The 51,471-nt window shown below is 49.5% G+C and carries 43 protein-coding genes and 1 tRNA gene; 24 read left to right on the top strand and 20 right to left on the bottom strand.

From position 1 onward, the window contains the following. Window positions 1-60 precede the first annotated feature (60 nt). Entirely contained in the window at window positions 61-1,497 is a 1,437-nt protein-coding gene (locus tag BZG82_RS09255; protein ID WP_108742978.1) for a coniferyl aldehyde dehydrogenase, read from the bottom strand. 335 nt (window positions 1,498-1,832) lie between these two features. On the opposite strand from BZG82_RS09255, the gene BZG82_RS09250 reads away from it, so the two are divergent. The 4 genes from BZG82_RS09250 to BZG82_RS09235 all read left to right on the top strand — a co-directional run bounded on the left by BZG82_RS09250 (window position 1,833) and on the right by BZG82_RS09235 (window position 6,022). After that, on the top strand, window positions 1,833-2,174 hold the full coding sequence (locus tag BZG82_RS09250) for a (2Fe-2S)-binding protein (protein ID WP_077765691.1): 342 nt from the start codon (window positions 1,833-1,835) through the stop codon (window positions 2,172-2,174). Then, window positions 2,167-3,546: an FAD/NAD(P)-dependent oxidoreductase gene (locus BZG82_RS09245; protein ID WP_077765690.1), complete on the top strand. Its 1,380-nt coding sequence runs from the start codon at window positions 2,167-2,169 to the stop codon at window positions 3,544-3,546. The genes BZG82_RS09250 and BZG82_RS09245 overlap by 8 nt, the downstream gene beginning before the upstream one ends. Beyond that, window positions 3,543-4,799 (top strand): NAD(P)/FAD-dependent oxidoreductase, encoded by a 1,257-nt coding sequence (locus tag BZG82_RS09240; protein ID WP_069587500.1) that lies wholly within the window; start codon window positions 3,543-3,545, stop codon window positions 4,797-4,799. Before BZG82_RS09245 ends, BZG82_RS09240 begins: the two co-directional genes overlap by 4 nt. A gap of 227 nt (window positions 4,800-5,026) precedes the next feature. After that, window positions 5,027-6,022, top strand: coding sequence for a chemotaxis protein CheV (locus BZG82_RS09235; RefSeq protein ID WP_077479587.1), 996 nt, complete (start codon window positions 5,027-5,029; stop codon window positions 6,020-6,022). Window positions 6,023-6,111: 89 nt separating this feature from the next. Here BZG82_RS09235 and BZG82_RS09230 read toward each other — a convergent pair whose 3' ends face one another. After that, a complete protein-coding gene (locus BZG82_RS09230; RefSeq protein WP_198928544.1) occupies window positions 6,112-7,494 on the bottom strand; it encodes an alanine/glycine:cation symporter family protein in 1,383 nt (460 codons plus the stop codon). 411 nt (window positions 7,495-7,905) lie between these two features. Between BZG82_RS09230 and trhO the strand changes: the two genes are divergently transcribed. Next, the gene (trhO, locus tag BZG82_RS09225; RefSeq protein ID WP_077765689.1) at window positions 7,906-8,886 is read left to right on the top strand and encodes an oxygen-dependent tRNA uridine(34) hydroxylase TrhO; all 981 of its coding nucleotides are present in this window, start codon (window positions 7,906-7,908) and stop codon (window positions 8,884-8,886) included. A gap of 152 nt (window positions 8,887-9,038) precedes the next feature. After that, a complete protein-coding gene (locus tag BZG82_RS09220; protein WP_158075994.1) occupies window positions 9,039-10,679 on the top strand; it encodes a diacylglycerol kinase family protein in 1,641 nt (546 codons plus the stop codon). On the opposite strand, the gene BZG82_RS09215 is transcribed toward BZG82_RS09220, so the two are convergent. Further along, window positions 10,622-12,004: a sigma-54 interaction domain-containing protein gene (locus tag BZG82_RS09215; RefSeq protein ID WP_108742977.1), complete on the bottom strand. Its 1,383-nt coding sequence runs from the start codon at window positions 12,002-12,004 to the stop codon at window positions 10,622-10,624. The two genes, BZG82_RS09220 and BZG82_RS09215, sit on opposite strands and share 58 nt — an antisense overlap. A 239-nt stretch (window positions 12,005-12,243) precedes the next feature. Here BZG82_RS09215 and BZG82_RS09210 point away from each other — a divergent pair, with 239 nt between their 5' ends. From BZG82_RS09210 to BZG82_RS09200, 3 genes are all read left to right on the top strand, one after another. Further along, on the top strand, window positions 12,244-12,819 hold the full coding sequence (locus tag BZG82_RS09210; protein ID WP_198928543.1) for a BON domain-containing protein: 576 nt from the start codon (window positions 12,244-12,246) through the stop codon (window positions 12,817-12,819). Window positions 12,820-12,870: 51 nt separating this feature from the next. Then, a complete protein-coding gene (locus BZG82_RS09205) occupies window positions 12,871-13,152 on the top strand; it encodes a hypothetical protein (RefSeq protein WP_069587494.1) in 282 nt (93 codons plus the stop codon). A gap of 95 nt (window positions 13,153-13,247) precedes the next feature. Continuing rightward, window positions 13,248-14,108, top strand: coding sequence for an EamA family transporter (locus BZG82_RS09200; RefSeq protein WP_077765687.1), 861 nt, complete (start codon window positions 13,248-13,250; stop codon window positions 14,106-14,108). A gap of 94 nt (window positions 14,109-14,202) precedes the next feature. On the opposite strand, the gene glpD is transcribed toward BZG82_RS09200, so the two are convergent. From glpD to BZG82_RS09180, 4 genes are all read right to left on the bottom strand, one after another. Beyond that, window positions 14,203-15,744 (bottom strand): glycerol-3-phosphate dehydrogenase, encoded by a 1,542-nt coding sequence (glpD, locus tag BZG82_RS09195; protein WP_077765686.1) that lies wholly within the window; start codon window positions 15,742-15,744, stop codon window positions 14,203-14,205. A 312-nt stretch (window positions 15,745-16,056) separates the two neighbouring features. Continuing rightward, window positions 16,057-17,577: a glycerol kinase GlpK gene (gene glpK / locus BZG82_RS09190; RefSeq protein WP_077663193.1), complete on the bottom strand. Its 1,521-nt coding sequence runs from the start codon at window positions 17,575-17,577 to the stop codon at window positions 16,057-16,059. 65 nt (window positions 17,578-17,642) lie between these two features. Continuing rightward, complete coding sequence (locus tag BZG82_RS09185) at window positions 17,643-18,521, bottom strand: MIP/aquaporin family protein (protein WP_077765685.1); 879 nt, start codon at window positions 18,519-18,521, stop codon at window positions 17,643-17,645. A 293-nt stretch (window positions 18,522-18,814) separates the two neighbouring features. Then, a complete protein-coding gene (locus tag BZG82_RS09180) occupies window positions 18,815-19,537 on the bottom strand; it encodes a riboflavin synthase subunit alpha (protein ID WP_077663194.1) in 723 nt (240 codons plus the stop codon). Window positions 19,538-19,690: 153 nt separating this feature from the next. Between BZG82_RS09180 and BZG82_RS09175 the strand changes: the two genes are divergently transcribed. After that, window positions 19,691-21,865 carry a TonB-dependent receptor domain-containing protein gene (locus tag BZG82_RS09175; protein ID WP_158075993.1) on the top strand — a complete coding sequence of 725 codons (2,175 nt, stop codon included), beginning with the start codon at window positions 19,691-19,693 and terminating at the stop codon, window positions 21,863-21,865. Between the two features lie 167 nt (window positions 21,866-22,032). Next, complete coding sequence (locus BZG82_RS09170) at window positions 22,033-23,046, top strand: 2-hydroxyacid dehydrogenase (protein WP_077481487.1); 1,014 nt, start codon at window positions 22,033-22,035, stop codon at window positions 23,044-23,046. Window positions 23,047-23,128: 82 nt separating this feature from the next. Here BZG82_RS09170 and yiaY read toward each other — a convergent pair whose 3' ends face one another. Beyond that, window positions 23,129-24,277 (bottom strand): L-threonine dehydrogenase, encoded by a 1,149-nt coding sequence (yiaY, locus tag BZG82_RS09165; protein ID WP_077481489.1) that lies wholly within the window; start codon window positions 24,275-24,277, stop codon window positions 23,129-23,131. A 285-nt stretch (window positions 24,278-24,562) separates the two neighbouring features. On the opposite strand from yiaY, the gene BZG82_RS09160 reads away from it, so the two are divergent. After that, the gene (locus BZG82_RS09160) at window positions 24,563-25,195 is read left to right on the top strand and encodes an OmpA family protein (protein ID WP_069586537.1); all 633 of its coding nucleotides are present in this window, start codon (window positions 24,563-24,565) and stop codon (window positions 25,193-25,195) included. 56 nt (window positions 25,196-25,251) lie between these two features. Here BZG82_RS09160 and BZG82_RS09155 read toward each other — a convergent pair whose 3' ends face one another. Further along, window positions 25,252-26,808, bottom strand: coding sequence for a cryptochrome/photolyase family protein (locus BZG82_RS09155; RefSeq protein ID WP_077765683.1), 1,557 nt, complete (start codon window positions 26,806-26,808; stop codon window positions 25,252-25,254). Between the two features lie 143 nt (window positions 26,809-26,951). On the opposite strand from BZG82_RS09155, the gene BZG82_RS09150 reads away from it, so the two are divergent. Together BZG82_RS09150 and BZG82_RS09145 are read left to right on the top strand one after the other, a co-directional pair. Continuing rightward, window positions 26,952-27,530, top strand: coding sequence for a hypothetical protein (locus BZG82_RS09150; protein ID WP_235608121.1), 579 nt, complete (start codon window positions 26,952-26,954; stop codon window positions 27,528-27,530). 85 nt (window positions 27,531-27,615) lie between these two features. Then, window positions 27,616-28,278, top strand: coding sequence for a glutathione S-transferase family protein (locus BZG82_RS09145; protein ID WP_077481494.1), 663 nt, complete (start codon window positions 27,616-27,618; stop codon window positions 28,276-28,278). Window positions 28,279-28,316: 38 nt separating this feature from the next. Here BZG82_RS09145 and BZG82_RS09140 read toward each other — a convergent pair whose 3' ends face one another. Together BZG82_RS09140 and BZG82_RS09135 are read right to left on the bottom strand one after the other, a co-directional pair. Then, window positions 28,317-28,925, bottom strand: coding sequence for a glutathione S-transferase family protein (locus tag BZG82_RS09140; protein ID WP_077481496.1), 609 nt, complete (start codon window positions 28,923-28,925; stop codon window positions 28,317-28,319). A 184-nt stretch (window positions 28,926-29,109) separates the two neighbouring features. After that, the gene (locus BZG82_RS09135; RefSeq protein WP_077481498.1) at window positions 29,110-29,607 is read right to left on the bottom strand and encodes a GNAT family N-acetyltransferase; all 498 of its coding nucleotides are present in this window, start codon (window positions 29,605-29,607) and stop codon (window positions 29,110-29,112) included. 268 nt (window positions 29,608-29,875) lie between these two features. Between BZG82_RS09135 and BZG82_RS09130 the strand changes: the two genes are divergently transcribed. Continuing rightward, window positions 29,876-31,483: a peptide ABC transporter substrate-binding protein gene (locus BZG82_RS09130; protein ID WP_077765682.1), complete on the top strand. Its 1,608-nt coding sequence runs from the start codon at window positions 29,876-29,878 to the stop codon at window positions 31,481-31,483. Window positions 31,484-31,853: 370 nt separating this feature from the next. Here BZG82_RS09130 and BZG82_RS09125 read toward each other — a convergent pair. Then, window positions 31,854-31,929 (bottom strand) — tRNA-Asn (locus tag BZG82_RS09125). Window positions 31,930-32,165: 236 nt separating this feature from the next. On the opposite strand from BZG82_RS09125, the gene BZG82_RS09120 reads away from it, so the two are divergent. The 3 genes from BZG82_RS09120 to BZG82_RS09110 all read left to right on the top strand — a co-directional run bounded on the left by BZG82_RS09120 (window position 32,166) and on the right by BZG82_RS09110 (window position 35,519). Continuing rightward, window positions 32,166-34,079: a hypothetical protein gene (locus BZG82_RS09120; RefSeq protein WP_077765693.1), complete on the top strand. Its 1,914-nt coding sequence runs from the start codon at window positions 32,166-32,168 to the stop codon at window positions 34,077-34,079. 64 nt (window positions 34,080-34,143) lie between these two features. Next, complete coding sequence (locus BZG82_RS09115; RefSeq protein WP_069586641.1) at window positions 34,144-34,383, top strand: YdcH family protein; 240 nt, start codon at window positions 34,144-34,146, stop codon at window positions 34,381-34,383. Window positions 34,384-34,397: 14 nt separating this feature from the next. Then, complete coding sequence (locus BZG82_RS09110) at window positions 34,398-35,519, top strand: PQQ-dependent sugar dehydrogenase (RefSeq protein ID WP_077765681.1); 1,122 nt, start codon at window positions 34,398-34,400, stop codon at window positions 35,517-35,519. Window positions 35,520-35,530: 11 nt separating this feature from the next. Here the strand turns inward: BZG82_RS09110 and BZG82_RS09105 are convergent, their stop codons facing one another. Beyond that, a complete protein-coding gene (locus BZG82_RS09105) occupies window positions 35,531-36,292 on the bottom strand; it encodes a PilZ domain-containing protein (protein ID WP_077765680.1) in 762 nt (253 codons plus the stop codon). Window positions 36,293-36,521: 229 nt separating this feature from the next. On the opposite strand from BZG82_RS09105, the gene BZG82_RS09100 reads away from it, so the two are divergent. Then, window positions 36,522-37,535, top strand: coding sequence for a glycine betaine ABC transporter substrate-binding protein (locus tag BZG82_RS09100; RefSeq protein ID WP_077765679.1), 1,014 nt, complete (start codon window positions 36,522-36,524; stop codon window positions 37,533-37,535). 67 nt (window positions 37,536-37,602) lie between these two features. On the opposite strand, the gene BZG82_RS09095 is transcribed toward BZG82_RS09100, so the two are convergent. Next, window positions 37,603-38,442: an isopenicillin N synthase family dioxygenase gene (locus BZG82_RS09095; RefSeq protein WP_077481389.1), complete on the bottom strand. Its 840-nt coding sequence runs from the start codon at window positions 38,440-38,442 to the stop codon at window positions 37,603-37,605. Between the two features lie 191 nt (window positions 38,443-38,633). Here BZG82_RS09095 and BZG82_RS09090 point away from each other — a divergent pair, with 191 nt between their 5' ends. Then, window positions 38,634-39,011: a glutaredoxin family protein gene (locus BZG82_RS09090; protein WP_077481387.1), complete on the top strand. Its 378-nt coding sequence runs from the start codon at window positions 38,634-38,636 to the stop codon at window positions 39,009-39,011. A gap of 167 nt (window positions 39,012-39,178) precedes the next feature. Here the strand turns inward: BZG82_RS09090 and BZG82_RS09085 are convergent, their stop codons facing one another. Together BZG82_RS09085 and BZG82_RS09080 are read right to left on the bottom strand one after the other, a co-directional pair. Next, window positions 39,179-40,594 carry a Na+/H+ antiporter NhaC family protein gene (locus tag BZG82_RS09085; protein ID WP_077765678.1) on the bottom strand — a complete coding sequence of 472 codons (1,416 nt, stop codon included), beginning with the start codon at window positions 40,592-40,594 and terminating at the stop codon, window positions 39,179-39,181. Then, window positions 40,591-41,751: a trans-sulfuration enzyme family protein gene (locus BZG82_RS09080; protein ID WP_077765677.1), complete on the bottom strand. Its 1,161-nt coding sequence runs from the start codon at window positions 41,749-41,751 to the stop codon at window positions 40,591-40,593. Before BZG82_RS09080 ends, BZG82_RS09085 begins: the two co-directional genes overlap by 4 nt. A 321-nt stretch (window positions 41,752-42,072) precedes the next feature. On the opposite strand from BZG82_RS09080, the gene BZG82_RS09075 reads away from it, so the two are divergent. Both BZG82_RS09075 and BZG82_RS09070 read left to right on the top strand, forming a co-directional pair. After that, the gene (locus BZG82_RS09075; RefSeq protein ID WP_108742975.1) at window positions 42,073-42,504 is read left to right on the top strand and encodes an oxidoreductase; all 432 of its coding nucleotides are present in this window, start codon (window positions 42,073-42,075) and stop codon (window positions 42,502-42,504) included. A gap of 15 nt (window positions 42,505-42,519) precedes the next feature. Beyond that, complete coding sequence (locus BZG82_RS09070) at window positions 42,520-44,445, top strand: putative bifunctional diguanylate cyclase/phosphodiesterase (protein WP_077765675.1); 1,926 nt, start codon at window positions 42,520-42,522, stop codon at window positions 44,443-44,445. On the opposite strand, the gene BZG82_RS09065 is transcribed toward BZG82_RS09070, so the two are convergent. The 3 genes from BZG82_RS09065 to BZG82_RS09055 all read right to left on the bottom strand — a co-directional run bounded on the left by BZG82_RS09065 (window position 44,442) and on the right by BZG82_RS09055 (window position 47,660). After that, a complete protein-coding gene (locus BZG82_RS09065) occupies window positions 44,442-45,800 on the bottom strand; it encodes a hypothetical protein (RefSeq protein ID WP_077662651.1) in 1,359 nt (452 codons plus the stop codon). The genes BZG82_RS09070 and BZG82_RS09065 overlap by 4 nt on opposite strands. Before the next feature lie 301 nt (window positions 45,801-46,101). Continuing rightward, window positions 46,102-46,593: a SixA phosphatase family protein gene (locus tag BZG82_RS09060; protein ID WP_077662652.1), complete on the bottom strand. Its 492-nt coding sequence runs from the start codon at window positions 46,591-46,593 to the stop codon at window positions 46,102-46,104. A 122-nt stretch (window positions 46,594-46,715) separates the two neighbouring features. After that, on the bottom strand, window positions 46,716-47,660 hold the full coding sequence (locus BZG82_RS09055) for a chemotaxis protein CheV (protein WP_077454907.1): 945 nt from the start codon (window positions 47,658-47,660) through the stop codon (window positions 46,716-46,718). 402 nt (window positions 47,661-48,062) lie between these two features. Between BZG82_RS09055 and BZG82_RS09050 the strand changes: the two genes are divergently transcribed. Together BZG82_RS09050 and BZG82_RS09040 are read left to right on the top strand one after the other, a co-directional pair. Then, window positions 48,063-48,992 carry a chemotaxis protein gene (locus BZG82_RS09050; RefSeq protein WP_069586694.1) on the top strand — a complete coding sequence of 310 codons (930 nt, stop codon included), beginning with the start codon at window positions 48,063-48,065 and terminating at the stop codon, window positions 48,990-48,992. Between the two features lie 275 nt (window positions 48,993-49,267). Next, window positions 49,268-49,573 (top strand): DUF496 family protein, encoded by a 306-nt coding sequence (locus BZG82_RS09040; protein WP_077481972.1) that lies wholly within the window; start codon window positions 49,268-49,270, stop codon window positions 49,571-49,573. A 70-nt stretch (window positions 49,574-49,643) separates the two neighbouring features. On the opposite strand, the gene BZG82_RS09035 is transcribed toward BZG82_RS09040, so the two are convergent. Further along, on the bottom strand, window positions 49,644-51,365 hold the full coding sequence (locus BZG82_RS09035; RefSeq protein ID WP_077765674.1) for an IucA/IucC family protein: 1,722 nt from the start codon (window positions 51,363-51,365) through the stop codon (window positions 49,644-49,646). Window positions 51,366-51,471: the final 106 nt, after the last annotated feature.

Below are 51,471 nucleotides of genomic sequence, written 5' to 3'. Positions count from 1 at the left end.
GTAGTTAACAAATAATGTATGCGCAATATCTCCAAGCATAAATTTGAAACCAATAGGCTATTACCGCATCAGCCACCAGCGCATTAAGCGTTTGTACCAGCGGTTGTACGGCGGTTTGACTAAAAAGCTGGTGTCCCATTTATCGCGGGTGAGGACGGTTTTACTGTGGCTAAAGGTGTAAAAGCCTTCAATACCGTGGTAATGCCCCATGCCGGAATCGCCAATGCCGCCAAAAGGCGCATCTTCGGCAGCAACATGAAACAAGGTTTCATTAATCCCCATCCCGCCGGCGTGAAGCTGTGTGGTGACTTGCGTGCGTTTCTTCGCATCATTGCTCATCAAATACAACGCGAGCGGTCGCGGGCGCGCCTGAATATAACGCAACGCCTCAGAGAAATCTTGATAGGTAACCACAGGCAGAAGCGGGCCAAAAATCTCTTCTTGCATCACCCGCATATCATCGGTGACTTGGGTCAACAACTGGGTTGGCCAACGTCTTTTTTCTGCGGTCGGCATGGTTTGTTGGTCGAGTGCACACCAGCGACGCGCCCCCTTATCAAGGGCATCTTGGAGCGTTTCTTGTAGCCGTGTCGCTTGAGTTTGATTAATGATCTGGCTGTAATCCGGATTGGTTTCAAAGTCAGGGTATAGAGCTCGAAATGCCCGTTGATAGGCGTGGATAAAGGCCTCTTGGCGATGCTCAGGGCAAAGCACATAATCGGGAGCAACACATATCTGCCCGGCGTTTAAACACTTACCATAAATGAGCCGCGATACAGCGATATCCATGTCAATCTGATCATCAATAATCACCGGTGACTTGCCTCCCAATTCGAGGGTCACTGGTGTCAAATTATCGGCTGCAGACAGCATGACTTGTCGTCCAACCTGGGTTGAGCCGGTAAAAAAGAGGTGGTCGAACTCTAACTCGGTAAAACGGCGTGATACTTCAACTTCCCCTTCAATCACAGCCACTTCAGTTGGGCTAAACACCTCAGAGATTAACGCGCGTAATTCCCGATTGGTGTTAGGCGTGAACTCCGAAAGCTTAAGCATTACGCGATTGCCGGCCGCCACCGCACAAATCAGCGGACTCACGGCCAGCATGATCGGAAAATTCCAAGGCACGATAATCCCAACTACGCCTTTGGGTTGTTGATGCACCACTAATTGCGTTCCCAGCAGAGTTATCCCGGTACGCCGCTTTTGCGGCTTCATCCATCGTTTTAATCGACGACGGGTGTAATCAATCTGGTGTAGCAGAGGCAGAATGTCGGCTATTTCCGTATCAACGGGGGCTCGATAGCCATAATCATCACTCAAGGCTTGTTGTAACGCAGACGATTTTTGCTTGATGGCCTGACGCAAGCGCAGTAGCGCATCTCGCCGATGAGGGTAATCTAAAAATGGTACTTGAGAGGCCTGCGCTTTCTGCGCGTCGAACGTCTCGCGCATCCTTCTCACATCTTCCAACCATTGAGATCCTGACTCCGTCATTCGTGTCTCCTGATTATCAACATTACTGCCCTCATCACTCATTGATGACACAGCCAATCCTTTCACGCAATAGCACGTGCTCCCCCACAACGAGTGTTTACTTTCACATCACTCAATAAAACAGATCGATATCATGATAATGATCACAATAGATCTTATTTTCCCTTATTTTTTGTGAGGGATAACGAAAACGCAACAAAAAGTAACACGCATTTCACGACTCGGCTATAACATACGCCTCGCCTAACAAATAAGACAATAAGGTCCACTCACTTAAACAGCCTGAGTGGGAGTCATCACTGTCCCGACAACATACCAATGAGCCAATTAAAACGATGAAACGATCCCAAGACATTACCGATGCAGTTGGTCAAACCTTCTCGATCCGTGTCAATGGCGAGACGGTTCCTGCCATCGCTGGAGAAAGCGTGCTAAGCACCTTGCTTGCGAGCAATATCCGTGCGCTATCTAAAAATGATTATGGCCGATTAGCCAGTGCCTATTGCGGCATGGGCGTATGCCATTGCTGTACGCTGGAAATCAACGGCCGCCATAAACAACGTGCGTGCCAAGTCGCAGTCCAGCCGGATATGGATGTCCGCACAGAAGCCAACATTGTAGTTGAGAGCAAGGATCTTGAACGCAGTACCGTCGAGCAAGGAGAAACCCATGTCTAAACCTGTTGTTATTGTTGGTGCTGGACCTGCCGGCTTGTCTGCCGCGGTCACACTGGCCAAGCACAAGGTCGCGAGTATTATTGTTGATGAAGCGCCCAAACCCGGTGGCGTCGTCTACCGTGGTCCATGGCGAGATGCTGACGCGCTGCCTCACTTGGATGACAAATGGAAGGCCACTTCACAGTCCCTGCGCGAACAATATCGCCAGCATCAGGATTTGATTGACCTACGTAGTTTGACACGGGTACTGGGGCCAATGGCGGATCAACACCTCCTCACTGCTCATGAAGACACGCTATCAACGATTGACTATGAGCAGTTGATCCTCGCCACCGGTTGCCAAGAGCGCAGCATTCCCTTTCCCGGCTGGGATATGCCTGGGGTGATGCTTCTCGGGGGTATCCAACTTCAAATAAAAAGCGGCTTGGTGCGTCCCGGTCACCGCTGTGTAATTACCGGCACAGGGCCTTTGCTTGTCTTGGTTGCTTGTCAGCTTCACAAAGCCGGTTGTGATATCGCGGGCATCTATGAAGCGGCGCCATTCAAAGACTTGGCACGTGAAACGCTCGCCCTCCTCAACCGTCCACAGCTCGCGCTAGATGGCCTCTCGATGATGATGTATCTCAAACGCCACCATATCCCGATGCATTACGGTTGGGGCGTAGTCAAAGCCTCAGGTGACCCTCAAGTCGAGCAAGTTACGGTAGCCCCCTACAGTAAAGACTGGCACCCAGATGTTAGCCGTGCCGAAACCATAAATGCTGATTTGCTTGGTGTGGGTTACGGCTTTGCGGCACGCTCTCAGCTTGCGCAACTAATGGGACTAGATATGCAGTACGATCACATGAGCGGGGCGATCCCCGTGGTGGACGAGTGGCAACGAGCCAGTGTCGACAATGTTTACTGCGCCGGTGATACCGTGAAATTTGCCGGCGCAGAAGCCGCCATGTTGGAAGGAAAGATTGCGGCGTACTCCGCACTGAAGGCACGCAATATTTCAATGCCTAATCTTGACAATGAGTTTAAGGCTCTGCGTCATCAGCTCGAAAAGAGCTACCGTTTCCGTAAAGGCTTTGATACGGCAGGCTACCGTCGCCCAGGCCTGCTCAGTTTGCCGGAAAAAGACACAGTGATCTGTCGCTGCGAGCAAGTGAAAAAGGCGGACATTGATAACGCCATCAATCAAGGCGTCAAGGATGTGATTACGTTGAAAATGCGTACCCGCGTTACCATGGGTGACTGCCAAGGAAAAACCTGTGCGCACTACTGCTACGACCGACTCAATGAGAGCACGACGTCGCCTCAGCCTTTGATTCGCCCTCGATTCCCACTCGACCCTATTCCTTTTGCTGCGTTGGAGGATGACGCATGAAACAGTACGACATCGTAATTTGTGGCGGCGGCGTGATCGGCGCATCGGTGGCTTACCATTTAAGCCGCGAGCGCGACTTATCCATCGCGGTTGTCGATTATAAATACCCCGGAAACGCCTCACGTGCGTCAGCCGGTGGCCTATGGGCGATGGGCGAGTCAACCGGCCTTGGTTGCGGCGTTATCCTGTTTAAAACCCTTTCTAAGCAGATGCAAGAAAGCGGCGAAGGTGGATCACCAGAGATCAAACCGCACATTATGCCCAAACCCTTCTTCGATATGGCGATGCTATCTAACCAGCTCTATCCGGCATTGTATGATGACCTGATGACGCATCACGGTGTGGACTTTAAGTTTGAGCGTACCGGTCTGAAGTTTGTCATGTTTGATAAATACGACAAACTCTATGCCGAGCACATTGCGGCAGCCATACCTGATCGCCAAGAGCATGTCCGCTGGGTGTCTCAAGAAGACCTTCACGCACAAGAGCCTAACGTGTCGCGCGCTGCCATTGGTGCGATGGAGTTTGAGGGGGATCACCAAATCAACCCCTATCGCCTCAACGAGGCCTATTTGGAAGCAGCACGGCAAAACGGTGTCGAGCTATATCTCAATACCAAAGTTACGGGTGTGGTGAGACAAGGTAACCGCGTTGTCGCGGTTGAAACAGAAAACGGCAAGCTAGGTTGTGGCACTATGATTAACGCGGGTGGCGCATGGGCGGAAAAACTTAGCTTGTGGGCGACGGGCATGCCAATGCCTGTCTTCCCAGTCAAAGGCCAAGTGATCGTCTCCGAGAAGCTACCGAAGCTTTTAAATGGCTGTTTAACCACCAGTGATTGTTACATCGCTCAAAAAGATAACGGCGAAGTCTTGATTGGCTCAACCACCGAAGAGCGTGGTTTTGATACCACCACAGACATCAAGTACATCAAGCAGCTGGCACAAGGCGCCATGAAGTCTATCCCCGAGCTGAAAAAGATGAATATCAAGCGCTGCTGGGCAGGCTTGCGTCCGGGCTCACCGGATGAACTGCCAATTCTTGGTGCAGTGCCGGGTATTGACGGTTACCTCAATGCATGTGGGCATTTCCGTACCGGTATGTTGACCTCTGCCATCACCGGAAAGGTGATGAACGAAGTGGTACGTGGTCTACCAACGACCATTGATCTTGAACCCTTCTCCTACACGCGCTTCTTGAATGACCAAGGAAAAATGATCGGTAACTATCATCTTGAAGTCGCGTTACCTTAATTCCAATTACATGGACCCAACCACTAAAGCCTGCCTCAGTGCAGGCTTTTTTTGTTACTAAGCTGTAACTTAGCGCTGATTTCCAAGCCGAATTTAGCGTGATAGACCACAGAACGCCGTTCGATTATTTGGCAAATATTGTCGCTTTATTGATCACAGGCTTATACTGGTTTTATCGCTGTGTTTGTCAGCAATCTTCGCTGTTATCGATAGGAAATGTGGTAGGCATGAACGACGAGCCATCAAAAAACGCAATACTGACGGAAAGTGGCACTAACGAGCTCGAGATCATCGAGTTTCACCTTATGAAACAACTTCCGGACGGCAGTACAAAAACCTGTTACTACGGGATTAACGTCGCCAAAGTCCGTGAAGTCATTCAAGTGCCTGAAACAACCGATTATCCCAATGCACAGCCTCATATGATTGGCGTGTTTTCTTCTCGTGAAAAGCTCACTCCCCTGATTGATCTTGCAGGGTGGTTAGGGGTGCCAACCCGCCCAGAGAAAGACAATAAGTTTGTGATTGTCACCGACTTTAACAACATGACGAATGGTTTTTTGATCGACAGTATTAGTCGCATTCACCGTATCTCATGGGAAGCGGTAGAATCACCCAGTCAATTCCTAGAAGCTGGAGAACAAGACTGTGTGGTTGCGGTGGTTCGCAAAAACAACAACCTCATCATGATTCTCGACTTTGAAAAAATCATCGCCGACATCAACCCCGAGTTGAGCATGGAGAAATATGATGTAACCCAAGACCGCAGCGTCAATATTTCTGAAACCAGTGCGAAAAAGCGAGAAGCAAAAACCGTATTGGTGGTTGATGACTCTGCCTTTATCCGCAGCCTGATCGAAAATACGCTACGTTCAGCGGGCTACAATATTTTGTCTGCGAAAGACGGTGGCGAAGCCTTTGAGAAGCTGATGGAGTTTGAGAAAATTGCGAAAGAAGAAGGTGTGGCGATCACTGAATTTGTGGATGCCATTATCTCAGATGTCGAAATGCCACGCATGGATGGTATGCACTTGGTCAAGCGCTTGCGTGAACAAGACACCTACAAAACCATGCCTATCGTGATGTTCTCCTCCATCATGAGTGAAGACAACCGCGCTAAAGCCTTACAGCTTGGTGCCAATGACACCATTACTAAGCCAGAAATTGGTCGCATGGTAGGACTAGCAGATAAGTATATCTTTGGTGCCCCACTCGACGATTGATAACGCGAGCACTCGCCTACCACGCCCGTGGCTCTCACCGCAACAAAAAAAGGCTGCCGTCAAGGCAGCCTTTTGATTATTCAATTAATTCAAAGGTTAGTGGCTTGTGATCCGCTATGCGACTGATAACGTCGGCCATTGAAATAGGCCTTTGCGGCTTGGTTTACCTTCGGCGCCAACAGTAGGCCAGAGACCATGGTCGGCACCGCCATCAATCCGTACGCTCCGATCAAGAACAAGAACACCACATCTAGCGACACCACTGCCCCCAGCACGACCAGTGAGAGATACAGATACTTGTAGTACTGGCCGGCTTTTTCACCGAACAAATACACAAAGCACTTATAGCCGTAATACCAGAAGGTAAAGACGGTGGTAAAAGAGAGGATCAGCACTTGTGCCGCTAGCAACCACGCGCCTAGTGCACCAAACGCCGCTTTGAAAGCCGCCATGGTCAAACTCACGCCTTGCATGCCCTCAGATTGATCGAGCACACCAGTGACGAGAATGACTAAGGCAGTACAGCTACAAACAATCAAGGTATCGATGATAGGACCTAAACTCGCCACCAAACCTTCACGCACAGGCTCATTGGTTTTCGCCGCACTGTGTGCCATGACTTCAGTGCCAATCCCTGCCTCATTAGAAAAGGCACCACGACTCACACCGATGATGATCACACTTAGTACTCCACCAAACATCGCATCCGGTGAAAACGCACTGGCAAATATAGACTGGAACACACCGGGCACACGTTCCGCATTAAGCGCCAACGCGGCTATCGCCATGACCATATAGCTTCCCGCCATCAAAGGCACCAAAGCCCCAGCGACGTCAGCGACACGCTTAAGGCCACCCCAAATCACCATGCCGACGAACACGGCGAGAACAATGCCCATTCCCCACGAGAAGGCACTGCTCTCTAACCAAGCGACCCCCGGAAACAGTTGAGTTTGCACCACAGCGCCGAGTTGGTTGATCTGAAATGACGGCACAAATCCCATCAAACCTGCAATGGCAAACATCACCGCCAACCATTTAAACTTCGGGCCCAACCCATGCTGAACCGTATACATGGGGCCACCGTGTACATTTCCCTTGGCGTCTTTGTGGCGGTACATGACTCCCAGTGTGCAGGTGTAGAACTTAGTCGATACCCCCAGTAACGCGGTAAGCCACATCCAAAAAACCGCTCCCGGCCCCCCCGCACTCAGCGCCAACGCGACACCCGCGATATTGCCAAGGCCTAGCGTACCGGACAGTGCAGCCGCTAAGGCTTTGCGATGAGATAAATCACCATGACCGCTGCCATCATCCACTTTACCGGTTAATAGCTTGACGCTATGCGCCATATAACGAAAAGGTGTGAGCTTTCCGTATAGGGTGAAAAACAATCCGCCACCGACCAGTAAGATCAGCATCGGTTTTCCCCAAATAAAGCCTACAAAGGCATTAATCCATTCTTCAATCATGTCTCGCATCCTTTCTTGATGCTTGGCTAATTACTTTGCTCTCTAGACTCCGGCCTAGTCGATGCACGCCAACCAGCAAAATAATTAGACCATAAAGCAATAAATTCTTACTGGCGTGACTAAAAACCCATCCAAACTACGGCGAAATCCGTAATTTCGCGACAAAAACCCGGCCAATACGTGACTTATATCTCATTAGTAATGCACTGAGGTGAATAATTACCGTAGCACTTTGATTTGAACACAAATAAATAAACCGACCCGCACCTAACCAAAGCAACACGGGCACAAAACGTTTAACCTTACTTTTCGCCGGTGTTTAGTCCCAGTGCCATTCGCTATACTTCGCGCGTCTTTTGAACCCACAATCCATGCACTGGATTTACGCTCCAGCCAGCAAGAGGAAACAACATGTCCGCCTACGTTATTTGTGCGCTTTATAAGTTCGTCACCCTTGATGACTACCAAGATCTTCGTACCCCGCTGCAAGAGGTGATGGAAAAAAACCAAGTGCGCGGCACGCTACTGCTCGCTAAAGAAGGGATTAACGGCACCGTCGCCGCCCGCCGTGAAGGCATTGATGCCCTGTTTGCTTGGTTTAAAAACGATGCTCGCCTTGCGGACATTGACTACAAAGAGTCTTTTGAAGACAGCCAACCTTTCAATCGCACCAAGGTAAAGCTGAAAAAAGAAATCGTCACCATGGGTGTTGAGGGGATTGATCCTCGCCATACAGTCGGTACCTACGTGAAGCCGACGGAATGGAACGATCTGATTAGCGATCCTGAGGTGCTGGTCATTGATACACGGAACGACTACGAAATTGAAATCGGGACCTTTGAGCGCGCGGTTAACCCTCACACCGAAAGCTTCCGTGATTTTCCCGAGTATGTAGAAAAGCACCTCGATCCAAGCAAGCATAAAAAAGTCGCCATGTTCTGTACCGGTGGCATTCGGTGCGAAAAATCAACGGCCTTTTTGAAGGAAAAAGGCTTTGACGAGGTCTATCACTTGGAAGGAGGGATCCTAAAATACCTCGAAGAAGTGCCTGAGAGTAATAGCCTTTGGAATGGCGAGTGCTATGTGTTTGATGGCCGCGTGGCGGTAAATCATTCGCTCGAGAAAGGATCGTACGCGATGTGTAATGCATGCCGCCTACCGATCACCAAAGCCGATATGGAAAGCGAGCACTACGAGCAAGGCGTATCCTGTCCAAAGTGTCATGACAAGCATACCGAGGAGCAGAAAGCGCGTTTTCGTGAGCGCGAACGTCAAGTGCAACTGGCTCGCGAGCGTGGAGAGCAACACGTGGGCGGCGAAGCAAAACATATCATCGAAGCGCGGCGTGCGATGAAAAAGCAAAAGAAACAAGCACAGAAGAAAGACGCTTAATCAGTCCATAACTGATACGAGACTTTACACGGCACGCAATGATAGCGTGCCGTTTTCGTTTCTATCTCCTCTCCTGCTAGGCTATAGTCGTCATTGACGATACCTAAGCGAATCATACCGATACGCACACGGATGGCCTGCAAGGAGAACATGTGATCGTTGGCCCACTCTACGCGCTCATCGGCGCTGCGCTCGTTTTAGTGACGGTTTGGACACCTTGGCTTGCTCTCGATGTGCTGCTGCTTTGGAGTGGCATCGCCTTTATTGCCGTCAGTTTTGCATACTGGCGTAATCAACCGCGCCTTTTTCGCAAGCGATACACTGGCCAACTCCCAACCCTCATCCATGGGGTATTTGCGCCATTTTTCGTTTGCACGCACCTTTATAATCGCTGGGCACGTCATCGTGATACCGAGCCTGCTATTCAAAAAATTGCATCCGGGCTTTATGTTGGCGCGCGGCTGACTCGTCACGATCTGAACTACATTCAAACTCAAGGCATTGGCGGCATTTTGGACGTGACCGCTGAATTTGAGAGCTTAAACAGTTTTAGCGAGACCCGTGAAATCAGTTACCTCTCGGTGCCTGTCCTCGATCATGCATATCCTTCCCGTAGCCAATTGATGAGAGCGTTGCAGTGGATCCATCAGCAACGCATGCGTGGCGAGACCGTGGTGGTGCACTGTGCGTTAGGCCGTGGTCGCTCTGTGATGGTGGCTGCGGCATATTTATGGGCCCTAGAGCCGGACAAAAACCTCAACAGCGTACTAAACAGCATCCGCTCAATACGTCCCAAAGCACAGCTTAATCGGCGCCAATTTCGGGCACTATCACGCTTCCAGCAAGACGGCGCATTAAGACTTGATCGACCCATTGCTTGGATTATCGCCAACCCAGCAGCGGGTGGTGGTAAGTGGCAAAAGCACAAACGGTATATTCAAGACTATTTAGGCGAAGGCTATCGCGTGGTGGTCCATCATACTCGCCACAATCGACGTACCTATCAACTTGCGTGTCGCGCCGTGGCACACCATGCCGATGTCGTGATTGCCGCAGGCGGGGATGGCACAGTCAATGCGGTAGCGCGTGCGCTGATTAATACCGACACGCCGCTCGGGGTACTGCCCCTTGGCACCGCCAATGCGCTTTGTCATGCACTTTGGGGGATCAAATCGAAATTCCTCAGCATTGATGCCGCTTGTGAGGTGATTCTCGATGGCATCCCTAATCGCATCGACACCGCACGTTGCAATGGCCGTGTCGCGTTATTGGTTGTAGGTGTTGGCTTTGAGCAGCAAATGATCCGCTATGCGGCGCGTGAACAAAAAAACCAAAGTGGGCAATGGGCCTATTTGCAAGGGTTACTGGGTGCGGCAAATCAAAATGCCAAAATGACCTTATCGATTCGTATCGATAAGCAGCCCTCTCAAACCATTGAAACCACCAGCATGGTTATTGCCAATGCCGCCCCAATGACGACCTTGCTTGCCCAAGGCCGTGGTCAACCGAATCACGCGGATGGCAAGCTCGACGTCACTTGGTTGACCCCATCGGCAACCAAGACTGGTGCGGTTCTCTCGCTCGCTGAGCTCGCCCTTACCAGCTTACTCGATACACCCGTCGGTCGCTTCACACATCACCAACAGGCGACCCATGTCGCCGTGCGCTTTCCGCATACCACCGACTATGTCATCGATGGGGAAATTTATCGCGACCGTAAGCTCGACATTCGTATTCAGCCGCGATCGCTATCGATCCTTTCTCCCGCTGTTGAGGACGAAGAGACTGAGTGATACTGATTCAGTTTGTTGTATAGCGTTTTAGGGCTAATACCAAGCACTTCAGCCGTGCGCGTTTTATTGCCATCACAACGGGCCAAGGTTTGGGTAATCGCTAAGCGCTCTAGCGCGTCTAACGTCAGCGATTCGGGTAACATGATCGCCGTCGATGTGTTGGTAGGCATGATCACCGCTTGCGGTAAGTCATCGGGCAAAATCGTCTCAGCACAAAGCAAATAGCCATGCTCAATCGCATGCTTGAGTTCGCGAACATTGCCGGGCCAACGGTGGGCATTTAAGCGTTTTATCGCTTGAGGGTCGATCCCCTTCTGGGTGTGAAATTGATGATTGAGTTCGGCCAAAAAATGGGTCGTCAGTGCTTCAATGTCTCCCTCTCTCTCCCGAAGGGGTGGCACATTGACCACAAACTGAGCTAAGCGATAGTAGATATCTTCACGCAATCGTGAGGATGCGATTGCTTGTTGTGGGTCTCGGTTAGTCGCCGCGACAAGACGAACATTGGCGCGTTGATTGTGTGTCGAGCCCACTGGGCGATATTCTCCGGACTCCAACACACGTAGCAACTTTACCTGCAGCGCTTGTGGCATTTCGGTGATTTCATCAAGAAAGACGGTGCCGCCTTCCGCTTGATGAAAAATACCCGCGTGATCTTGGTGTGCCCCTGTAAATGCGCCTTTCACATGACCAAACAACTCGCTCTCTATCAACTCAGGGCTCAGTGCCCCGCAGTTAATCGCCATAAAGGGGGCGTTAGGGTCACAACCTAATCGATGTAAGGTTTTCGCAACATGCTCTTTACCCACCCCACTCTCGCCAACAATCAATACGTTAGCACCGGTTGGACCCAGCCGTTTTAAGACTCGATACAAATGCCGCATGGGCGATGAACTGCCGAGCAAGTATCCGAACTGGTTCGCTTGACTCGTCAATATCGGTTTACTCGCTCGACAAGATTGTCCTTGCTGCATCAGCGTGTCATCAATAAACGCTTGAACCAACTCGGGATCCACGGGCCGCCGAAAAACCGTCGCGACACATTGTTGCGCCTTGGCATTCCAGTCGGGATGCGGGTCGCCACGGCTGAGTAAAAGCCACTCGGTGTCAGGCGATTGTTCCATCCGTTGCCAGATAAGCTCCGCATCGTCTCCCAATTCATCAAGATCACACACCACCAGATCCGCAGGCGCGGCTTGCCACGCCCGAAGTCCCTGCTTCACGTCCGTAACTCGTGTCGTGTCGGCATCTGCCTGACGCACTATGTCGCTCATCCAGTTTATATCTTGCTCGCTTAACAAAAGAGCGACAGAAATCCGAGACATCACCGAGCCTCCTTGATGGGTGTTTGGTTACCGTGCCATAGGCAGACGGCTCTCTCAACAATGAAAGTCATTTTTACAGGTTTATATGTAAAAATTACAGATCGCTTGACTTAGCTCTCAGCTAGAAAAAACAAAAACTATTTATTTTTCAGGTAATTGTAATATTGGCATAGCCTTCGCAATAGATTCTTTCAGCAACACCACGAGGTTGCTCAAATTCATCAAATAAGGAGGGTTCAATGAAGACGACTCTGCAAGGTCGATTTCATCCTTTATTTGTCGCAATGGGGTTTGCACTTGCACTGGGTGCCACCAGCGCGCATGCAAGCAGCAACAATCAATGGCAAGATCAAGCCAAAGACGCTTGGATTGACGGTAAAGCTGAAACCATGCTGTTGGTAAACACAAACCTCAATAATTTCGATATCGACACAGATGTAGAGCAAGGTGTGGTGATACTCACAGGTCAAGTGGATACTGAACTGGATAAAAGCTTGGCCAGTGGATTGGTCGAAAAAATAGACGGCGTGTCCGGGGTTAAAAACGAACTCACTGTCTCGCAACAAGCAAGCCAAGCCGCCGATCTTGGCCAGACCGTGGTCGATACCAAAATTGCGGCGTCACTGAAGACAAGTTTGCTACTCGACCCAGACATCAGCGGCACCAACATCGAAGTGTCTGTTGATGATGGCGTTGCCACACTCTCTGGCGAGGTGAAAAGCGATGCGGCCCGCGATTTAGCCATATTAATGGCGGAAAACGCACAAGACGTGGAACGTGTGGTTGATAATCTTGAAATTACCGGAAATGCATAAGCCATGACGTTAAGCGTCATCAAATGCCACTGACTTAACCGAGGAGGTGTTATGCGCCGCCAAGAGATGATTGATAAGTTCCATGAACGCTTACACAGCTGGAACCAAGAAATTGATAAACTTGAAGCAAAAGCTGATGTTGCCTCCGCGCATGCAAAAGCGGAATATCGCGAAACCATAGAGCATTTACGCGCCCGCAAAGCACAAGCGAAAACGCGCATCGATGAATTGCAAGATGCAAGCGATGAGGCATGGGATGAAATAAAACAAGGGGCAGAGCAAGCTCTCGGTTCGCTGAAAAGCGCCTATGACTCTGCCAAGCAGAAATTCTAACTTTGCCATGAAAGCAATAAACGCCGCTCCTCGGGGGCGGCTTTTTTATGTCGCTATGTTAAGGTGAGCCTTGTTGAGGGCAAGGAGGAACAATCATGCAGGCTCCCGCACTGTTCATAGCGATTTTAAGCGTATTTGGCGCAATGTGTGCCATTCAATTTGGCGCTTCGTTTGCCAAACAGCTATTTCCTCTAGTGGGTCCTGTGGGCACATCAGCATTACGTGTCGGCTTTTCGGCATTGCTACTCTGCTTCGTCTTTCGGCCTTGGCGCCAATGGCCGCGAGGCCGACATTGGCGAGCCATCATCGTCTACGGCAGTTGTCTTGGCGGCATGATGTTACTGCTCTATCTAGCCATCGAACGGATCCCGCTTGGCATTGCGGTAGCACTTGAATTTACCGGCCCGTTGCTCGTGGCGTTGCTGTCCATTCGACGGGCGCGTGATAGTCTGTGGGTTATCTTAGCGGTGGGCGGGGTCATCACCCTCTTACCCGATCTTTCTGGTGTGGATGCACTTGATCCGATTGGCGTCGCTTACGCGCTTGCTGCGGGAGGCTGTTGGGCAGGCTACATCCTTTTTGGCCAAAAAGCAGGCAACCTTGCGCCCGGTGGTGGTACGGTGGCATTGGGTATGAGTATTGCCGCTTTGTATCTAGTACCAGCCGGTTATATCGCGACCGATGGCGCCATTTTGCAATGGCATTTATTGCCTTTAGGGATTGCTGTCGCGTTGATCTCTAGCGCCATCCCTTATTCGTTAGAGATGATTGCCCTTCGTAATATGCCCAAGCAAACCTTTAGTGTCATGATGAGCTTAGAGCCTGCCGTGGCAGCGATGGCGGGCTTGTTGGTACTCGACGAACAGCTTGCGCTTCGTCAGTGGCTAGCCATTGCTATGGTGATCACCGCATCACTCGGCAGCACATTATCGGCAAGACGCTCACGCACCCATTAAACAAATAGGCCAGCCGACAGGTGCGTAAACTAAAAAAGGTGCCATCATGGCACCTTTTTCATCTTAGTTCGAGTCTTGTTGCAATCCAGCCGTGTTAGCTCGCTTCACTGAGCGGCACGGTACGCACACTGCCTCGCTGTTGCTCAATATAATCCGCAATCGCGGCTTGTTGTTCTTCGGAGAGATATAAGCCGAGTTTAGTTCGACGCCACAGTGCATCTTCGGCGTGCTGCACAAATTCGTACTTAATCAAATAGTTGAGCTCAGCCTGATACACACCGTCTGCAAATCGACGACCCATGTCCGCTTCGCTTTGACACCCAGCGAGCATTTGGTGTGTACGTGTGCCATAAGTATCTGCAAAACGTTGTGCCGTCACTTGCGTTAACCAAGGATAACGCTGCATAAACGATGCTGCCAACTGTTCGCGTGTGCAGCTAAAGTCGCCGCCCGGTAGCGCACCATTTGCGGTCCAAGGCTGACCCATCTTGTCAAAGAAAGGCGCCAGTTTGCGCATGGCTGACTCTGCCAACTTCCGATAAGTGGTGAGTTTACCACCGAAAATCGACACAAGCGGCGCTTGATTGCCCTGTTGCTCCAATTCAATGGTGTAATCTCGCGTGATCGCCTGCGGTGAATCAGACTCATCATCACACAATGGACGCACACCGCTATAGCTCCAAACGACATCGTCTCGAGATAACTGTTTGGTAAAGTGCTGGTTAACCACATCGACCAAGTAATCCACTTCAGCATCATCAATTTTCGCCGCACGCGGATCGGCTTTGTGTTCCACATCCGTGGTACCAATCAGCGAGAATTTATCCAGATAAGGGATCACAAACACAATGCGGCCATCGTTGTTCTGCAAGATGTACGCCTGTGGGTCTTGATGAATGCGTGGCACCACAATGTGTGATCCTTTAATCATACGAATACCACGCGGCGATTTCTCGTGCAGGTTATCATCATAAAACTGCTTTACCCACGGGCCTGTCGCATTCACCAATGCTTTCGCTTTACGCTCGAATCGCTCTCCCGTGTGGGTATCTTCTAAGGTGACACGCCAAATCGTATTCTCACGCTCTGCCGCGACCACTTGGCAATAGTTACGGACTTCGCCGCCTTTCTCACGGGTATATTGCGCATTTAGCAATGTCAGGCGCGCATCATCCACCCATGCATCCGAGTACTCGAAACCAATCTTCATTTCGTCTTTCATATACCCAGTTTTGGCCAGATTCACTTTATGGCTGCTGGGCAACGTAGAGCGTTTACCAAGATGGTCATAGAGAAATAGACCACAACGAATCATCCACGCGGGACGCAAATAGGAGCGGTGCGGCAAACGAAAGCGCATTGGGAAAGCAATGTGCGGCGCTTTGTTGATCAAGACTTCACGCTCAGCCAAGGCTTCAGACACAAGGCGGAACTCGTAATGCTCCAAATAGCGCAAGCCGCCGTGGATTAGCTTAGAGCTTGCAGAAGACGTCGCTGACGCAAAATCTTTTGCGTCGTACAGGCCGACGTTCAGACCACGGCCTGCTGCATCGGCTGCGATACCCGCACCATTGATGCCTCCTCCGACGACCAGAATATCGAGTAAAGTTTCGTTATGAGTAGTTGGCGTAGTCATTGTTAGTCGACCTTGTTCCTTTTTGAGCGAACGAACATTTATTTATGGGTTTAACTGTATATCAACTTTCGTTTTCGGTCACTAAAAATGTTCGAAAAAAACCTATCGTCTGTGACTAATGTAGAATAATAGTTAACAGCCTGAATGATATGTAAACTAAATACCTGCCTATTACGTAGCGTCGAACGCGTTTTGACGGGAAGGTTGTCTATATCAGTCTGTTTTTGTAGACGTTAAGGCATGCATGAGAATAGCGAATGAAATGATAAAAAAAGGGCGCGAATACGCGCCCTTGAGGAGAGGTGACGAGGATTAATCTTCGTCTTCGTTGTGCAGCGACGCCCAAGCTTGCGCACATTTCACCGCGCGTTTCCAGCCACGATAGCGACGGTTACGTTTTTCTTCGTCTTGATGAGGCTCAAAGCTTCGATTCAGTTTCGCTTTGTCTTTTAGCTCGTCTAATCCGTCCCAGAAGCCTACAGCCATACCGGCAAGGTAAGCGGCACCCAGTGCGGTGACTTCGGTCACTTCAGGGCGATGCACGTCGGTATCCAAGACATCGGCTTGGAATTGCATCAAGAAGTCATTCGCCACCGCACCGCCATCAACGCGCAGTGCTGCAAGCTTGATACCCGAATCTGCTTGCATCGCATCCAACACATCGCGTGTTTGATAAGCAATACTTTCCAAGGTAGCTCGGATAATATGGTTAGAGTTAACACCACGTGTTAAGCCAACGATAGTCCCTCGGGCATATGCGTCCCAGTATGGCGCGCCAAGACCGGTGAAAGCAGGCACAACATAGACACCGTTTGACGTATCGACTTTGGTCGCGAAGTATTCAGAGTCATGAGCGTCTTCTAACACTTTTAGCTCATCACGGAGCCACTGAATCGAGGCACCGCCCATAAACACCGCCCCTTCTAACGCATAAGCAGGTTCGCCTTGTGGACCACATGCAACCGTCGTAAGCAAGCCGTGATTAGAAGTGACTTTTTCTTGCCCAGTATTCATCAGCAAGAAACAGCCCGTCCCGTAGGTGTTTTTCGCTTGGCCAGCCTCAACGCACATCTGACCAAACAAGGCCGCTTGTTGGTCACCTGCAATACCTGCAATCGGGATCCGCGTACCGCCTTTACCCCCGATGTTGGTTTGACCGTACACTTCGGAAGAGCGGCGTACTTCTGGCATCATTGATGCGGGAATACCCAGCTCATCCAACATTTTTTGGTCCCAACACATGTCGTTGATGTTAAACAACATGGTTCGAGAGGCGTTGGTATAGTCGGTAACATGAACACGGCCTTGCGTCATCTTCCAGACCAGCCAGGTATCAACGGTACCAAATAGCAACTTACCGGCTTCAGCGTCTTCACGGGCCCCTTCAACGTTGTCCAAGATCCACTTCACCTTGGTACCAGAGAAGTAAGGGTCAAGCACCAACCCCGTATTATCACGGATATAGGACTCAAGCCCACGACCACGCAACTCTTCGCAGATCTCAGCGGTACGACGACACTGCCAAACGATGGCGTTATAGATAGGCTTGCCCGTTTCCTTATTCCATACCACCGTGGTCTCACGCTGGTTAGTAATACCGATACCGGCGATTTCATCACTGCGGATCCCGGTCTTACCTAAGACCTCAATCAGCGTTGAACTTTGCGTCGCGTAGATCTCCATTGGGTCGTGCTCAACCCAACCTGCTTGCGGGTAAATTTGGGTAAACTCGCGCTGAGAGACACCGACAATGTTCGCATCATGATCCATCACTACAGCACGAGAGCTGGTGGTGCCTTGATCAAGGGCGACGATGTACTTTTGCTCAGACATAATATGATCCTTTTGTTCTCTGTTATTTTAGTCGGTTTGGCGCCAATCGGCGCCATCCGTATTGTTTATGCATTCACTTCACGTGCGTCAGTTTCTTTCGCCTGCACCAGTGCTTCTTCATCGTCTTCACACTGATTTGGAATCGTGCAGCCGTGACCCGCTTGAGGTAGATAAGGCGCGATCGCTTTTGGATACAACCAGCCACCGAAGCAAGCACCTAGGATTGGCGCAACGATGGGAACAATAAAGTAAGGAATATCACGCGCACCGGTTAGGGCGTAATCCCATCCAGCTAGGTAAGCAAAGAATTTCGGACCGAAATCACGCGCGGGGTTCATGGCAAACCCGGTCAATGGACCCAGTGAGCCACCAATAACCGCAATCAGGATACCAATCAGCAATGGGTTCATGGGCCCACGCGCGGCACCGTTGTTTTCATCACCTAACGCCAAGATGCCGAACATCAACACGGCGGTAATCACAAATTCGACGGCCATCGCGCCCATAAAGGAAATGGCAGGATGTGCATAGGTTGAAAAAACCCCCGCAGTGGCTAGCGCTTCAGGGCTACTGCGTACAATGTTATTGGCCAGCTCATACTCGACAAAGAGGTTGCTATAAAGGCTGTAGACCAGTGCCGCCGAGGCAAAGGCACCGAGCATTTGTGAAACGATATAAGGCACGACCTTGCTTTTTTCAAAGCCGTGAAAAGCAGCCAGTGCAATTGTGACAGCCGGGTTGATGTGCGCGCCCGACACCCCTGCGGTACAGTAAATGGCAATCGCCACCCCGAAGCCCCACACAATACTGATTTCCCATTGGCCGAAGTCGGCGCCTGTAAGTACCAGGGCGGCGACACAGCCCACACCAAAGAAGATGAGCAAGCCCGTGCCGATAAACTCGGCGACGCACTCTCCTAATAAAGTCGACGCTTTTCTGTTCATGATGATTATCCTTGTCACTGTTAGTAGGGTTACACGTTCAAAACCACACTAACATTTTGCACACTCTCATCATCTCGAAAACAAAATAACAACAAAAATGAGCGTTCGAGCATATATCGATGAATTGTTGCTGACATTTTTGTTAAGCACATCATCATTTGAGCAGGTTCGCGCACAATTTGAGCAGATCGGAGGAGTGGGTGATGTTAACGCCACGTAAAATCAGTCAACATCTCACCAAAAGAAAAGGAGAGCCGAGGCTCTCCTACTCACGGTGCGGAAAACACCATGGTTTATTGGTCGTCCGACTTGGACAAGGCTTGCTGCGCCGCATGGCCAATCGTATCGATATCGGCGTTGTGCGCAGCTAAAAATCGCTCAAACAAAGGCATCAACGCGCCCATCTTTTCGTCAATGGCATCTCGCACGGTATCAACCACCACTTGCGTGCCGCGTTCAATTTCAACATTGATCGCTGTTCCCGCCTGTTTGGCCTCGAAGGTTGTCATCCTGCGCGTCTCTGGGATCAGCCACACCTCGAACCAACCATCGTTTTTATTGACGTCAGATACCGTCAAACTGGCCCCGTTGAGCGCAATGTAGCCTTTCGGGAAGATGTACTTCATCCATTCATGAGGCACAGAGACGCGAATGCGATAGTTATCGTCAATCTGTTGAACGTCTAGAACGGTAGTATTGAAATCAATATGGCCAGATAACGGGTGCCCGCCCACCTCTGCCCCTTCTTTGGCCGCGCGTTCAGCATTAACCGTGTCGCCCACGTCTACCGCTTTTAATGTGGTGACGGCAAGGCTTTGCAACATCACATCAAACCGTACTAAGGTTTCATCAAGCTGCTCAGTAACCGTTAAACACACACCATCGATAGCGATGCTGGCACCAATTTCAAGCCCCTCGCAAAATCCAGCGGGGAAGCGGATATCCAGAGTTCGTAATCCACCCTGATCGCGGCAGCGCTCAATGGTCGCGACCGCTTGAATAATCCCAGTAAACATAGCCGTTCCTATCATTAATTTTGGCTCATCATACTGCGAAGTCGCTGTATTCGCCACTCACTCAATAAGTGATAATCACTATCATTAGCATTGCCAGATTGACGAGTTAGGCGTATAGTGCGCGCTTTTATGCGTCAGTAAAGTTTTATGAGCATGCAGTATCCTCTTTTACGCTTTGCCATCTTGGCAGCGCTTTCCATGAGTGCCCAAGCCGCGAGTACCGACGGCACATCTGTTCCCAAAGAGATTGAGACCGTCAAAGTACAAGGCGAGCAGCTAAAGCACCCAATTACCCTTATCTCCCCGGGAAAATCCACGTTAGAGCTGGATGATATTCAACGCGAACAAGCCCACAACATCGGTGAGCTGGTAATGAAAATGCCGGGCGTATCACTTGATGGTGGCGCGCGCCCGGGTAGTGAACGCATTAATGTCTGGGGATTCTCACACCCTTCCGCGCTCTCGATCCGTGTCGATGGCGCCCCCGTCGGCTTTCAACAATATCGCTATGGTAGCTTTTTTCTTGACCCTCAACTGCTACGTTCGGTACGCCTTGTCAAAGGCGACCATAACGTTCGCGCCAGCCTTGGCGCTTTCGCGGGCAGTTTTGTGATGGAAACGAAAGAGGCCGCTGACTTTCTTGATCCAGATTCGTCGATTGGCGCCATGGCGCAAGCGGGTTTCAACAGTGTGAACCATCAATGGAAGCGCAGTGTCACCACCTATGGTGCGTCTGACTCTGGGTGGTCCGTGCTATTGCATGGCTCTCGACGTGATGCCGATGATATCGAACTAGGCAACGGTGATGTCTTTACCTTCTCTGGCTACCGTCAACACAGTTTGCTGGGTAAAGTTCGCTACCAATCCGACGCGCACAATATGATGTTCAGCCATACGCGCTATGATGACCAAGGGCGAAAACCGTGGGCAAACCGACGGGGAGCCATGCCATCGGTAACCGCCTATAAAATAAAAAAGTATGGTAGCTACGATGCCGCGCTATTTGCCGCCTCAGTGGACAATCATTATCGCGAATACACCAGCACCCTCAATTACTACTACCAGCCTTATAATGATTACATTGATACCAGTGTCGTCATTGCACACTCACAAAATCATCGCTATTGGGAACGCCCGGATAGTACCTATCAGTCTTACATCACATCAGGCCAATATGGCCACCAAGTCTGGTTGTCCTATGAGCGCTGGTTTGCCGAGCTAACCAATACCAGTCACTTCGGTGATCACGAAGTCATGGTGGGGGCGCAGTACCAGAACCAGGACAGAAACTCGCACGTTTACAACCATACTTATCGCAAAAAGCCAGAAAAGAACTATGGCTACTTTACGCCATCCTTTGAGCCCTCGGGCGAGCAACAAACCGCCAGTGTGTTCGTTCAAGATAAGTACTTTATTACCCCAGATCTCGAACTTACCGCATCACTGCGCTACAGCCATATTCGTTCTCAAGGGGTACCAAACGCCGCACCAGACTATAATGACCCATCCGTTGGACACGATTACAGTGCGGTCTCACATCAAGGTTGGGAGCCGCGTATTGCATTAACCTACGATCTGAGTCCAGCCACGCAAATTAAAGCGGCTTATGCCTATGGTTTGAAGGCACCGACCATTGATGAGCTCTACACAGTGCAGTTTTCGAGAGCGTCTAAGCGCGCTGCCACCAGCCGCGATCTCTCAGTCACACGTATCAATGCCTATTTATTGGGCGTATCTGATAAGCGTCAGAATGTCTTGTTCGAAGGGGATCACCTGGCAACAGAGGTGACTCTGTTTTGGAATGATGTCATTCATGACGTTGCGCAGCGTCGTGGGGTCAATGCGACCAAACAAAAAGAAGGCTACTACACCAATCTCGACGGACTCTATACTTACGGGTTTGATGCGCAAGTGCAGTATCGTCTCAACGATTGGTTTACAGATGCCTCTGTCTCTATGGTGCGCGGCAAACACAAAGGCTCGCTACGTGACAGTACCGGCGACGACGAGTATTGGTATGACAACCCGCCCCTCAGCGCCTCACTCGGCGTGGGCCATCAACTAACCGATACGATTGAAGTTGCATGGCAAGGCCAATACTGGGATGAGCAAGACCGTCTCCCAGAGAACCCCTCACTGCATACCGCCAATGTAGAGAGCGACGCCTACTTCTTCCAAAACCTCTATGGAGAATGGACGCCGCGAGACGACTTTACGCTACGCGCCACCATCGCTAACCTGACCGATCAGTATTACACACCCTATCTGTCTGCCGGTGTGCCCGCTGCGGGACGCGATGTACGCATAAACGCCACCATTAAGTTCTAGCCTATCCTTCACCGCGAGATAGCCGAATAAAAGCCGCCTGCGCGGCTTTTATTCTTTTGGACCAATATCAACGCCTTTAACCTGATAAATCTCATGGTTTATTTTGGAACCGAATCACGGTATTTATAACGCTTCTTTACCTCCCCCGACTTATTCGGAGGCAACACATGACGACCATTGCCGTATTTAGTGCCAAATCTTATGACAAGGCCGCCTTTGCTCATGCTAACCAAGCGTTTGGTTACACACTCGACTTTCATGATTTTCAGCTCACCGCCAAAACCGCCAAAATGGCTCAAGGGGCGGAGGCGATTTGTGCGTTTGTTAATGATGATCTTTCCCGCCCTGTGCTAGAGATTTTAAGTGACGCCAATATCAAACTGGTGGCGTTGCGATGTGCTGGCTACGATCGCGTCGATCTGGAGGCTGCAAAATCGTTGGGGATCACCGTCGTTCGCGTACCTGCCTATTCTCCCGAATCGGTCGCGGAGCACACGGTGGGCATGATGATGTGCTTGAACCGACGCTTTCATAAAGCCTACCAACGCACACGCGATGCCAACTTTGAACTCGATGGCTTAGTCGGGTTTAACTTTCACGGTAAAACGGCTGGGATCATTGGTACAGGTAAAATTGGGATCGCGACCCTGCGGATCCTAAAAGGGCTTGGTATGCGTTTGTTGTGCCACGATCCTTACCCTAACCCCCTTGCGATTGAACTCGGTGGCGAATACGTCTCGAAAGAAACATTGTTTGCCGAAAGTGATGTGATTTCTCTGCACTGTCCAATGTCCAAAGACAACTATCATCTGCTCGGCGAGCGTGCTTTTGCTCAAATGAAAAAGGGAGTGATGGTGATAAATACCAGTCGCGGTGAATTGCTCGATTCGGTAGCCGCCATTGAAGCCCTCAAGCAAGGCCGTATCGGTGCGCTCGGTCTTGACGTGTATGACAATGAACGGGAGCTATTTTTCCAAGACAAGTCCAATGATGTGATTGTTGATGATGTATTCCGTCGCCTCTCTGCATGCCATAACGTGTTATTTACCGGACACCAAGCGTTTCTCACCAAAGAAGCCCTGCACAATATCGCAGATACCACGCTCACTAATATTCATACCGTCCTGAACGGTGAGTGCTGCGAGAATCAAATTGCAGACGTCGAAGATCGCAGTGACTAACTTGCTTTAAACGTCGACCGTATAGAAAGAAAAAAGGCCTGAATAATCAGGCCTTTTTAGAGTTGGTGTCATATCTAGGAAACTACATCGCTTCCATAAAGATTTTGGCGATTTCCTCGTGCGTCGCTTGCTTCGGATTGGTGAAACCACACGCGTCATTCAAGGCGTTTTTGGTCAACACATCAATGTCTTCTTCTTTGGCGCCGAGTTCGCGCAAACCAGCTGGGATCCCAACATCGGTCGCCAATGCTTGAATGGCTTGAATGGCGGCTTTCGCACCTTCCTCCGCATTCATACTCTCTGTATCGACGCCCATTGCCGTGGCAACATCCCGCAAGCGCTCGGCACACACTTGCGCGTTGTAGCGTTGCACATGGGGTAATAGAACGGCGTTACACACCCCATGCGGCAAATCATAAAATCCACCCAGTTGGTGCGCCATCGCATGCACATAGCCCAAAGACGCATTGTTAAATGCCATACCCGCCATAAACTGTGCGTAGGCCATCTGCTCCCGCGCCTCTAGGTTTTGGCCGTCAGCAACTGCGGTGCGCAGGTTTTCTTGAATCAGTGTCATTGCTTTCAGTGCAACTGCGTCAGTGATCGGCGTAGCGGCGGTCGATACGTAAGCTTCAATCGCATGGGTTAATGCATCCATGCCGGTCGCCGCCGTTAATGACGCCGGTTTAGCCAGCATCAGCTCAGGATCGTTGACGGAAATAATCGGGGTGGTGTGTTTATCAACAATTGCCATCTTAATGTGGCGCGCTTCGTCGGTGATAATACAAAAACGCGTCATTTCTGATGCGGTGCCCGCCGTCGTATTAATCGCAATCAGCGGAAGTTGTGGCTTGGCAGACTGGTCCACGCCTTCATAATCACTGATATGACCGCCATTAGCTGCCACCAAAGCAATACCTTTGGCGCAGTCGTGCGGCGATCCACCCCCTAAAGAGATCACACAGTCACATTGGTTCGCTTGTAAAAGCGCTAACCCTTGTGCCACGTTTTCAGTGGTTGGGTTGGGCTGTGTGCCATCATAGACCACACAATCGACTTCTCGGCTATCAAGCAAAGCGGCGATTTGCTTTACCACACCAATTTGATTAAGGACTTTATCAGTGACGATAAGGGCTTTTTTAAATCCATGTGATTGAATCGCGTCTGCGGCTTCAGAAAGGCAACCTGCGCCCATAAGGTTAACAGCAGGGATAAAGAACGTGCTCGACATGACCATTTGCTCCTTTAGTCGGGATCATTGCGGCCCAGACATGACAGGGCCTTTTATGGGGTTTGTTGTAACACGCTGTTTGCTCATCACATTTTGATCCAGCGCAATTTGCACGGCAGGTTGCAGGGAAAAGAAGACAAAACTGAGAACTCTGTCAGTGGTCTTCCGTTAAGTGTTTAAAACACCATCACTAATTCATAAATTTGACACTTTCTTGAAGAAGAGTGTCTAAGCTGAAGTAAATTAAACTGACCACCGTTTGGTTATAGTGAGAAAACAATGGGAATGAAATGCAAACTAACTGCGGTTGCCGTACTGACCGCATCACTGGCCCTCACTGGTTGTGAGTCGATGTCGAACACCCAAAAAGGCGCGACAATTGGCGCGATCACTGGGGCCATCGTGGGCAAATCGACATCGAACCATAAAGGCAAACGTGCCTTTATTGGCGCAGCTATCGGTGCCATTGGCGGTGCAGCTGTCGGTAATTATATGGATCAGCAAGAGCAAGCATTCCGTGAAGAATTGGCGGGCTCGGGCATTCAGGTAGTACGTGAAGGCGACAATATTCGCTTGATCATGCCCTCAAACATTACGTTCGGGTTAGATCAGGATGCGATTGCGGCCGATTTTTATCCTAAGCTCAATGCCATTGCTAATGTGATGCGCAAGTACGACAAAACCTTCTTGAGCATTGAGGGCCATACCGATGACACGGGCGCAGCGGCCTATAACCAGCGTTTGTCGGAGCGCCGTGCCATGAGCGTCAAACGCTACCTCGCCAGTCAGTCGATCGACAATGCACGTTTGTACACGTCCGGTTTTGGTGAGACACGTCCACTGGTTGCGAACAACAGCGCGGCAAACCGTGCGCTCAACCGCCGTGTTGAGATTCAGATTGTGCCAAACACACAATAAGCGCGACGCGATTTATGACCGCCCTCACGCTCCAGTTGAGGGCGGTCATACCGGCATCAAAGCGCATCAAGATTGGCAAGCAATTCATCCGCATGCGCCAAAATCTGGCTTTGCTGCGTCTCTGACATCTTATCCCAATTTCGATACGGCATGGCTGTGCGTGGGTTACGGGCAAATTTGTCGCGATGACGCGCCATGAAATGCCAATATAGCGCGTTGAGTGGACACGCCTTAGGACCAACTTTCTCTTTCACATCGTATTCACACCCAGCGCAATAGTCACTCATCCGGTTGATATAGGCGCCACTGGCCGCATAAGGTTTCGTCCCCACAATGCCGTTATCGGCGAACTGCGTCATTCCACGCGTATTCGGCATTTCGACCCACTCGATCGCATCAACATAGATTGATAGATACCAATCATCCACTTCATCTGGGTCGACGCCCGCAAGCAGACAGAAGTTTCCTGTCACCATGAGTCGCTGAATGTGATGGGCATACGCTGTCTCTAACGATTGCGTAATCGCATGCGAGAGACAACGCATTTTGGTCTTTCCATCCCAGAAAAATGCCGGCAATTGACCTTGCGCACCCAGTGCATTTTTTTGTGCATAATCAGGCATGTTCGCCCAGTACACACCGCGAACATATTCGCGCCAGCCTAAGATCTGTCGGACAAACCCTTCAATCTGAGCAAGGTTGATATCCTCATTTTGGCGGTAATGATCAATCGCAGCTTGGATCACTTGCATGGGGTGAAGCAGCTTGGCATTTAACGCAAAAGAGAGGCGGCTGTGGTACAAGCTCCACTGATGAGGGCTTTGCCCTGTCATCGCATCTTGAAACTGGCCAAACAGCGGCAGGCAGTAGGTGCAGAAATGGTTAAGGAGCGCTTTCGCCTGCTGGCGCGTCACCGGCCACATTAATGCTGGCGCCGAACATCCGATGGTTTTAACCTGATGGCGCTCAATACGGGTGAGAATATCGCTGACATCATTGGCGAAAATCAATGGCGCAGGAATCGCATCAAGATCCGCTTTTTTTAGCTTATTACGATTTTGCTGATCATAATTCCACTTTCCGCCCTCAGGCTTATCCCCCTCCATTAAGACATCAAACTGCCGACGCATATCGCGGTAGAAAAACTCCATTTTTCGGTGCTTACCGGCGGTGAACTGGGTGGCAATCTGTGAAAAGGGTAAGAGAAAGTGTTCCGTCTCGACACACTGGGATTCAACCTCATTGGGTAAACGCAATTGTTCGAGTTGCATCGCGAGCCGATACTCATCAGGACGCTGATATTCGAATCGATCGACTTGATAGTGCTCACAAAGAGCGCACAGCAAGGCGGGCAAGTCTGGATAGGCTTGCGTGTCATCCAGTGTGAGGTAGTTAACATCATGCCCAGCCTTTTCAAGCGCACTAGCAAACTGCGCCATTGCAGCAAAGAACGCACAAACCTTTTGAACATGATGGGTAACGTAATCGGTTTCTTGTTTAAGCTCGGCAATGACATACAACACTCCCTGATCGTGCTGCTTAAACCATGAGTGGCTGGCATTCAGTTGATCACCGAGAACCAAACGCAAGGTGTGATAACGAGATTGAAGCACAGGTACCTCAGTCAGTACTGATTGAAATAATGGCTAACATACGTAGAAGATAACGTTTTCGATGACAGAAAACCGAGCTAGGCTTGAATATTCGCCGAAACGCTCTACATTGAAGCAGACGTTGTGACCACGCAGACCTTTTCATGCCAAAAGCCATCATTCAACTTTGGATTCTTGTCGGCTATTTTATGATGGCAGTGCCCACGCATGCGATGAATGAACCTCTCAATACATTCGTGCAAGACTTACGTTTTCACGGCTATGTGGACAACTACGGCAATGTAAAACTCCGCTTTTCCCCCATCACGACCTTACCCGCGGGGTTAAAAACGCAAGGGTACTTAGATATTGAAGCTAGTGATATTTCGCGACTGCCTCGCGGGCTGGATATCGGCGGTTACTTAAATGCGGCAAATACGCCACTAACACGGCTACCGCGACTTAAAGTCGGTGGCTATATCAACCTCACCAATACCGCTGTAACCGCATTACCGCCAAACCTCGTCGTGCGTGGCGACCTCAGTCTGGTCAATACGCCTCTCACCACCTTGCCAAGACGCTTGTACGTTGAGGGCAACCTTTATCTTACTAACTCGCCAATTAGCGCATTACCCGACGATATTTACGTGGGAGGCAATGTATACATTCGCGGTACAAATATTTCATCCGTGGATCCGGAGTTGCGCATTCAAGGCCGAGTACTCCCACCACCAAATCAATGAATTGAACCAACAGGACTGATCGAAATAGCAAGGTTATCGTATCGATAGCTGAGCCTTTTTAAACTTACAGTCAAAGATATTCCTTATGATTATTATTCATCACCTTGAACAATCGCGTTCTCAGCGTATTGTTTGGTTGCTTGAGGCACTGGGTGTGCCCTATCAAATCAAGACCTACTCGCGTGACCCCAACACCAAGTTGGCGCCCCCCGAGCTCAAACGCGTTCACCCTCTGGGCAAAGCACCTGTGATTGAGGATGAAGGGACGATCATTGCAGAGTCGGGCGCGATCATTGAGTACATTTTGGAAAAGTATGGTGACGGGCGCTTACAGCCACAAACGCCAGAGCAGAAAGGTCACTATCGCTACTGGATGCACTATGCCGAAGGGTCTTTGATGCCAATATTGGTCATGTCATTGATTTTCAGCAAAATCCCAGAGGCACCGATGCCCTTTTTTGTGCGTCCCTTGGCAAAAAAGCTGATGAAAGGCGTCACCGACCAGTTTATTGCACCCCAGCTGCGAGACCATCTTGCCATGATCGAACACCACTTAACGACGCATGATTGGTTGTGTGGTGACATACTCACAGCGGCAGATATTCAAATGAGTTTCCCATTAATCGCAATGCGTCCTCGTCTAGACCCACAGCAACACGGTCACATTGTTGCGTATCTTGAGCGCATTGAACAACAGCCTGGCTATCAAAGCGCCCTGTGTGTTGTGGGGCCGCTAAAAACGCTTTAAGCCCGCTAATGCGGGCTTAATCTTAATAAAAATCATGGTTACGCAGGTTGGGTGTGACGAGCCTGAACGACCCAGCGTTGATATCCTGATGATGATTTCAGTTGCTGATACCATTGCGACACGTGCGGCGGCAAAGTCATTGATGGCGTCAAGGCAAGAGAATGGACCACAGTGCCAATCGCAATATCAGCGAGCGTCATCATATCAGAGATTAAATAGCGACGCTCAGCAAGCTCTTCGTTCAGCTTCTCTAAATCGTAGCGGCACTGCTCAAGGGCCGACTCTCTCACCTTGGGATCGCTCGATGCTTCCAAGCAAGCAGTTTTAACCGTAGGCTGAAACGAAGATAGGCACCAATCCATCCAACGTTCGTAGCGCGAGCGTTGAAACGCGCAATCTGGGTACCACATTTTATTGCCATAGCAGGCAACCAGATAGCGCAAAATGGTGTGCGATTCCCACACACTGTTTGGGCCGTCTTCTAATACCGGCACCTGACGCATCGGACATTTTTGTGCCAGTGCATCAGCGTCTTGGGCATTATGATGAATATCGACCTCATCCAGTTCGATACTTAAATCTAACTCATCAATCAGCCACATCACTTTTTGAACATTAATGGCAGAAGGGTGGCCATAAATCTTCATGATTACTCTCCTTGTTAAACGCAATACCTCAACGACTCAACGCGTTTTTTTGGCCGATGAATGTCACTTTTCATCCCACCACAACGCCAGTCGTATCGAGATCAACCGCCAAGCATGATCCCTGCTTATTAGTGATTTATTTGAGCGTCGCATAATCCTTCTTTTTTAGCAAGTCATCGCGGGTTTAACCCACACCACCATCCGGACTGACTTTGTTATCGATTTTTTTCAACATAATATGCTGCGGACCTGCACTACCACCATGATACAACTCGCCCGTATCAGTGAAGCCTGCGCGTTGGTAGCACACAATCGCGCCCGCATTTTTGCAATTAACGGTCAGGATAAGACGCTGCGTCCACGGATAGCGTGGTTTGACATAATCCGCCAAGGCCATCATCGCGCGGCGACCCAGTGCGTTACCTTGGTGGTGCTGATCGATAAACACCGCACGAACTCCCATATCACCTGAATGGGCAAAGTCGTATTGCGACGCGTAACCAGTATCAAGAATAAACCCGCCCACAATCACGGTCTCTACCTCAATCAGGTGTAGATGAGCAAATTCATTGGCCGCCGCCAAGATTTCCTCTGGGCGTCCGACAAAAGGCAGCTGCTCATGCGTGATAGAAAGAGACAAAAATGAGGCTAAGTCAGTGGGAGAAAATGGACGTAACAGCACGGGAGATCATCCTTGAGTCTATGAAAAACGGCTAATTTATCATAAAACCGCCTAAGCTGTCCGAGGGGATTATGCCGTATGAATACGCCGCGATCGGCAACCGCCATGCAGGATTAAATCGATATAAAAATAGAGGTCACGATTTCACGCTTTTCCTGTCGTCGATTTGTCATCTTTTTATCACATCGCTTTTCTTCGCTTACCATTTGTGGTTAATCTATTGATTAACAAGGCTTATTAACAAATTACTCAACCAAGGAATGGAAAGATGAAATTAAAACTATTAGCAGGTTCATTGGCACTCGCATTGTGTAGCTCAGCGTTTGCAGCTCACGTCCCAGAAGGCGTGGAGCTTGCCGAGCAACAGACTCTTATTTGGGGGGTTTCTGGCGAAGTGCCTACGCTGGATCCGACCAAGTCCAGTGATACCGCCAGTAACAAAATTATCTCAGATTTGTTCGAAGGCATTACATCGCGCACGCCAAGTGGCGATATTGCACCAGGTTTAGCAAAAAACTGGGAAGTCAGTGAAGATGGGTTAACGTACACATTCCATTTACGCGAGGCGACATGGTCTGACGGTGAGCCCATTACAGCGGAAGATGTTGTCTATACACTACAACGTGCCGTCGACCCAGCAACCGCTGCACCATACGCTTGGTATTTAGGCACCGCGAACATTCTCAATGCAACCGAAATCACCGATGGACATAAGCCAGCAAGTGCGTTAGGCGTGAAGGCGGTGGACGACCATACCATCGAGTTTACATTGGTGCGACGTACTCCTTATTTCCCCAATATGCTCACCCATTCTTCGACCTACCCTGTACCAAAACATACGGTAGAAAAGTATGGCGATAACTGGACACGCCCCGAAAACATGGTCAACTCCGGCGCCTATAACTTAACCAACTGGGTGATTAATGAGCGCATCGATCTTGAGCGTAACCCCATGTACTGGAACGATAAAGAAACGGTGATTAATAAAACATCGTATGTAACCTCCAGCGATGCTAACGCGGAATATAACCGCTATCGCACCGGTGAGATCGACGTGACCTTTAGCTTCCCGCTTGAATCCTATAAGAAAATCAAGCAAGAGCGTCCCGATGAATTCCTAACCATGCCATCGCTTGCAACTTATTACTATTTATTCAACACAGAGCGCGAACCGTTTAACGACGTGCGCGTACGCAAAGCACTCGCCTATGCCATTGATCGTAATGTCGTCACCGACATAATTCTTGGTCAAGGACAACAACCTGCCTACAGTGCAACACCACCAGCCATCAATAACTTCGAACCGCCGAAATTGGCTTGGGCGGAAATGACCCAAGAAGAACGTTATCAAAAAGCAAAAGAACTCTTGGCCGAAGCGGGATACAGCAAAGACAACCCTCTGGAGTTTGAATTGGTGTATAACACCATGGAATCCCACAAAAAACTTGCATTGACAGTAACGTCTATGTGGAAACGCCATCTCCCGGTTAAAGTCAGCTTAGCCAACCAAGAGTGGAAAACCTTTTTGCAAAAAGTGCTACAAAAAGACTTTGATGTGGCTCGCGATGGATGGAATGGTGACTACAATGAGGCTTCAACTTTCCTAAGCTATTTCAGTAGTAAAGGTATGAATAAGTCCAATTGGAGCAACCCTGAATACGACAAGCTGCTTGACCAAGCCCTCTCCGTTGTCGACCCAGAAAAGCGTAAGGCCTATTATCAGGAAGCGGAGCGCATTTTCGCCAAGGAGATGCCTGCCATTCCAATGTACTTTTACACGCGTAGTGTGATCAAAAGCCCTAAAGTAGGCGGCTATAATACGGAAAACCCCAACAACCTACGTTACACACGGAACCTTTATATCACTAAAAACTAATCGATAGTGATAGGAAAAAGCGTCACGCCTTGCGCGTGGCGTTTTTGTTTGTCGTGAGCAGAAGGGCGAAACGAACCGTATTCAAGCTGGGCAAGCCCGCACTCCGAAACTAGGAACGATAGATATAAAAAAAGCGCCAACCTCTCGGCTAGCGCTTTTTCTRAATTTGGCTCCCCCAACTGGACTCAACGGGGGCGCCCAGCTCAGTGACATATTCCGCGAAGCGGAACAGTTAAAAATTTAGAGAGCATTGAGTGAGCACCTATCTATACAATAAGCAGGCTCGAGGGAAAGACTAGTTCATCTGCACTCTTTGATACTCGTACTATAAAAAAAGCGCCAACCTCTCGGCTAGCGCTTTTTCTGAATTTGGCTCCCCCAACTGGACTCGAACCAGTGACATACGGATTAACAGTCCGCCGTTCTACCAACTGAACTATGGGGGAAATGTGTTTCGTAACAACGAGAAGGATGGTAGGCGATTGCAGCAAAGGGTGCAACCCCTTTTACGGTGATTTATCGCTTTTCATGTTCAAATGGCTAAAAAGACGCCAAAACAAGCGATTATCACATACGTTTTGCATCCTTCCCCCAAAAAATGCCAAGATGACAAACAGACAGAAAAAGGAAGCAAACATTGAATCCGGACGCCTCTTCCCTGCCCCGTTTTATTGCTGGCCCCATGCTACGACGAACCACTCAACACGAAGTCGTGGTATGGGCGGTATTATCAACGCCGCCAGACCAAGGCACATTGTCCGTTTTTGATGATCAGACCCTCCTCGCCGCGATGCCACTCTCCTCGGCGCAGCAATTTCGCGCTGGTAAGCACGCATGGGTGGTACTGGCTCATCTCCGATGTGCGCACGGCTTTCCGCTCGATGTGCCATTGCGTTACGACATCTTACTCGATCAAAAGCCCTTGTCCGAATGGATCCCGGATTTACTCTATGACGGTGAACGTTCACCGCACTTTGTGATCCCCTCCCAAGCGAACCATTTAGCGCATGGCTCATGTCGGCACCCGCACCATCAGTGTGATGATGCACTGGTCACACTCGACGATAAACTCGCCAATGAGGAGATCTCACAATGGCCGGACATGCTCATTATGAGCGGAGATCAGATTTACGCCGATGATGTCGCCACACCAATGTTGCAGCGGATCAGAGCCTTGATTGCTCGGCTGGAGCTCAAAAATGAATACTTTGACGCCGCACCGATTGCACATTGCCGGGAACTCGATACGCATCCAGATGGCTACCTCAACCGAACAAAATTGTTGCCCGCACAGCGCGCACGGTATGGTTCTCTGTTCGAACGGTTAAAAGGACGTGCGCTGCCGATCTTCACCTCTCAGACAACCAGCAATCACCTGATTAGCTTTGCCGAACATTTCGCCATGTATTTACTGGTGTGGTCGCCAGAAGCTTGGCGCATCACAAATACAGCCTCAGTCGCACTCAATCGCGTGTTAACGCCACAGCAACAGTCACGGTATCAGCGTGAAGAGCAAGCCCTGACTAAGTTTCAACACGGTCTTCGCCAAGTCAGGCGGCTGTTCGCCCATCTCTCTACCTATATGATTTTTGATGACCACGACATCACCGATGACTGGAACATCACCGTAGGCTGGGAGCAAGCTGCCTATCAACAGCCCTTTTCACGGCGCATTATCGGCAATGGTCTGTTTGCCTACTGGCTATGCCAAGGTTGGGGAAATGACCCTAAACAATTTGATTCCTCGTTTGTTGCGCTTGCGACGGCTTGCCAGTTTGGTGTGTCTGGCGATGACCCAAACGACAGTGCACACGACGCAATGATTGAGGCACTACTTCGCTTCGAGCATTGGCATTACAACGTACCGACGACCCCCTGTGTTGTAGTGCTTGATACCCGCACTCGCCGGTGGCGATCGGAGTCCAGCATGAACCGCCCATCCGGCTTGATGGACTGGGAAGCTCTGATGGATTTTCAGCATGACTTGCTTAAGCATGATAGTGCGGTCATTGTCTCGGCCGCACCCATGTTCGGGGTAAAGTTTATTGAAGTATTACAACGTATCGCGATTTGGCTCGGCAAGCCCACCATTGTCGATGCAGAGAACTGGATGGCTCATCCGGGCAGTGCCAATACCTTACTGAGTATTTTCCGCCACCAGCGTACGCCAACCAACTACGTGATCCTATCGGGTGATGTGCACTATTCATTTGCCTACGACATTCGTATTCGTTTTCGTACCAATAGCCCGCGCTTATGGCAAATTACCGCGAGCGGCTTTAAAAACAATTTCCCAGAGCCGCTGCTGAGTATTTGTGAATGGTGCGATCGTATTTTGTTCAGTCCTCGTTCACCATTTAATTGGCTCACCAAGCGAAAGCGTATGCGGATTGATAGGCGCGATCCTGACACCGCAGGCCCTAAGCGCTTAGTGAACGCCAGTGCTGTCGGACTGGTCACCTTACAACCGGACGGTTCGCCACATACCATCAGCTTATTGACAGCTGACGGCAAAACCATCCATTTCCCCGATAAAAAAGCGGCGAAAGCCGTCGAGCCCAGCATCCCGCCACTCGACCCGAATCAAGCAGACTGAAACTGGAGAGATCGGCAAAGCACGCCTAGCCTTAATAGCATCACAAGGTGAGAAGGAGGTGTTTATGCAAGGCGAAAATCATGCGCTTATCTTTGAGTTCCCAGAGTACCGTGAACGCATTCATGATTTGAAGGCGAACGATCCTGACTTCCAACTTGATGCCAAGCGTTATCATCAGCTCGATCATCATATTCGTGGCCTAGAAATGAAGCAGATCCCAACCAGCGACGACATTTTTACCGCGATGAAAAAGCAACGTGCACACCTTAAAGATCGCCTCTATCGTAAACTCAGCGTCCACTGATCAAGGAGGTCGTCATGCACCGGCTATCGTCGATTTTTTTGTTGATGTTCGTATTGTGCGCCCCGTTGAGCGCGCACGCGGTGACTGTCGAGACTGAAACAGTCACTGTGAATGTTGAGGAAGTGAAAAGCGGCTTCGACCACCCATGGGGGATGGCCGAGCTACCTAATGGCGATATCCTGATCACCGAACGGAACGGCACTTTAAAACGCCTAACGCCTAATGGGCTAACGGTGAACATATTAGGAGTACCCAAAGGCGTCTATCAGCAGGGGCAAGGGGGACTATTTGATATTGCATTAGCGCCGGATTTCCCCGCGACCGGCACCCTATACCTTTCTTATGCTGCAGAAGATGAACGCGGTCAAGCGGGAACAGAAGTGCTCAAAGCAACGCTGTCACAAGATGTTCTCATCAATAGCAAGGTCATTTTTACTGCATTGCCCAAACGCGGCGGAACCCGTCACTTTGGCAGTCGCCTATTGGTGACCCAAGAGCACCTTTACATCACGCTGGGCGACCGCGGCCACCGTGACCGCGCCCAGTTTATTACCGATCATTTGGGGAGTTTAGTGCGTTTAAACCTTGATGGCAGTTTGCCGGTCGACAATCCGTTCTCTGCTCATGATGCAAAAAAGCCCGAGATTTTTAGTTACGGTCATCGCAATGTGCAAGGTATCACACTCGATAATAATGGCAGCACTGTCTGGGCGCATGAACACGGCCCTCAAGGTGGCGATGAACTCAATATCATCGAAAAAGGGGTTAACTATGGCTGGCCTATCATCACTTATGGGGTAAATTACGGATTGGGCACACAAATTGGTGAAGGCACCGCGAAAGAAGGTATGCAGCAACCTGTCTATTATTGGGATCCGTCAATTGCACCATCAGGCATGATCATGGTGAACAGTGATCGCTTCCCGATGTGGCAAGGCAACCTACTACTTGGATCATTAAAATTTGGTCTGTTGGTGCGCCTAACCCTCGAAGACGGTAGCGTAGTGAGCGAAGAGCGGCTATTTGATGGTCAGTTCGGGCGTATCCGTGACGTGATTCAAGCCAGTGATGGCAGCATTCTACTTCTCACAGATAAACGAAACGGGAGCTTACTGAAAATCACCCCGCGCATGTAAAAAGATGACGACTAATTCAGAGCCGTCTCACCTTTATTATCGGACACAGCATTATCGGACACAGCTAATCGGTAATAGGTGCCATCGAAGGCAAGATTGGTGATTAACCACGTACTGCGTGCCTTGCTACGATCGTCAAACTGAAAGCCACACAAGTAATCATCGCTGAGTAATCGATGTGAGAGTATCGAACCATTAAGCGTAAGATCTTGATTCGGGGCGATATGGTCAAGGTTTAGCGCCGCTTTTTTTTCTGGTGCTAATTTGGCGCCCATTGAACGGTAAGCGAATAAACATCCGCCAACCGACAAATCGCGTACCTCCACCTCAATCTTGCTCATTCCCTCTGTGGCAAGCGTCGCTGATAGTGCCACTGGAAAGCGCTTGTCTTGTCGCAACGGCGTGGCTGTCGCGCCCTCACGGAGCAGCTCAATGCACACAATACTGCAGTGGCTCTCGAGCACGCCTTGCACCTTGCCACTGAATCGGACTAGCGACCCATCCGCGGCCACACCATGCAATCGCACTTGAAAGCCTGGGTTTAAATATTGCCCTTTTTGCTGCGCAGATAGAGACGGGATTTGGGTGTAGCAATAACGTTTGCCGTCTGTACCAAGCATAATGGCATTAAAGCGAAATAACCCTTTCATCGGCGTGTGCACATGCATACGCACTAAGGCTGCGCTTCCCAGCTTTAAAGCCGCTTGAGATCCAGACAGGGCGATTAAATCATCTTGTTGTTCAATGGCATTAAGTTGATCTTGGCGAGGCATGTGCAATTCCTAGACAGTCATCAAAACCAAGGTGAAACGGCAACGCGCTCAGCAGCTTGTACGAAGGCGTACCGATAGTGATTATAACGAGCGTTGTTAGCCTAAAGATCAAAAAATATGTTTTTAAATTGTGATTCAGCACCTTGCGCTTCATCGAGTATAGACCTTGTATCAGACGCATGGTACGTTTTCGCTTTAACTTATGTTTAGTGACTTTCAAGGACGACCTATGCGACCCCTACTCTGTGCGCTCCTGCTCTCTCCATTGTTTGCCGCAACGCCAAGTGCTCACGCCGATGAGCAAGCCTGTGGCGATGTCACCATTGCGGATATGAATTGGAATTCGGCCACCCTGATGGCACATGTTGATCAATTTATCCTTGCTAACGGCTATGGCTGCGACGTTCGTTTGGTCCCCGGTGACACCATGCCAACAGGCGTATCGATGACAGAAAAAGGTGAGCCGGATATTGCGCCTGAGTTCTGGACCAACTCGCATAAAGCAATGCTCGATAAAGGTGTGGCTGATGGGCGGCTCAGATACGCCGGCAATGCATTTAGCCAAGGCGGGAACGAAGGCTTTTGGGTGCCAAAATACATGGTGGACCAACATCCAGAGCTTGCCACCATCGACGGTATTAAGTCACATCCAGAATTATTTCCTCACCCAGAGGATCCCGACAAAGCGGCGTTTATGGGCTGCCCCGCCGGATGGACGTGCCAAATTTCCGCTAAGCACCTTTTTGACGCACTTCAACTGGGTGAAGCCGGTTTTGAGATGATCGATCCCGGCTCCGCCGCTGGTCTGGCTGGAACCATTGCTCGTGCCAATGATCGTCGTGATGCGTGGTTTGGTTATTACTGGGCACCGACGCCAGTGATGGGCAAATATGAAATGGTCGAAGTGGACCTTGGCGCAGACGTTGATCTTGAGCACTATAAAAGCTGCATCACTCAAGCGGAATGTCAGACCCCAAAAGTCACTGCATTTCCCACCTCTCCCGTGCATACGCTCACAACAGCGTCATTTGCGGAACAATCGCCGGTCGCCTTTCGCTACGTTCAGCAACGTGAATACGATAATAGCGTCATGAGTGACATGCTCGCATGGATGGATGATTATCAAGCTGATGGCGAGATCGCCGCCGATGAGTTCTTACGCCGCTATCGCGACCTTTGGCATCAATGGGTCAGTGAGGAGGCTGCCGCGCGCATCGAAGAAGCCTTGGGGGATGACGCCTAACTTGCAATACACGAAACGGGTCTAAATAAAAAGCCGAGGGACATATCACCTCGGCTTTTCTTTTCGCTTACAGAACGCCTAATTCACGTAAACGCTCAGTCAAATAACTTTTCGCCGTATAGCGAGAAGACAGCACCACATCCGGTTTCGGATGCAAAAACAGCGGTAACGAGATCCGTGCTTTGGTTTTATCTGCGCCTTCAGGATTAATCACGCGATGGGTGGTTGAGGGGAAGTAGCCACCCGATGCTTCTTGTAGCATATCGCCAATATTGACGATTAAGTTACCGAAGTCACACGGCACATCTAGCCAACGCCCGTCTTTCGCTTTCACTTGCAAGCCCGGCTCATTCGCCGCAGGCAGGATGGTCAACAGATTAATATCTTCATGGGCCGCAGCACGGATAGCGCCTAGCTCTTCATCGCCTTTTAACGGCGGGTAATGTAATACGCGTAACAATGTCTGCTCACTCCCTGCAATCATGCTAGAAAGTGATTGTGAGTAGTGCTCACTGACGCTGTCCGGTGACTGACGCTCCACCCATGACAACAAGGTCTCAGCCAAGCTAGTCGCTTGTTGATAGTAAGATTGCAGATTATCACGGAGGGCCGAAGGACACTGCCCCCAAGGGTAGTAATGAAAAAATTCCTTTAAATCGCGCTTGGTGTGGCCTTTCGCCGTTTCCGCAATTTTAGAGGGGAAAAAACCATCTTGGGTATCGGGCTTAAAGGTAAATGTATGTTTTTCCTCGGTGTTAAAAAAACCTTCCCATTGGTTGTAAATATCAGCCACGAGCTGCTGCTGTAGTGGATGATTTTTAAGCACGCCAAATCCCGTTTCACGTAAGGATTCAACAAAGGCTTGCTCCGCATTGGGCGCTTGAAAGTCAATGGCTTGCAGTGTCATAGGGTACCTGTAATCGTTTGCTTATTATCGTGAGGTTGCAGGACGGTTAGTTTACCAGTCAGAAGGTGCCATACAACGTAACCGTGTTTCACACCAGAAACACATTGTCACCATTTAGAAACAAACCCTGATATAGGGTCACGTGCGCTGTCGTGTTAAACTCTGCACTTTGATACACACAGGGAGTGAAAATGGGTGTTATTCGTTGGATCCTTGGCCGGATCATTCTCGTTGTTGAAGCGCTCACTAAGCCTAAGCCACCAAAGCTGAACGCGGATCAGCACCAAGCCATGGTCGCGTTTTCAAAGCAAGTGACCTTATACCAATTTCAAGCATGTCCATTTTGCGTCAAAGTTCGCCAAGCAAGCCGAAAGCTCGGACTGCCGCTGGCGGCAAAAGACGCCAAACGCGATATGACCGCCCGACGTGAGCTGGAACAGGGAGGCGGAAAGATTAAAGTTCCCTGTTTACGTATTCAACAGGGCGACGAGGTGCAATGGATGTATGAGTCAGACGACATTATTGCATATCTCAATCAAGCCACGACTCCTATTACACAAGCTGATTGAATGCTTAGTTAGACAATAAAAGACTCGGCGTCTACATTTTATTAGACAACGAGATCAACCTTCGCTTGCCCCTTTTGCCCGCAAAGACTGACTCCATGGACTTGGGCATTAACAGACTGTCCTTGCTGACTCGCAAGGACAGTTTATTTTTTCAACCGAGCCTGCGTTTAAGCACTTCCCAGTATCGCAAACAAGACCGCGGTCACCACCCCTACCGCAAAGACATAAGGGAATTGCGTACGGATATGGTCGACGTGATCGTTACCCGTTGCCATCGACGCGACAATGCCAGTATCACTGATTGGTGAGGTCATATCGCCAAAAATGGCCCCAGATATCGATGCGCCAATCATTAAGTGCGGGTCAATACCTGTCGCAGCGCCAATCTGAATACCAATCGGGATCATGATTGCAAACGTGCCCCACGAGGTTCCGGTCGCCAGTGACATAATAGCGGCAATCACAAAGACAAAAGCGGCTGATAATCCTGCTGGCAGAATGCCATCAATCACCTGAGTGATATAGTGTCCCGTGTGTAAGTCTGCCGATAAGTCCCCCATTAAAAATGCCAGCGACATAATTGCCCCGAGAGGCATCATATTTGCGTATCCGGCTAACAGGTGGCGGAAAAAGGTATCTAACGATAAGACACGCGTGCCGATAAAGAAAGCCATCGCAACCGCAGTCCCTGCCATCACCGCCCAAAAGACAGCGGTTGAGCCCGATCCAGAGGCAATATCGCCATTACCGGTAATAAACAGGCCCACCGGCACCATTAAAATGGTGCTGAGTAATGGCAGAACAAAATAGCTCACTTTGCCTAGCGGCTCATCATCGCGCTGATGATCGCCGGCAATCGGAAAGGCGCCTTCACGTAGTACTTGCCCGGCTGCCGCGCGTTGGTCCGCTTTCGCCATTGGCCCCCAACTCGCCCCAGTGAGCACATAAAACAGCACCGCCAGCAAGGAGAGCCATGCCATTAGATTGTATGGGATGGCGTGCAATAGAATGGTGAAGGGCTCGCCTTCAACATAACCTTTGCTGACTTGTACGCCGATAATTGCCATCATCGCAGCGCCCCAACCATTGATCATCACACTGGAGCAAGTCGTAACGCAGGATGACTGGATCACATAGGCGAGCTTCTCTCGAGAAACGCGATAGTGATCGGCTAAATCACGACTCACCGTCCCCGCTGACATAATGGAAATCGAGCTTTCAATAAAAATCAGCATGGTGGTAACCATCGCGAGCAACTGCACCGCAATCGGATTTTTCACCAATTGAGCACGCTCGGTGAGCGCATGAATCACAGCCCGGGTGCCGCCTGTGACTTGGATAAGACGTATTAACCCGCCCACCATAAAGCAGAACAAAATGGTGCGCGTGTTCCCCGCACTGGCAAACACACCAATATAACTATCCAGTGCCTTCGCCACGCCTGCGAATGGATTGAAATTCGCAATCACGGTATAACCCACCATCGCCCCTGCTAGTAGCGACAGAATCACCTGACGCGTGACCACAGCAAGTACAATAGTGACCAGTGGCGTCACCACCGTCCAGACGCCATAATCGGTCATGACGCCTCCTGATCGAGTGCGTGCAGAAGATCCTCAATTAAGTCACGGCTATCTTCAATGCCGACCGAAAGCCGGAACGTGGTATCGAAAACCCCCATCGCCTCGCGTGCCTCTTGACTCATGGAGCCGTGAGACATGGATGCTGAATGGTTGATCATACTCTCCACACCGCCGAGCGATTCAGCCAAGATAAAGTAGCGTAAGCGGCTTAAAAATCGCTCGCTTTCCACCCGCGTGCCTTTTAGCTGAATGGTGACCACAGCTCCCCCTGAGCGCATTTGCGTCTGACAAAGCGCATGTTGCGGGTGTGACGGTAAGCCAGGATAGAAAACCGCTTCAATGGCAGGGTGGTTTTCCAGCGCGGTCGCGACTTTGAGCGCATTATCGCATTGGCGCTGCATACGCAGATCGAGCGTTTTTGATCCGCGTAACGCGAGATAGGCATCAAATGGCGAGGCAATCGCGCCGACCGTGGTTTTCGCAAAATCAATTTTTTTCGCCAACGCTTCATCAGCGGTGACCAGCGCGCCGCCAATCATGTCAGAATGCCCGCCAATGTATTTGCTGGTCGACAACATCACAATATCTGCCCCTAAACGCAACGGCGTTTGGTTCCACGCAGTCGCAAAGGTGTTATCCACACAGGTTAATAACGCATGCTCGCGGGCAAACTGGCAAATCGCGGTAATATCGACGAGTTCTAACAACGGGTTGGTTGGGGTTTCAATCCAGATCATCGCCGTGTTCGGCTTGAGCGCGGCTGCTACGGCATTGAGATCATTGAGATCAACATAATCGACACTGAGTCCATTATTGGCGGCGCGGAGTTTGTCGAACAAGCGATGCGTCCCCCCATACACACCGCGCATCGCAATAATGTGCGCGCCTGCCGGCAGCAGCTCTAAGGCCAAGGCTGTCGCAGCCATCCCCGAGGCCGTCGCCGTCGCATAACAACCTTGCTCGAGCGCCGCTAAGGCACTCTCGTAAGCCGATCGAGTTGGATTTGCAACCCGCGAGTAACCAAAGTCGGCCTGATGGCTAAGGTCAGATTGAATAAAACTACTGGCGGTGTAAATCGGCGGGAAAGCGGCATTATGCCCCTTGTCCGTTTGATCACCACCGTGGACAGCTAACGTAGAAAAGTGGGGTTGTTTCATATTTTCACCCATTAAAAGAATATTGGTTTAATAATTGTTTTTATTTTAGCCATTATGACGACTCACAAACAAACTGACATGATATTGTATGACTATAATGACTGATAAATAGAATTATCTTCTAGCATATAAGAACAAGTTACTTTGCTAAGCCTACCGAATGCGCCCTCCACGCCCACACTTGAGTAAGCCAGTGCGTACAGCTACGTTTAATAGGGAGCTCTTGAGAAGGCGCATATCATGGCACATTGCACCACACCTAGAGGGTCGAAGCACAGCCACCTCTTTCACTTGATATTGCTAGTTGGATGGGTGATCGCAATGACTGTCAGTCGCACAGTCACTGCCAGCCCGATGCTCACGATTACCAGTAAAGAAGGGACAGAAGCTTTTACACGTGAACAACTCGTCGCGATGGCCGATCGTACCATTGAAACAGCCACTCCGTGGACCGATGGCCAACAACGGTTTTTAGGCGTATCAGCGCAAAAGCTACTCGCTCAACTCGATATTCCGCCCAAAACACTCAAAGTTTATGCGCTAAATGATTATTGGGCTCATATTACGGTTGAGGATATTGAGCGGTATAACCCCATATTTGCGATAAAAAAGAATGGCCAGTGGATGCGTGTTCGCGATAAAGGGCCAATCTGGGTCATCTATCCGTTATCGGAAAATGATTTAATGGATAACGAAATAATACATAGCCGTATGGTGTGGCAAGCGAACCGTGTGGAGGTGATGGATGAGTAGCGGTGTAACACGCTTATGATGCTTAAGCGCCCAGTCACTTGGTTCATTGTTTTTGTGTTTGCGATCCTCATCTTCGCGGTTGTGACGCTTTACCAGTTCAATCAAAGCTACTCTCGCCATGCAGTGCGTACCCAGCTGTCAGCATGGGCATTGGCCCAAATGGAATTAGAAACCCTTGAGTTTCGCCATGAACTCGCCTTGTATCTCCACACTCAACGTCAAAACCGCAGTGCACTCATTTTAAAGTACGACATTCTCTGGAGTCGCTACGACACCTTTTTACGAAGCAGCGAGACAGAGGAGTTGAGACAAGCCTTTAGTGCCACTCCTCTTGTGACACGCGCATTTCAAATCATAAGACGTTATGAACAAGCGGTACTAGAAGGTCAGACGACACGCTTACAGCAATTGCTTAGCGAAATGGACACCCTACTCCCTGCGCTGCGAGATTTGATGATCAATAATTTAACAGGCCCTGCCGCTATCAAACAACGTGAGTATCTCGCCAACCAATTGAAACATATCTATCTCGCCGTCGGGCTTATCCTTACCCTATTAGGGTATTTCTCTTGGCGTATGTATCGGGACAGCCTGAAGCAACAGCAAATGGCATGGATGGACAGCGTCACACAACTTCCAAATCGCAATTATTTACTGGATGCCTTGCAAAAAGCCGCAACCAAGAAAGCGATACACACCTTACTTGTCATTGATATTCGCCGTTTCAAAGACATTAATGACTTGCTGGGGTATGAACAAGGTGATCATGCACTCACTAAACTCGCGCAAAGGCTTAATAATATCTGCTCACCTTATGGCTATACTTGCGCGCGTTTAAGCGGCAACAGATTTGCCGTTTTAGCCGCGGTCGATGGCCATTATTTGAGCTTTTTCACCCAACCACTTCGCGATACGTTGCGAAACGCCCTCGACGATATCTATCCGAATATCCAACTCACCGTTGCGCTTGGGATCGCCAAAAGTACGGATCTTGACACGGCACTTCGTAAAGATCCGGAGGTCTTTGCCAATACGCTATTGAATAATGCTGATCTTGCCTTACTCAAAGCTAAAGATGCTTTACCCTCGAAAGACAGTATCGTAGTCTTCAAACCTAAGTTCGAGGCCGATGCCCGTCAGCGCCGACAATTAAAAGATGATTTAAATGTACTGCTTGTTGATGAAAGCCAGGATGAGCTATCTCTTGTCTATCAACCAATTATATCGTCTGAGCCCGACAAACTTGGTTGTGAAGCATTAATTCGCTGGCAACATCCAACCTTGGGACCAATCCGCCCTCAGTTATTAATCGATGTAGCGGAAGAAGCTGGCCTTGGACAGCGACTTGGCACTTGGATCCTACGGCAAGTTTATGCGGCGATGAATACCGAATGGCAAACCATCAACCAGCATATCGATGTTGCGATCAATCTGTCCGATTCTTTCTTTAGTGAGGCGTTGCTCTCAGACGTAGTGAATATTTTTATCCATCACCCTGAACAACGTAAACGGTTGGTGTTTGAAATCACCGAGACCATGACCATTGATGATATTGGTAGATTCAGCCTAATAATGAATCAGTTACGAGACATAGGCATCAGGCTTGCCTTGGATGATTTTGGCACAGGTTGGTCATCGATGGCGGTACTGAATCACTTGAGCTTTGACAAAGTGAAAATTGATCGTAGCTTTATCGAGCATATGGCCACCGTTTCTCGGCAGCAAATACTGGTCGATACCATTTGTTATATGTCGCATCAACTTGGGATCCGTGTGGTCGCAGAGGGTGTAGAAACGCAGGAGCAATTGATCAACTTACAGCAAATGGGGGTCGATGAATTCCAAGGCTACTATTTTTCTAAGCCGCTTAACGCTATTGATTTTTATGCCTTTTGTATCGACCACCTTAGCAAGCAAAATACGTTTTCACTGAAAAATTAATCGAGAATTTCTTCAATATCGACGACTTTCGACCGGTTTACGGTGATTTTCCAACGCTGGTAAACAGTAGGCTGGTCTTTGATTTTTTGACAGCTTACCAAGTTAAACTGGTGGCGCTTTTCAACCGAATCTTTTAAAACCTGTCCATCGTTTAGTCGATACAAACGCTGACTTCCACGATCCATTAAACGTGAGAAAGAACGAAAATCGAGCTTCCAGACATCTCGGGTCGTGTCATAGCCCGACAAAAAGCGGGTAGTCTCTAGCTGGGTTTTGACCTTTAGGCGCACCACGGCCTCTTCTTGTTGGCGCAACTTGCCACGACGCAGCTTTTTGACTTCATCGGGCAGCGCAGTAAAGTCGATGTAATCGAGCCATTCCAACTGCCGACCAATCTGTCGATTCGAGGTAGGATCGATAAAGCGCTTGCGCCATTTGGGCCGGCCTTTACGAATCCATCGCCATAGCGCATCACGCAAATCATCTTTAAAAATTTCACGCAACGCATAGATCCCAGCCATCGCCAAGACAAACGACAAGGTAATCTCACCCAAATACTGCCGCGCCTGCACAATCACAGTCGTAACAAACAGCATCACAAACGCCGTCGCCGAGGCTTTCGCGAGTTTGTTGAGGTTCTTACCCAAGGCTTCCGGTTTTTGGCGAATGGTGACAGGAAATTCAATCAAACGACGTAGCAAGCGCATTTTGTTAACCATGCGGGTCGGATCGCTGATCGCTTTGTCGGAATTGTAGCGATTGACCAAACGATGGGCTTCTTCCGCTTCACAAAGCTCCACAAGTTGTTGGCGGATAGTTTTATACACCGAGCCGCGCGGCATATGCGCTAAAAGCGACAAGAACCGTTGCTCGGTCAGCCATGACAGATAATTATCAATATTGTTGTAATACTTTACTAGCTTGGTATCTTGCGGCTGGTAACGGCGCAAACGGCGTAAGATTTCCACCGCCATTTCGATGGTATCTTCCAATTGCTCGAGTGCTTCTTCGTCTTCCAATCCTGAGACCGACTCAAAAAAGTCGTGCGTCGCTTTTTCTAATGAAAGCGCGTACTGATACGCATACAAACTCAAGCTGACTCGATATTGCTCAGTGGGTAATTTTTCTCGGCTGGCAAGACGCGAGTGTACCAAAGGTAAGTGGTAGCGAGAGGTAAAATAGGTGCGGCTATTCGACAGCACGCGGTGGTAGAATTCATCCTCGTTCAGAACATGTTTACCAAACTTCAGCTCTCCCGGGACAAACAAGTAGAAATCGACTTCTTGTGCACTGATTTCCTCGTTCAGAATGGCAACGCGAACCGATAAGCCTTCATGTTTATCTACCGTGATCAATCCTACTCTCCTACTACTCAATGGAATGCTGATGCGACAGTGCTCAAGGGCTGCCTCATGGCGGCACTATTATTCCACACCATCGATCGATTGCGTCATCATAATGACAAATATATGACACATTATTGATGGTTAATATATCGCCACTTTTTTGTTTTTCCTGCTCATCCCTGATGAGTACAGGGCTCAGAAGAAAGGTAACAAAGAAATTAACGGGGTTATCCACAGTTTTAGTAGATAACTTTTTCTCCTTTAATCTAAATGTAGTTTGTCTTCAACTAGATATAGTGCCTATTATGGCTTAACTTACTTGACGCTTTGGCCAGTCGAGGTAAATCAGCTGCGCATCCACCTCGTTGATCGCTTGCCATGATGTCGTCTCAAACGCTACCACGGCTACTCCAGACGTGGGTAAATTCTCTTTGCGCATACCCATCTGTTGGAGATAAAGGTTCAACGCTGGATTATGGCCAATTACCATCGCGGTTTGCTGACGCTCATCCAACTGTTTCGCTGCGGTAGTAATCGCACCGCTGTGCTCGGTATATAAGGCAGTGTCCACGATAATAGGCGGTTTGTCATTAAGGGTCTGCGCCACCAATACCGCGGTATCTTTCGCTCGCTGCGCTGAGCTGGTTACAATGGTTTGAGGTTGCAATACCCAAGCATTCAGGCGCTCAGCCATCAAAGGCGCTTGACGAAAGCCTCTTGGGTTCAAAGGCCGATCGTGATCGTCTAAGCTAGGATCATCCCAACTGGATTTCGCATGTCGCATCAAAAATAGGTATTTCATGTTGCCTCCCTAGATTATGTTCTCCTTTCTCGTCAACATGATTACTGTTATCCAAACTCGACATTCAACAAAAAAGCGAGCCAAGGCTCGCTTCAAAAGGCACATTGCTGTCACGCATTGCCTTAGCTTGCCACCACTTCACGTAGCCGCTCTTGGACAACGTTCACGAGCAAATCAGGTTGAAACTTAGAGATAAACTGGTTACAGCCGACTTTCTCAACCATGGCCTCATTAAAACTACCACTCAATGAGGTGTTAAGTGCGATGTAAAGGTTACTCATTCGGCTATCAGAACGCACCTCATGCGTTAATTTGTAGCCATCCATCTCAGGCATCTCAGCGTCGGTGATCATCAATAGGATCTCATCGCTGACATTTTTGCCTTCATCACACCAACTTTTAAGTAATTGCAGCGCCTCGGCACCGTTTTTTTTCATGATGCATTCGACACCAAACTGAGACAGAGTATCACTGACTTGTGCACGTGCTGTTGACGAATCATCCACCACCAAGACACGCTGCCCTGCCATATAAGGTGTGAGTTGCGGATCGAGCACATCTTCTGATATACCAATTTCGTACGCGACAATCTCAGCCAAAATTTTCTCAACGTCGACGATTTCCACGAGGCGAGTTTGGCCATCGAAGTCTTGGCGAGTGATCGCGGTCAGGTAGTTATTGCGCCCAGTGCCTTTGGGCGGCTCCATAATCTCATCCCAGCCCATGTTTTTGATATTGATGACTTGGCCAACTAAGAACGCCTGAATCGTCCGGTTGTACTCGGTGACGATCACGTTGCAATCATCCGACACCCCAATCGAGCCCATGCCAATCGACTGACGCAGGTCAATCACAGGAATTGACTTTCCTCGGATCATCGCCACGCCACGCACATTCGGATGCGAACCTGGCATTTGGTTGAGCCGGGGCACTTTAATGACTTCACGCACTTTAAAAACGTTGATGGCAAAAGGTTGCGTGGTGCCAAGATAAAACATTAAAAGCTCTAGGCGGTTCTCCCCCACCAGCCGCGTACGCGAATCTACCGAATCTAAAATATTGGTCATAGTTTGCTCAACCGTTGGTTTACTTCTTAAAAGGCGTATATCCGATGCGCGTGATAGCTCGAGGACGAGCACCTAATCATGCACTTTTGTCATTGATGTAACACGGTGACAAAAAAGCTATTACCTTTATTTTAGGTAAGAAATGACGACAGGCAACCTATTGCGCTGTGTCTGGCTCTGTCTTCGTGTGTTTCTGCGTCATTAGCCTAGCATGACTGCTGACCGGAAAGCGTGCGAAATCGCGCATTTAATTGACACTATCAATAAGTTTCAAATATGAGACAATAGTACGGAAAAATTTTATGTTCTGTCTAATCCCCCCTATCATAATGGGGAGATGTGTCTTACGCATAATGCTGATAAAATACACACCGTTATTACGATTACACGCAGAGTGATGCTATGAAGAGCAAAGCCAATCAATCACAAGGCATGTTGATGTTCCGCCTGACCCCGACGCAATCTTTTGCGATTGGGACCCTTAAGGTGCGGGAGATCATCCCTTTTCAGCCGCTAACGGATTTGCCCGGCTCTCACCCCACAGTGATAGGAACCACTAGTTTCCGTGGCATCGCCACTCCCGTCATTGATATGGCCAAAGCGATTGGTTACAAGCCAGTCGACAAGTCAGAATGGGAGTCGTGTTACATTATCGTCACTGACTGTCAGCGTCGTGTAATGGGCTTTTTGGTGCGCGGCATTGAAAAGATCAGCGAGTGTGACTGGCGCTCGATCGCCGAGCCACCTCAAACACTGGGTACTCGTGCGTTTTTAACTGGCGTAATGAAAATCGACGAAAAGCTGGTTCAGCTGCTGGATGTCGAATACATCATGGAACATATTTTCCCATCCGATCCGGATAAACTGCACCCTGTTTTGTCGGATGTCGATCGTGAAAAGCTCAAGCCGATGAACATCTTGCTTGTTGATGATTCCTTAACCGCAAGACGGCAACTTTCTGAAGCGTTAGACAGTATTAATATTCCCTATTACGTCACCAACAACGGTTCAGAAGCACTACAAATGATGAAAAACGCGGCGTCCGCCGGTAAACCGTTTGACATTATTGTTAGCGATATCGAAATGCCCGGTATTGACGGTTATGAGCTCGCCTTTGAAATTCGTAGCGATGACAAACTGGCCGAAGCGTACCTGATCCTCCATACGTCGCTGTCGAGTGATATTAGTGTGGATCGCGCCAAACAAGTCGGTGCACACGAAGCGCTGACAAAATTTGATGCCACCGAGCTCGTTCAAGCCATGTTACGTGGCGCGATGCTAAAAACCTCTGGCTCCTCAGTGAAACTTGAGGGGACGCCGACCAACTACTGATCGCTGTCTCGAGCAGGCTGGCTTTGATATGTGTCATACCACTGTCAAGGCGAGTCTGCTATCTTTGCCAACATCACGTTCTAATCGGGTATAAGGTGATTTGGGCATGTCTTTCGCCAGTCTCTCCCCAATGGCACATTTCTGTGTATCCCAAATCAGATCCTTTATCGGTTCAATTGATGAAAAACTCCTCACTTCAAGCGCGAAAAGGCTGGGTTTGGCCGAGCGCTTGTGGTTTAATTTTTTCATACTTCAAAAAATAGAAGGCGACTATGATGACCAGTGTATTTGAGATCGTTAAGCACTCACGACAAAAGAATAAGCTAAAACGCGAAATCCAAGACAACGACAAGAAGATCCGCGACAATCAAAAACGCGTTGTGCTGCTAGAAAATTTGCTCGATTATATCCAGCCTGAGATGTCCTATGAAGACATTGTCGAAATCATCAAGAATATGAAAGGTGATTACGAGGACCGCGTTGATGATCACATCATCAAGAATGCGGAGATTTCTAAACAGCGCCGTGAAATCAGCCGTACTATCAAAGAGCTCACCAAGCAAAGTAAAAGCGGTAAGTAAGCCCAACTACTTGCACTGATTTGAGTGTTAATACCCGCCTATTGCGGGTATTTTTCGTTAACTATCCGCATTACGCCTCAGCCAGAGGGTTACGAATCGCCTCACCAAACATGGGAACAGGCCGTTCGTTGCTATCATCGTAGCCAATGTTAAACCTTACACGATTGATACAAATCTTCTCTTTCGTCTCACTCAGCACGTCAAACAATCCAAAGCGTTCATTCAGCTGCGGGTGTGCCTGTTGATAACGACGAAGGGTGTCACCTAACTGACGATAAAATTCAGTCTCGCTCACCCCAAGGGACACAAACCACGGCGAAATAAAACGTAGTGTGGTCACAAAATGCCCCGTATATAAATCATGCACCAGATAGTGTGGCGGCAAGTGCTTGATCGCCGCTCGCACGCGTTTATCTAAGCTGTCCAACTCTGGAAACGGCTGATCGACAAAGCGTAAATCACCATGAAAATCTTTGATCATGCAACCCACAGGGATATCGTCTTCCAGCACCAAGGTAATGTTTTGCCCATGCGCCACTAGCCCAATCCCGTATTGGCACAGCAAGTGATAGAGGGGGACCACAACATGATCAAACAAACGCTGCAACCATTCCCTAGGTGTTAGTAGGGTGCGCGCAATCAGCGCTTCGACACAGCTGACCCCATCACCACCCGCTTGCATCAGGGTCGCCATACTCATGGGTCGCTGATGAGACGGTAACAGGCTTTCGGCACGCTCACGCCAAACGCATCCCAACATTTCGTGATATTTGTAACAGCCGTCTATTTGCGCCTGATAAGGCTGCGGGCAGTACACACCGGCGACTTCCTGCTGTACATGCATGCCAAGACGCGACAATAACGCATCCTCACGCACACAGGTTGACAGCCATTTTGACAGCACTGGGCCATGGGCAATAAAGCTCCCGGGTACGCCGCGATAGCAGGAGGTATTGAGAATGGTTAACGCTGTTTTTACGTCGTATGCGCCTTGCCCATCCGCTCGGCTCAAGGTACGAATCGACTGCTGTGGACGCCACTGTTCTGTACTCGCACCCAGGTCAATGATGTCACCTGAAGCGAATAATGACGCATATTGGCTGTAAATATAACGCTGCATCTGCCACGGATGCACCGCCATAATCAGGTAATCATCCCGTTCATCGACCGCTAAGCGCGTCATGAGTGCGTCATAAGCGGCTGGTGATAGGGTCTCAGTGAGCAAAGAGGCCTGATCGAATCCATCCCCAAAGCCATAACGCGCGCACGCTCGATGCACAGCGAGATAATGCAACGCAAACGTGTTGCCATATTCAGGCGCATATTGTTGACGATCCTGCTGGCCCCAGCCCAATCGCCCTTTATTGGCGAGCGCCTTGGGGTGAGCATCCAAATAGGGCTGACGATCGGTTTCTGATAACGTCACGAGTTTATCGGCTGGTAGGGTGCTAAGCATCGCGAGATGCTGTTGTTCCGCGATGAGTGTTTCTTGATACTCCTCGATAAAACCGCCAAGGTGCAAAGGATCCATATTGATAACAGATTGCAAGTCCATCACTAATTCAATCAGCTCTGGATGATAGTTGTCGCCCCGTGACACGCTGCCACTATCTACCATCACCATTCCCCAAATGCTCATGGTGCCCGTAAACCGCCATTCTGCATCAGGCAGTGTCAACCTAAACTGGCGTCCGTCAAGGTGGTCAACCGTAATCGAATTTTCGAAGTGAAGCTCACTGATCGCTTTTGTGAGCAGTTTTTGATTGGCTGCTTGCCAATAATTCCCCTGCATTTGTTACGTCCTTTATCTATTTGATTTCACCCATTTAAAGTAAATGTGGCAATTCGGTTATCAATGTATTGACAACAAGGGCAAATATCAATAATCATAATGATAT

Origin of the sequence: Salinivibrio sp. PR5 (assembly GCF_001996085.1) — a bacterium.
Classification (GTDB): domain Bacteria; phylum Pseudomonadota; class Gammaproteobacteria; order Enterobacterales; family Vibrionaceae; genus Salinivibrio; species Salinivibrio proteolyticus.
Note: the sequence above shows the minus strand (reverse complement) of the source record. Positions and strands in the feature narration are given on the sequence as shown.

Excerpts from the sequence above, each read along its gene's own strand:
- BZG82_RS09245 (WP_077765690.1), top strand. The coding sequence starts at position 2,167 with ATGTCTAAACCTGTTGTTATTGTTGGTGCTGGACCTGCCGGCTTGTCT.
- glpD (WP_077765686.1), bottom strand. The coding sequence starts at position 15,744 with ATGACTACGCCAACTACTCATAACGAAACTTTACTCGATATTCTGGTC.
- BZG82_RS09110 (WP_077765681.1), top strand. The coding sequence starts at position 34,398 with ATGCACCGGCTATCGTCGATTTTTTTGTTGATGTTCGTATTGTGCGCC.
- BZG82_RS09205 (WP_069587494.1), top strand. The coding sequence starts at position 12,871 with ATGCGCCGCCAAGAGATGATTGATAAGTTCCATGAACGCTTACACAGC.
- BZG82_RS09170 (WP_077481487.1), top strand. The coding sequence starts at position 22,033 with ATGACGACCATTGCCGTATTTAGTGCCAAATCTTATGACAAGGCCGCC.
- BZG82_RS09240 (WP_069587500.1), top strand. The coding sequence starts at position 3,543 with ATGAAACAGTACGACATCGTAATTTGTGGCGGCGGCGTGATCGGCGCA.
- BZG82_RS09070 (WP_077765675.1), top strand. The coding sequence starts at position 42,520 with ATGATGCTTAAGCGCCCAGTCACTTGGTTCATTGTTTTTGTGTTTGCG.
- BZG82_RS09120 (WP_077765693.1), top strand. The coding sequence starts at position 32,166 with ATGCTACGACGAACCACTCAACACGAAGTCGTGGTATGGGCGGTATTA.
- BZG82_RS09060 (WP_077662652.1), bottom strand. The coding sequence starts at position 46,593 with ATGAAATACCTATTTTTGATGCGACATGCGAAATCCAGTTGGGATGAT.
- BZG82_RS09040 (WP_077481972.1), top strand. The coding sequence starts at position 49,268 with ATGACCAGTGTATTTGAGATCGTTAAGCACTCACGACAAAAGAATAAG.
- BZG82_RS09150 (WP_235608121.1), top strand. The coding sequence starts at position 26,952 with ATGCCAAAAGCCATCATTCAACTTTGGATTCTTGTCGGCTATTTTATG.
- BZG82_RS09210 (WP_198928543.1), top strand. The coding sequence starts at position 12,244 with ATGAAGACGACTCTGCAAGGTCGATTTCATCCTTTATTTGTCGCAATG.
- BZG82_RS09100 (WP_077765679.1), top strand. The coding sequence starts at position 36,522 with ATGCGACCCCTACTCTGTGCGCTCCTGCTCTCTCCATTGTTTGCCGCA.
- BZG82_RS09035 (WP_077765674.1), bottom strand. The coding sequence starts at position 51,365 with ATGCAGGGGAATTATTGGCAAGCAGCCAATCAAAAACTGCTCACAAAA.
- BZG82_RS09215 (WP_108742977.1), bottom strand. The coding sequence starts at position 12,004 with ATGTCTCGGATTTCTGTCGCTCTTTTGTTAAGCGAGCAAGATATAAAC.
- BZG82_RS09055 (WP_077454907.1), bottom strand. The coding sequence starts at position 47,660 with ATGACCAATATTTTAGATTCGGTAGATTCGCGTACGCGGCTGGTGGGG.
- BZG82_RS09250 (WP_077765691.1), top strand. The coding sequence starts at position 1,833 with ATGAAACGATCCCAAGACATTACCGATGCAGTTGGTCAAACCTTCTCG.
- BZG82_RS09255 (WP_108742978.1), bottom strand. The coding sequence starts at position 1,497 with ATGACGGAGTCAGGATCTCAATGGTTGGAAGATGTGAGAAGGATGCGC.
- BZG82_RS09095 (WP_077481389.1), bottom strand. The coding sequence starts at position 38,442 with ATGACACTGCAAGCCATTGACTTTCAAGCGCCCAATGCGGAGCAAGCC.
- BZG82_RS09145 (WP_077481494.1), top strand. The coding sequence starts at position 27,616 with ATGATTATTATTCATCACCTTGAACAATCGCGTTCTCAGCGTATTGTT.
- glpK (WP_077663193.1), bottom strand. The coding sequence starts at position 17,577 with ATGTCTGAGCAAAAGTACATCGTCGCCCTTGATCAAGGCACCACCAGC.
- BZG82_RS09075 (WP_108742975.1), top strand. The coding sequence starts at position 42,073 with ATGACTGTCAGTCGCACAGTCACTGCCAGCCCGATGCTCACGATTACC.
- BZG82_RS09230 (WP_198928544.1), bottom strand. The coding sequence starts at position 7,494 with ATGATTGAAGAATGGATTAATGCCTTTGTAGGCTTTATTTGGGGAAAA.
- trhO (WP_077765689.1), top strand. The coding sequence starts at position 7,906 with ATGTCCGCCTACGTTATTTGTGCGCTTTATAAGTTCGTCACCCTTGAT.
- BZG82_RS09090 (WP_077481387.1), top strand. The coding sequence starts at position 38,634 with ATGGGTGTTATTCGTTGGATCCTTGGCCGGATCATTCTCGTTGTTGAA.
- BZG82_RS09235 (WP_077479587.1), top strand. The coding sequence starts at position 5,027 with ATGAACGACGAGCCATCAAAAAACGCAATACTGACGGAAAGTGGCACT.
- BZG82_RS09130 (WP_077765682.1), top strand. The coding sequence starts at position 29,876 with ATGAAATTAAAACTATTAGCAGGTTCATTGGCACTCGCATTGTGTAGC.
- BZG82_RS09115 (WP_069586641.1), top strand. The coding sequence starts at position 34,144 with ATGCAAGGCGAAAATCATGCGCTTATCTTTGAGTTCCCAGAGTACCGT.
- yiaY (WP_077481489.1), bottom strand. The coding sequence starts at position 24,277 with ATGTCGAGCACGTTCTTTATCCCTGCTGTTAACCTTATGGGCGCAGGT.
- BZG82_RS09180 (WP_077663194.1), bottom strand. The coding sequence starts at position 19,537 with ATGTTTACTGGGATTATTCAAGCGGTCGCGACCATTGAGCGCTGCCGC.
- BZG82_RS09050 (WP_069586694.1), top strand. The coding sequence starts at position 48,063 with ATGAAGAGCAAAGCCAATCAATCACAAGGCATGTTGATGTTCCGCCTG.
- BZG82_RS09175 (WP_158075993.1), top strand. The coding sequence starts at position 19,691 with ATGCAGTATCCTCTTTTACGCTTTGCCATCTTGGCAGCGCTTTCCATG.
- BZG82_RS09160 (WP_069586537.1), top strand. The coding sequence starts at position 24,563 with ATGAAATGCAAACTAACTGCGGTTGCCGTACTGACCGCATCACTGGCC.
- BZG82_RS09085 (WP_077765678.1), bottom strand. The coding sequence starts at position 40,594 with ATGACCGATTATGGCGTCTGGACGGTGGTGACGCCACTGGTCACTATT.
- BZG82_RS09185 (WP_077765685.1), bottom strand. The coding sequence starts at position 18,521 with ATGAACAGAAAAGCGTCGACTTTATTAGGAGAGTGCGTCGCCGAGTTT.
- BZG82_RS09200 (WP_077765687.1), top strand. The coding sequence starts at position 13,248 with ATGCAGGCTCCCGCACTGTTCATAGCGATTTTAAGCGTATTTGGCGCA.
- BZG82_RS09140 (WP_077481496.1), bottom strand. The coding sequence starts at position 28,925 with ATGAAGATTTATGGCCACCCTTCTGCCATTAATGTTCAAAAAGTGATG.
- BZG82_RS09080 (WP_077765677.1), bottom strand. The coding sequence starts at position 41,751 with ATGAAACAACCCCACTTTTCTACGTTAGCTGTCCACGGTGGTGATCAA.
- BZG82_RS09105 (WP_077765680.1), bottom strand. The coding sequence starts at position 36,292 with ATGCCTCGCCAAGATCAACTTAATGCCATTGAACAACAAGATGATTTA.